This window comes from Geodermatophilus sp. SYSU D00700 (assembly GCF_054050255.1).
On sequence record NZ_JBJGZA010000027.1, the window covers coordinates 1 to 55,030 of the forward strand.

At 76.2% G+C, this 55,030-nt stretch carries 60 protein-coding genes (1 of these 60 cut by a window edge); 30 read left to right on the forward strand and 30 right to left on the reverse strand.

From position 1 onward, the window contains the following. Nucleotides 1–206: 206 nt before the first annotated feature. The 3 genes from ACI79V_RS17315 to ACI79V_RS17325 all read left to right on the forward strand — a co-directional run bounded on the left by ACI79V_RS17315 (nucleotide 207) and on the right by ACI79V_RS17325 (nucleotide 3,735). The gene (locus ACI79V_RS17315; protein WP_456891153.1) at nucleotides 207–1,148 is read left to right on the forward strand and encodes a S1C family serine protease; all 942 of its coding nucleotides are present in this window, start codon (nucleotides 207–209) and stop codon (nucleotides 1,146–1,148) included. Nucleotides 1,149–1,234: 86 nt separating this feature from the next. Next, entirely contained in the window at nucleotides 1,235–2,182 is a 948-nt protein-coding gene (locus ACI79V_RS17320; RefSeq protein WP_456891155.1) for a GGDEF domain-containing protein, read from the forward strand. A gap of 149 nt (nucleotides 2,183–2,331) precedes the next feature. After that, nucleotides 2,332–3,735, forward strand: coding sequence for an NAD(P)/FAD-dependent oxidoreductase (locus ACI79V_RS17325; RefSeq protein WP_456891158.1), 1,404 nt, complete (start codon nucleotides 2,332–2,334; stop codon nucleotides 3,733–3,735). On the opposite strand, the gene ACI79V_RS17330 is transcribed toward ACI79V_RS17325, so the two are convergent. Further along, on the reverse strand, nucleotides 3,736–4,542 hold the full coding sequence (locus tag ACI79V_RS17330; RefSeq protein ID WP_456891160.1) for an SDR family oxidoreductase: 807 nt from the start codon (nucleotides 4,540–4,542) through the stop codon (nucleotides 3,736–3,738). It lies immediately after the preceding gene. Between the two features lie 163 nt (nucleotides 4,543–4,705). Here ACI79V_RS17330 and ACI79V_RS17335 point away from each other — a divergent pair, with 163 nt between their 5' ends. Further along, nucleotides 4,706–7,381, forward strand: coding sequence for a DUF6777 domain-containing protein (locus tag ACI79V_RS17335; protein ID WP_456891162.1), 2,676 nt, complete (start codon nucleotides 4,706–4,708; stop codon nucleotides 7,379–7,381). A 25-nt stretch (nucleotides 7,382–7,406) separates the two neighbouring features. On the opposite strand, the gene ACI79V_RS17340 is transcribed toward ACI79V_RS17335, so the two are convergent. After that, on the reverse strand, nucleotides 7,407–8,384 hold the full coding sequence (locus ACI79V_RS17340) for a hypothetical protein (RefSeq protein WP_456891164.1): 978 nt from the start codon (nucleotides 8,382–8,384) through the stop codon (nucleotides 7,407–7,409). Between the two features lie 200 nt (nucleotides 8,385–8,584). On the opposite strand from ACI79V_RS17340, the gene ACI79V_RS17345 reads away from it, so the two are divergent. Continuing rightward, entirely contained in the window at nucleotides 8,585–9,028 is a 444-nt protein-coding gene (locus ACI79V_RS17345) for an arsenate-mycothiol transferase ArsC (RefSeq protein ID WP_456891166.1), read from the forward strand. Nucleotides 9,029–9,036: 8 nt separating this feature from the next. Here ACI79V_RS17345 and ACI79V_RS17350 read toward each other — a convergent pair whose 3' ends face one another. Beyond that, nucleotides 9,037–9,432: a hypothetical protein gene (locus tag ACI79V_RS17350; protein WP_456891167.1), complete on the reverse strand. Its 396-nt coding sequence runs from the start codon at nucleotides 9,430–9,432 to the stop codon at nucleotides 9,037–9,039. 70 nt (nucleotides 9,433–9,502) lie between these two features. Here ACI79V_RS17350 and ACI79V_RS17355 point away from each other — a divergent pair, with 70 nt between their 5' ends. Next, a complete protein-coding gene (locus tag ACI79V_RS17355; RefSeq protein ID WP_456876001.1) occupies nucleotides 9,503–9,658 on the forward strand; it encodes a hypothetical protein in 156 nt (51 codons plus the stop codon). Nucleotides 9,659–9,724: 66 nt separating this feature from the next. Here the strand turns inward: ACI79V_RS17355 and ACI79V_RS17360 are convergent, their stop codons facing one another. After that, a complete protein-coding gene (locus ACI79V_RS17360; protein ID WP_456891169.1) occupies nucleotides 9,725–10,942 on the reverse strand; it encodes an MFS transporter in 1,218 nt (405 codons plus the stop codon). An 84-nt stretch (nucleotides 10,943–11,026) separates the two neighbouring features. Beyond that, on the reverse strand, nucleotides 11,027–11,989 hold the full coding sequence (locus ACI79V_RS17365) for a LysR family transcriptional regulator (protein ID WP_456891171.1): 963 nt from the start codon (nucleotides 11,987–11,989) through the stop codon (nucleotides 11,027–11,029). A 107-nt stretch (nucleotides 11,990–12,096) separates the two neighbouring features. Here ACI79V_RS17365 and ACI79V_RS17370 point away from each other — a divergent pair, with 107 nt between their 5' ends. From ACI79V_RS17370 to ACI79V_RS17395, 6 genes are read left to right on the forward strand one after another with little or no spacing between them, the layout of a single operon-like run. Further along, nucleotides 12,097–13,107 carry a cyclase family protein gene (locus ACI79V_RS17370; protein ID WP_456891173.1) on the forward strand — a complete coding sequence of 337 codons (1,011 nt, stop codon included), beginning with the start codon at nucleotides 12,097–12,099 and terminating at the stop codon, nucleotides 13,105–13,107. 10 nt (nucleotides 13,108–13,117) lie between these two features. After that, complete coding sequence (locus ACI79V_RS17375; protein WP_456891174.1) at nucleotides 13,118–14,248, forward strand: FAD-dependent monooxygenase; 1,131 nt, start codon at nucleotides 13,118–13,120, stop codon at nucleotides 14,246–14,248. 44 nt (nucleotides 14,249–14,292) lie between these two features. Beyond that, complete coding sequence (locus ACI79V_RS17380) at nucleotides 14,293–15,231, forward strand: VOC family protein (RefSeq protein WP_456891176.1); 939 nt, start codon at nucleotides 14,293–14,295, stop codon at nucleotides 15,229–15,231. Beyond that, nucleotides 15,231–16,199, forward strand: a complete 969-nt coding sequence (locus ACI79V_RS17385) for a fumarylacetoacetate hydrolase family protein (RefSeq protein WP_456891177.1) — start codon at nucleotides 15,231–15,233, stop codon at nucleotides 16,197–16,199. The genes ACI79V_RS17380 and ACI79V_RS17385 overlap by 1 nt, the downstream gene beginning before the upstream one ends. Then, nucleotides 16,196–16,945, forward strand: a complete 750-nt coding sequence (locus tag ACI79V_RS17390; protein ID WP_456891179.1) for an SDR family NAD(P)-dependent oxidoreductase — start codon at nucleotides 16,196–16,198, stop codon at nucleotides 16,943–16,945. Before ACI79V_RS17385 ends, ACI79V_RS17390 begins: the two co-directional genes overlap by 4 nt. Before the next feature lie 12 nt (nucleotides 16,946–16,957). Then, nucleotides 16,958–18,130: an alpha/beta hydrolase family protein gene (locus ACI79V_RS17395; RefSeq protein ID WP_456891181.1), complete on the forward strand. Its 1,173-nt coding sequence runs from the start codon at nucleotides 16,958–16,960 to the stop codon at nucleotides 18,128–18,130. A gap of 142 nt (nucleotides 18,131–18,272) precedes the next feature. Here ACI79V_RS17395 and ACI79V_RS17400 read toward each other — a convergent pair whose 3' ends face one another. Next, nucleotides 18,273–18,950: a GTP cyclohydrolase II gene (locus ACI79V_RS17400; RefSeq protein WP_456891183.1), complete on the reverse strand. Its 678-nt coding sequence runs from the start codon at nucleotides 18,948–18,950 to the stop codon at nucleotides 18,273–18,275. Between the two features lie 87 nt (nucleotides 18,951–19,037). Here ACI79V_RS17400 and ACI79V_RS17405 point away from each other — a divergent pair, with 87 nt between their 5' ends. Together ACI79V_RS17405 and ACI79V_RS17410 are read left to right on the forward strand one after the other, a co-directional pair. Then, a complete protein-coding gene (locus tag ACI79V_RS17405) occupies nucleotides 19,038–19,535 on the forward strand; it encodes a MarR family winged helix-turn-helix transcriptional regulator (RefSeq protein WP_456891185.1) in 498 nt (165 codons plus the stop codon). Nucleotides 19,536–19,569: 34 nt separating this feature from the next. Beyond that, on the forward strand, nucleotides 19,570–20,253 hold the full coding sequence (locus tag ACI79V_RS17410) for an alpha/beta fold hydrolase (RefSeq protein ID WP_456891187.1): 684 nt from the start codon (nucleotides 19,570–19,572) through the stop codon (nucleotides 20,251–20,253). Here ACI79V_RS17410 and ACI79V_RS17415 read toward each other — a convergent pair. Further along, a complete protein-coding gene (locus ACI79V_RS17415) occupies nucleotides 20,246–21,127 on the reverse strand; it encodes an SDR family oxidoreductase (protein WP_456891267.1) in 882 nt (293 codons plus the stop codon). The two genes, ACI79V_RS17410 and ACI79V_RS17415, sit on opposite strands and share 8 nt — an antisense overlap. Nucleotides 21,128–21,174: 47 nt before the next feature. Here ACI79V_RS17415 and ACI79V_RS17420 point away from each other — a divergent pair, with 47 nt between their 5' ends. Further along, the gene (locus ACI79V_RS17420) at nucleotides 21,175–21,510 is read left to right on the forward strand and encodes a VOC family protein (protein WP_456891189.1); all 336 of its coding nucleotides are present in this window, start codon (nucleotides 21,175–21,177) and stop codon (nucleotides 21,508–21,510) included. Nucleotides 21,511–21,518: 8 nt separating this feature from the next. On the opposite strand, the gene ACI79V_RS17425 is transcribed toward ACI79V_RS17420, so the two are convergent. Together ACI79V_RS17425 and ACI79V_RS17430 are read right to left on the reverse strand one after the other, a co-directional pair. Further along, a complete protein-coding gene (locus ACI79V_RS17425) occupies nucleotides 21,519–22,076 on the reverse strand; it encodes a putative glycolipid-binding domain-containing protein (RefSeq protein WP_456891190.1) in 558 nt (185 codons plus the stop codon). Nucleotides 22,077–22,096: 20 nt separating this feature from the next. Further along, complete coding sequence (locus ACI79V_RS17430; RefSeq protein ID WP_456891192.1) at nucleotides 22,097–22,282, reverse strand: hypothetical protein; 186 nt, start codon at nucleotides 22,280–22,282, stop codon at nucleotides 22,097–22,099. A gap of 49 nt (nucleotides 22,283–22,331) precedes the next feature. On the opposite strand from ACI79V_RS17430, the gene ACI79V_RS17435 reads away from it, so the two are divergent. From ACI79V_RS17435 to ACI79V_RS17445, 3 genes are all read left to right on the forward strand, one after another. After that, nucleotides 22,332–22,589: a hypothetical protein gene (locus ACI79V_RS17435; RefSeq protein ID WP_456875986.1), complete on the forward strand. Its 258-nt coding sequence runs from the start codon at nucleotides 22,332–22,334 to the stop codon at nucleotides 22,587–22,589. Continuing rightward, nucleotides 22,586–23,014, forward strand: a complete 429-nt coding sequence (locus ACI79V_RS17440) for a hypothetical protein (RefSeq protein WP_456891193.1) — start codon at nucleotides 22,586–22,588, stop codon at nucleotides 23,012–23,014. Before ACI79V_RS17435 ends, ACI79V_RS17440 begins: the two co-directional genes overlap by 4 nt. A gap of 96 nt (nucleotides 23,015–23,110) precedes the next feature. Beyond that, the gene (locus tag ACI79V_RS17445) at nucleotides 23,111–23,578 is read left to right on the forward strand and encodes a BLUF domain-containing protein (protein ID WP_456891195.1); all 468 of its coding nucleotides are present in this window, start codon (nucleotides 23,111–23,113) and stop codon (nucleotides 23,576–23,578) included. A 65-nt stretch (nucleotides 23,579–23,643) separates the two neighbouring features. Here the strand turns inward: ACI79V_RS17445 and mgrA are convergent, their stop codons facing one another. Next, nucleotides 23,644–24,675, reverse strand: coding sequence for an L-glyceraldehyde 3-phosphate reductase (gene mgrA / locus ACI79V_RS17450; RefSeq protein WP_456891197.1), 1,032 nt, complete (start codon nucleotides 24,673–24,675; stop codon nucleotides 23,644–23,646). Nucleotides 24,676–24,881: 206 nt separating this feature from the next. Here mgrA and ACI79V_RS17455 point away from each other — a divergent pair, with 206 nt between their 5' ends. Continuing rightward, entirely contained in the window at nucleotides 24,882–25,697 is an 816-nt protein-coding gene (locus ACI79V_RS17455) for an alpha/beta hydrolase (protein ID WP_456891199.1), read from the forward strand. A 39-nt stretch (nucleotides 25,698–25,736) separates the two neighbouring features. Here the strand turns inward: ACI79V_RS17455 and ACI79V_RS17460 are convergent, their stop codons facing one another. From ACI79V_RS17460 to ACI79V_RS17485, 6 genes are all read right to left on the reverse strand, one after another. Beyond that, complete coding sequence (locus ACI79V_RS17460; RefSeq protein ID WP_456891201.1) at nucleotides 25,737–27,236, reverse strand: DUF222 domain-containing protein; 1,500 nt, start codon at nucleotides 27,234–27,236, stop codon at nucleotides 25,737–25,739. Between the two features lie 76 nt (nucleotides 27,237–27,312). Beyond that, complete coding sequence (locus tag ACI79V_RS17465) at nucleotides 27,313–27,879, reverse strand: isochorismatase family protein (protein WP_456891203.1); 567 nt, start codon at nucleotides 27,877–27,879, stop codon at nucleotides 27,313–27,315. Between the two features lie 63 nt (nucleotides 27,880–27,942). Further along, complete coding sequence (locus ACI79V_RS17470; protein ID WP_456891205.1) at nucleotides 27,943–28,920, reverse strand: NAD-dependent epimerase/dehydratase family protein; 978 nt, start codon at nucleotides 28,918–28,920, stop codon at nucleotides 27,943–27,945. Nucleotides 28,921–28,965: 45 nt separating this feature from the next. Beyond that, nucleotides 28,966–29,205: a hypothetical protein gene (locus tag ACI79V_RS17475; protein WP_456891207.1), complete on the reverse strand. Its 240-nt coding sequence runs from the start codon at nucleotides 29,203–29,205 to the stop codon at nucleotides 28,966–28,968. Continuing rightward, nucleotides 29,202–29,810 carry a ClpP family protease gene (locus ACI79V_RS17480; RefSeq protein ID WP_456891209.1) on the reverse strand — a complete coding sequence of 203 codons (609 nt, stop codon included), beginning with the start codon at nucleotides 29,808–29,810 and terminating at the stop codon, nucleotides 29,202–29,204. The genes ACI79V_RS17475 and ACI79V_RS17480 overlap by 4 nt, the downstream gene beginning before the upstream one ends. Nucleotides 29,811–29,958: 148 nt before the next feature. Next, entirely contained in the window at nucleotides 29,959–30,690 is a 732-nt protein-coding gene (locus ACI79V_RS17485; RefSeq protein ID WP_456891211.1) for an SDR family NAD(P)-dependent oxidoreductase, read from the reverse strand. A gap of 119 nt (nucleotides 30,691–30,809) precedes the next feature. Here ACI79V_RS17485 and ACI79V_RS17490 point away from each other — a divergent pair, with 119 nt between their 5' ends. Then, nucleotides 30,810–31,745, forward strand: coding sequence for a LysR family transcriptional regulator (locus tag ACI79V_RS17490; protein ID WP_456891213.1), 936 nt, complete (start codon nucleotides 30,810–30,812; stop codon nucleotides 31,743–31,745). Between the two features lie 19 nt (nucleotides 31,746–31,764). Here ACI79V_RS17490 and ACI79V_RS17495 read toward each other — a convergent pair whose 3' ends face one another. From ACI79V_RS17495 to ACI79V_RS17505, 3 genes are read right to left on the reverse strand one after another with little or no spacing between them, the layout of a single operon-like run. Then, nucleotides 31,765–32,457, reverse strand: a complete 693-nt coding sequence (locus tag ACI79V_RS17495) for an SDR family NAD(P)-dependent oxidoreductase (protein WP_456891216.1) — start codon at nucleotides 32,455–32,457, stop codon at nucleotides 31,765–31,767. Further along, nucleotides 32,454–33,107: an SDR family oxidoreductase gene (locus tag ACI79V_RS17500; protein WP_456891218.1), complete on the reverse strand. Its 654-nt coding sequence runs from the start codon at nucleotides 33,105–33,107 to the stop codon at nucleotides 32,454–32,456. The genes ACI79V_RS17495 and ACI79V_RS17500 overlap by 4 nt, the downstream gene beginning before the upstream one ends. Continuing rightward, nucleotides 33,104–34,075, reverse strand: a complete 972-nt coding sequence (locus ACI79V_RS17505; protein ID WP_456891221.1) for an alpha/beta hydrolase — start codon at nucleotides 34,073–34,075, stop codon at nucleotides 33,104–33,106. Before ACI79V_RS17505 ends, ACI79V_RS17500 begins: the two co-directional genes overlap by 4 nt. Nucleotides 34,076–34,322: 247 nt before the next feature. Between ACI79V_RS17505 and ACI79V_RS17510 the strand changes: the two genes are divergently transcribed. The 6 genes from ACI79V_RS17510 (at nucleotide 34,323) to ACI79V_RS17535 (ending at nucleotide 39,322) form a co-directional block, all read left to right on the forward strand. Further along, nucleotides 34,323–35,675: a hypothetical protein gene (locus ACI79V_RS17510; RefSeq protein ID WP_456891223.1), complete on the forward strand. Its 1,353-nt coding sequence runs from the start codon at nucleotides 34,323–34,325 to the stop codon at nucleotides 35,673–35,675. Nucleotides 35,676–35,677: 2 nt separating this feature from the next. Then, on the forward strand, nucleotides 35,678–36,550 hold the full coding sequence (locus ACI79V_RS17515; protein WP_456891225.1) for an alpha/beta fold hydrolase: 873 nt from the start codon (nucleotides 35,678–35,680) through the stop codon (nucleotides 36,548–36,550). Between the two features lie 110 nt (nucleotides 36,551–36,660). Beyond that, nucleotides 36,661–38,004 (forward strand): cation:proton antiporter, encoded by a 1,344-nt coding sequence (locus ACI79V_RS17520; protein WP_456891227.1) that lies wholly within the window; start codon nucleotides 36,661–36,663, stop codon nucleotides 38,002–38,004. Nucleotides 38,005–38,167: 163 nt separating this feature from the next. After that, complete coding sequence (locus ACI79V_RS17525; RefSeq protein WP_456891230.1) at nucleotides 38,168–38,629, forward strand: hypothetical protein; 462 nt, start codon at nucleotides 38,168–38,170, stop codon at nucleotides 38,627–38,629. Between the two features lie 157 nt (nucleotides 38,630–38,786). Continuing rightward, nucleotides 38,787–38,954 (forward strand): hypothetical protein, encoded by a 168-nt coding sequence (locus ACI79V_RS17530; protein ID WP_456875967.1) that lies wholly within the window; start codon nucleotides 38,787–38,789, stop codon nucleotides 38,952–38,954. A 62-nt stretch (nucleotides 38,955–39,016) separates the two neighbouring features. Continuing rightward, a complete protein-coding gene (locus ACI79V_RS17535) occupies nucleotides 39,017–39,322 on the forward strand; it encodes a hypothetical protein (RefSeq protein ID WP_456891232.1) in 306 nt (101 codons plus the stop codon). 96 nt (nucleotides 39,323–39,418) lie between these two features. On the opposite strand, the gene ACI79V_RS17540 is transcribed toward ACI79V_RS17535, so the two are convergent. The 4 genes from ACI79V_RS17540 to ACI79V_RS17555 all read right to left on the reverse strand — a co-directional run bounded on the left by ACI79V_RS17540 (nucleotide 39,419) and on the right by ACI79V_RS17555 (nucleotide 44,834). After that, entirely contained in the window at nucleotides 39,419–42,295 is a 2,877-nt protein-coding gene (locus ACI79V_RS17540; RefSeq protein WP_456891234.1) for a vitamin B12-dependent ribonucleotide reductase, read from the reverse strand. 120 nt (nucleotides 42,296–42,415) lie between these two features. Further along, nucleotides 42,416–42,964, reverse strand: coding sequence for a transcriptional regulator NrdR (nrdR, locus tag ACI79V_RS17545; protein ID WP_456875964.1), 549 nt, complete (start codon nucleotides 42,962–42,964; stop codon nucleotides 42,416–42,418). Nucleotides 42,965–43,444: 480 nt separating this feature from the next. Beyond that, entirely contained in the window at nucleotides 43,445–44,059 is a 615-nt protein-coding gene (locus tag ACI79V_RS17550; protein WP_456891236.1) for a hypothetical protein, read from the reverse strand. A 112-nt stretch (nucleotides 44,060–44,171) separates the two neighbouring features. Then, nucleotides 44,172–44,834: a LysM peptidoglycan-binding domain-containing protein gene (locus ACI79V_RS17555; protein ID WP_456891238.1), complete on the reverse strand. Its 663-nt coding sequence runs from the start codon at nucleotides 44,832–44,834 to the stop codon at nucleotides 44,172–44,174. A gap of 273 nt (nucleotides 44,835–45,107) precedes the next feature. Between ACI79V_RS17555 and lexA the strand changes: the two genes are divergently transcribed. Continuing rightward, nucleotides 45,108–45,896 (forward strand): transcriptional repressor LexA, encoded by a 789-nt coding sequence (gene lexA / locus ACI79V_RS17560; protein ID WP_456891240.1) that lies wholly within the window; start codon nucleotides 45,108–45,110, stop codon nucleotides 45,894–45,896. Between the two features lie 73 nt (nucleotides 45,897–45,969). Here lexA and ACI79V_RS17565 read toward each other — a convergent pair whose 3' ends face one another. The 3 genes from ACI79V_RS17565 to hflX all read right to left on the reverse strand — a co-directional run bounded on the left by ACI79V_RS17565 (nucleotide 45,970) and on the right by hflX (nucleotide 49,337). Beyond that, nucleotides 45,970–47,043 carry a hypothetical protein gene (locus tag ACI79V_RS17565; protein WP_456891241.1) on the reverse strand — a complete coding sequence of 358 codons (1,074 nt, stop codon included), beginning with the start codon at nucleotides 47,041–47,043 and terminating at the stop codon, nucleotides 45,970–45,972. Then, on the reverse strand, nucleotides 47,015–47,758 hold the full coding sequence (locus tag ACI79V_RS17570) for a phosphatase PAP2 family protein (RefSeq protein ID WP_456891243.1): 744 nt from the start codon (nucleotides 47,756–47,758) through the stop codon (nucleotides 47,015–47,017). Before ACI79V_RS17570 ends, ACI79V_RS17565 begins: the two co-directional genes overlap by 29 nt. A 112-nt stretch (nucleotides 47,759–47,870) precedes the next feature. Further along, nucleotides 47,871–49,337: a GTPase HflX gene (hflX, locus tag ACI79V_RS17575; protein WP_456891245.1), complete on the reverse strand. Its 1,467-nt coding sequence runs from the start codon at nucleotides 49,335–49,337 to the stop codon at nucleotides 47,871–47,873. Between the two features lie 155 nt (nucleotides 49,338–49,492). Here hflX and ACI79V_RS17580 point away from each other — a divergent pair, with 155 nt between their 5' ends. Beyond that, nucleotides 49,493–49,696: a hypothetical protein gene (locus tag ACI79V_RS17580; RefSeq protein WP_456875957.1), complete on the forward strand. Its 204-nt coding sequence runs from the start codon at nucleotides 49,493–49,495 to the stop codon at nucleotides 49,694–49,696. Here ACI79V_RS17580 and dapF read toward each other — a convergent pair. The 3 genes from dapF to ACI79V_RS17595 are packed head-to-tail and all read right to left on the reverse strand — an operon-like array spanning nucleotide 49,693 to nucleotide 52,189. After that, on the reverse strand, nucleotides 49,693–50,580 hold the full coding sequence (dapF, locus tag ACI79V_RS17585; protein WP_456891247.1) for a diaminopimelate epimerase: 888 nt from the start codon (nucleotides 50,578–50,580) through the stop codon (nucleotides 49,693–49,695). The genes ACI79V_RS17580 and dapF overlap by 4 nt on opposite strands. Next, complete coding sequence (gene miaA, locus ACI79V_RS17590; RefSeq protein ID WP_456891249.1) at nucleotides 50,577–51,497, reverse strand: tRNA (adenosine(37)-N6)-dimethylallyltransferase MiaA; 921 nt, start codon at nucleotides 51,495–51,497, stop codon at nucleotides 50,577–50,579. Before miaA ends, dapF begins: the two co-directional genes overlap by 4 nt. Further along, nucleotides 51,494–52,189 (reverse strand): hypothetical protein, encoded by a 696-nt coding sequence (locus ACI79V_RS17595; RefSeq protein ID WP_456891251.1) that lies wholly within the window; start codon nucleotides 52,187–52,189, stop codon nucleotides 51,494–51,496. The genes miaA and ACI79V_RS17595 overlap by 4 nt, the downstream gene beginning before the upstream one ends. A gap of 40 nt (nucleotides 52,190–52,229) precedes the next feature. Here ACI79V_RS17595 and ACI79V_RS17600 point away from each other — a divergent pair, with 40 nt between their 5' ends. Then, nucleotides 52,230–53,762 carry a DUF349 domain-containing protein gene (locus ACI79V_RS17600; protein ID WP_456891253.1) on the forward strand — a complete coding sequence of 511 codons (1,533 nt, stop codon included), beginning with the start codon at nucleotides 52,230–52,232 and terminating at the stop codon, nucleotides 53,760–53,762. A 22-nt stretch (nucleotides 53,763–53,784) separates the two neighbouring features. After that, nucleotides 53,785–54,486, forward strand: coding sequence for an alpha/beta fold hydrolase (locus ACI79V_RS17605; protein WP_456891255.1), 702 nt, complete (start codon nucleotides 53,785–53,787; stop codon nucleotides 54,484–54,486). 19 nt (nucleotides 54,487–54,505) lie between these two features. On the opposite strand, the gene miaB is transcribed toward ACI79V_RS17605, so the two are convergent. Next, nucleotides 54,506–55,030, reverse strand: the 3' portion of a protein-coding gene (miaB, locus tag ACI79V_RS17610; protein WP_456891258.1) for a tRNA (N6-isopentenyl adenosine(37)-C2)-methylthiotransferase MiaB. It continues 933 nt past the right edge of the window; the window shows 525 of its 1,458 coding nt (coding positions 934–1,458); the start codon falls outside the window, past its right edge; its stop codon occupies nucleotides 54,506–54,508.

Below are 55,030 nucleotides of genomic sequence, written 5' to 3' on the forward strand. Positions count from 1 at the left end.
CCCCCCCCCCCCCCCCCCCCCCCCCCCCCCCCCCCCCCCCCCCCCCCCCCCCCCCCCCCCCCCCCCCCCCCCCCCCCCCCCCCCCCCCCCCCCCCGCGCGCGAGAGCACCTGATCGCTCACGGCGTAGCCGGAGGGGTGGCCGCGACCGGCCCGGCAGGCGTCCACTGGACGGTGCAACGGTGTAATCAGACCCAGGAGGTGCGCCGTGACGCGACCGGACACCGACGCCGCGCTCGACGCCTACTCGCAGGTGGTCACCGCGGTGGCCGCCGACCTCACGCCGCACGTCGCCGCGCTGCAGGTCACCGGCCCCGACGGGCGGCCGGGCGCGGGCTCGGCGGTCGTCGTCCCCGGCGACGGCCTGCTGCTCACCAACGCGCACGTCGTCGGCCGCGCCCGCGCGGGCCGGGCGGTGTTCGGCGACGGCAGCGAGACGCCGGTCGAGGTCGTGGGCACCGACCCGCTCTCCGACCTCGCCGTCGTCCGCGCCACCGACACCGCCCCCGACCCGGCGGTCCTCGGCGACGCCGCGCAGCTGCGGGTCGGCCAGCTCGTCGTCGCCGTCGGCAACCCGCTGGGCCTGGCCGGGTCGGTCACCGCCGGCGTCGTCAGCGGTCTGGGGCGCTCGCTGCCGACCCGCGACGGGCGCACCGCGCGGGTGGTCGAGGACGTCATCCAGACCGACGCCGCGCTCAACCCCGGCAACTCCGGCGGCGCGCTGGCCGACTCCGCCAGCCGGGTGGTGGGCATCAACACCGCCGTCGCCGGGTGGGGGCTGGGGCTGGCCGTCCCGGTCAACGACACCACCCGCCGGATCATGACGACGCTGGTGCGCGACGGCCGCGTCCGGCGGGCCTACCTCGGCCTGGTCAGCAGCCCCGCTCCCCTGCCGGCCCCGCTCGCCGAGCGCACCGGCCGCCGCCGCGGGCTGCGGGTGGTCGACGTCGTCGCGGGGTCGCCGGCCGACCGGGCGGGGCTGCGGCCCGGCGACCTCGTCCTGGAGGCCGGCCGGGCGCCGGTGGCCGAGGCGCAGAGCCTGCAGCGACTGCTGTTCGCCGAGGCGGTCGGCCGGCCGCTGCCGGTGACGGTGTACCGGCGCGGGGCGATGGTCGACGTCATCGCCGTCCCGACCGAGCTCACCGGCTGACCCCTCCTCCGGGGTGCCGTGCCGTTCCCCCTGCTCAGGAACGTCCCGGTGGGTGACGATGACCCCCGCGACGGAGGGGGACGCCGGTGTACGGGGACCGCAGGAGCGGACTGGGCCTGCTCGCACTGCTGTACGGCTGCGGTGCCGCGCTGTGCGCGGTCGGCGCGCTGTGGCCGATGAACACGCGCACGCCGGTGGCGCTGCTCGCCGTGCTCGCCGTCTCCGGCGGAGGGCTGTCCGCGGCGTTCTGGCTCGGCCGCGACCGGCTGCCGATGGCCGCCGTCCACGCGGGACTCGCGTTGCTGTCCCTGCTCACCGCCCTGGTGGCCTGGCAGTCGGCGACCGCCGTGGGCCTCGTCGGCCTCGGACCGGCACTGGTGGCCCTCGGCGTGCTCGCCGGGCACGTGCTGCCTCCCGAGCACGCCCGGGCCCACCTCGCCGGCGGGGTCGCCGTCGTCAGCGGCGGCGCGCTCGCGGCGGCCCCGTCGGGCTTCCTCTCCCCGTGGATCGCCGCGGTCGTCACCGCCGTCGTGCTCACCGAGGCCCAGGCCCGCCAGACCGGTGCGCTGCGCCGGGCGGCCTGCACCGACCCGCTGACCGGGCTGGCCAACCGCCGCGCCTGGGAGGACGGCGCCGTCCGGCTGCTCGCCGCGGCCGAGCGGGCCGGCGAGCCGGTCACCGTCGCGCTGCTCGACCTCGACGGGTTCAAGGCCGTCAACGACACCGGGGGCCACGCCGCCGGCGACGCGCTGCTGCGCTCGCTGGCCGTCGGGTGGCGCGGTGAACTGCGCCGGTCGGACCTGCTGGGCCGGGTCGGCGGGGACGAGTTCGCCCTGTGCCTGCCCGGCAGCGACGCCGCAGCCACGGCCGACCTGCTGCGGCGGCTGCGCGCCGCGTCGACGGGTGCCTGGTCGGCCGGGACGGCGACCGCCCGCCCCGGCGAGGTGCTCCCCGAGGTCCTCGCCCGCGCCGACGCCGCGCTCTACCGGCAGAAGGCCACCCGTTCCCGCGAGAGCCGGACGCCCGTCGACTGACGGCGTCCGGGCGGTCACGACCGCCCGGCACTGCGTACCGACGCGCCACGGCCCGCCTCCCGGCGCGCCCGGTCGCGTTCCGGCGAGCCCGGACCGGGAGGAGCGTCCGCGCCGACCACGGGACCGACCTCGGACGCGGGGAGGCGGAGATGGCCTCGGTGGTGGTGTGCGGCGGGAGCGTCGTGGGCCTGTGCGCGGCGATGATGCTGGCCCAGGACGGTCACGAGGTGACCGTGCTGGAGACCGACCCCGACGGCGCACCGGCCACCCCGGCGGAGGCCTGGGACGCCTGGCACCGGCGGGGGGTGGCCCAGTTCCGGCAGCCGCACAACCTGTTCGCGCGCTTCCGTGCCGTGGCCGACGCGGAGCTCCCCGGCCTGACCACGCGGCTGCTCGACGCCGGCTGCGTGTGGGTCGACTACACGCCCCTGCTGCCGCCCACGGTGACCGACCGCGCGCCGCGGCCCGGGGACGAACGGCTGCGCTTCGTCACCGGACGGCGCCCGGTCGTCGAGTCGGCCGTGGCGGCCGCCGCGGAGGAGACCCCCGGGGTCACGGTGCGCCGCGGGGTGCGGGCGGCCGGCCTGCGACCGGGGGCCTCGGCGGTCGACGGCGTGCCGCACGCCGCCGGGGTGGTGACGACGGCGGGCGAGGAGGTCGCCGCCGACCTCGTCGTCGACGCGACCGGCCGGCGGACGCCCTCGGCGGACTGGCTGGCCGGACTCGGTGCGCGCCCACCGGAGACCCGGGCGCAGGACTCGGGGTTCGTCTACTACACGCGCTACTTCACCGGCCCGCACCGGCCGGCGCGCCGCGGACCGTCGCTCATGCCCTGCGGCAGCGTCTCGGTGCTGACCCTCGACGGCGACAACGACACCTGGTCGCTCACCGTCTTCGGCCAGACCGGGGACGCCCCGCTCAAGGCCCTGCGCGACCCCGGGGTCTTCGACCGCGTCCTCGGCGCGTTCCCCCTGCAGGCGCACTGGCTCGACGGGGAGCCGCTCGACGGGGTGCTGGCGATGGCCGGTGGGCTCGACTGCTCCCGCCGCTTCGTCGTCGACGGCCGTCCGGTGGTGACCGGGTTCGCCGCCGTCGGGGACGCCTGGGCCTGCACCAACCCCTCGGCCGGACGGGGACTGTCGGTCGGCCTCCTGCACGCGGCGCTGCTGCGCTCCGTCGTCGCCGAGCACCTGGACCGGCCCGCCGCGCTGGCGACCGCCTGGCACGAGGCGACCGAGCGGACCGCCGCGCCGTTCGTCCAGGAGCAGCTGGCGGAGGACCGCTCGCGGCTGGCCCAGATGGCCGCCGCCCGGGAGGGACGGCCCCCGCCTCCTCCGTCGCCGGAGCTCGCCGCCTTCCTCGGTGCCGCCGCGCAGGACGCCGGCCTCTTCCGCGCGATGCTCGAGTACCGGCTCTGCATGGCGCCGCTGGCGGAGGTGCTCGCCCGGCCGGAGGTGCAGGAGCGCGTCGCCGCGGCCGAGCACCGGCCGCCGTCGGGCTTCCCCGGCCCGGACCGGGCACGGCTGCTCGAGCTGCTCGCGGGCCAGGTGTAGCTAGGGACGGCGCCAGTCGCCCGAGGTCAGGTGCGACCCGGCCATCGGCCCCATCTGCAGCATGCCGCCGTCGACGGTGTAGGACGCCCCCGTGACGTAGGAGGCCGCCGGGGAGGCGAGGAACGCGACGACGGCGGCGACCTCGTGCGCGTCGCCCGGGCGGCCGACCGGGACGCCGGGCCGCTCGTGGCCGGGCGCGGTCGGGTCCTCGTCCTCCTGGCCGGTCATCGGGGTGGCGATCTCCCCCGGCGCGACGGCGTTGACCGTGATGCCGTGCTCGGCCAGCTCGATCGCCGCGACCCGGGTGAGCAGGCCCAGCCCGCCCTTGGCCGCGCAGTAGGCGGCCGCGCCCACCCGCGGCTGGTGCTCGTGGACGCTGGTGACGTTGACGACCCGCCCGCCCCGGCCGGCGGCGACCATGCGGCGCGCGGCGCGCTGCAGGCACAGGAACGCCGCGTCGAGGTCGGTGGCCAGCACCTCGCGCCAGGTCGCGTAGTCGGTCTCCAGGAGCAGCGTCGAGTGCCCGGTGCCGGCGTCGTTGACCAGGACGTCGATGCCGCCGAGCGCGTCGGCGAGCTCGTCGACGACGTCGGCGGCCTCGGGCAGCCGGGTGAGGTCGACGTGGCGGACCTCCGCCCGCCGGCCGCGCGAGCGCACCTCCTCGGCGGTGTCGAGGGCGTCGGCCTCGTCGCGGTACCAGGTGATCCCGACGTCGCAGCCCTGCTCGGCGAGCGCGACGGCCACCGCCTTCCCGATGCCCGACTCCGACCCCGTGACGACCGCGACGCGGCCCGCTGACTCCGTCATGTCCTCATGCTGGGGGCCGACCGCGGTCCCCGCCGGATGGCTGGTCACCGTGCGCAGTGCCACGACGACGGTCCGCCGCGCACGCGCGCGCGTTCCGCAGGACCGTGGCACACCGCCCGGTCGCGGCCCACACTCGGTGGACTGACGCAGCCCCCGTCAGCCCGTGCGCCACCGGGAGACGCTCCTGCCGCTCCAGACCTTCGGCCCCTACGAGCTCGACGAGCTGCTGGGCCACGGCCGTTCCGGCGAGGTCCACCGTGCCTGGGACACCCGCCGGCACCGGACCGTCGCCCTCCGCATCCTGCGGCCGGAACTCACCCAGGACCCGCGGTTCCGCGTCCGTTTCCTCCGCGACTGCGAGCGCGCCGCACGGGTGGACGAGCCGCACGTCGTCCGGGTGCACGAGTTCGGCGAGATCGACGGCCGGCTGTACGTGGACACCGAGCTGGTCGACGGCCGGACCCTGGCCGCGGCGCTCGCCGCAGACGGGCCGCTGCCGGCATCCCGCGCCGTCGTGGCCGTGAGCCAGCTGGCCAGCGCCCTCGACACCGCCCACGCCCGCGGTCTGGTGCACCGCGACGTCCGGCCGTCCGAGGTGCTGCTGTCGGGCCCGAGCACCCGCCCGGTCTGCCACCTCAGCGGCTTCGGCGTCGCCGGCGCCCCCGTCGCGGGCACCGGCCAGGACACGACGGCCGACGGCGTCGGGCCGGTCGAGGTCCCCCGGTACGTGCCCCCCGAGCGGCTGACCGCCCGGCTCGCCGACCACCGGGTCGACGTCTACGCACTGGCCTGCCTCCTGTACGAGGTGCTCACCGGCCGGCCGCCCTTCGACGCCGCCGACCCGCAGGAGCTGTACGCGGCCCACCTGCACCGGGAGCCGCCGCGCCCCTCCGACGCGGTCGAGTCGCTCCCGCCCGCGCTGGACGAGGTCGTGGCGCACGGCATGGCCAAGGACCCCGACCGGCGGTACGGGACCGCCGGGGAGCTGGCGCAGGCCGCCCGGGCGGCGCTCGTCCCGGCCCCGGACACGGTGCCGGTGAAGGCCGTCGCACCGCCGGCCGCCGGCGGTGCCCGCGGTGCCGCGGCGGGGGGTGCGCGCGGCGCCGCCACCGGGCCGGCCGGTGCCCGCCGGGCACGGCACCGCGTCCCCCCGCCGGCACCGCGGGCCGGGCACCGGCGGGGCCTGATCGCCGTGCTCGTCGCCGGAGCGGTCGCCGTGAGCGCCGCGGGGGGCGTGGCCGCGGTCCGGCTGGCCTCCGACAGCTCCGACGCGGCGGCGTCGACCCCGGTCGTGGCCGAGCCGGCCGACGACCCCGGGGACGACCCGTTCGTCCCGCCGCCGCCGGGCACGGCCGACCCGGCGCAACAGGACGGCGCCCCGGGACCGGGCAGCCCCGGCACCGCCCAGCCGGACGACGAACCGGCACCCGGCTCCGCCGGAAGCTCGCAGCCGGACGACGAACCGGCACCCGGCTCCGCCGGAAGCTCGCAGCCGGACGACGAAGCGGCACCGGACTCCGCCGGCACACCGCAGCCGGACGGCGACGGCCCCGCCGAGGGGACCGCCGGCACCACCTCGGGCGCGGGCGGCCCCGCATCGGGTGCCGCTGCCCCGGCCACCGCGGCGGGCAGCACCGTCGCGGGGAACCGGCCCGGCCTCTACGGCGGCTCCGGGGCGGAGGTCTGCGATCCCGCGGCGATGGCCGAGTACCTCGACGCCCACCCCGATGCGGCCGCGGCGTTCGCCGCCGTCGAGGACGTCCCCCGCGCCGAGATCGGCGACTACCTGGCCGCGCTCACCCCCGTCGTGCTGCGCTTCGACACCGCCGTCACCAACCACGGGCTCGCCCACGGGCGGGCCATCCCGTTCCAGTCGGTGCTGCAGGCGGGCACCGCCGTGCTCGTCGACGGCGCGGGCGTCCCGCAGGTCCGCTGCATCTGCGGCAACCCGCTGGCGCCGCCCGCCCCCCGGCCCGGCCCGGAGTACGAGGGGGACCCGTGGCCCGGCCTGGCGCCGGAGACGGTCGTCGTCGTGCAGCGCAGCCCGGCGCCCGTGCCGGTCCTCGTCCTCGTCGACGACGCGACCGGCGCCGTCGAGGCGCGTCCCGCGGGCACCGCCGGCGACGCCGACCGACCGGTCGCCCCGCAACTGGCGGCGCAGGCCCGCGGCTTCGCGCCGACGCCCCCGTCGAGCAGTGCCCCGCCGTCCGCCGACCCGCAGGCCGCGGGCACGACCGGCACCGGTCCCGGCGCCACCGGGTCCCCGTCCGCCGGCGGGTCGGCCGGTACCGGCGGGTCACCGCCCGCCGGCGACCCGCCGGGAACGAGCGACCCGACGACCGGAGGCACGCCCGCCCCCGCCCCGGGCGGTCCCGAGGAGCCCGGCAGCCCGCCCGCGGACGACGGGACGGCCGGGGAGGCACCCGTGGACGAGGCACCGCCGGCCGGACCCCCGCCGGCCGACGAGCCGCCACCACCGGCCGAGGCGCCGCCGGCCGAGCCACCGGCCGACGAACCCCCGCCGGCGGACGACGCACCCCCGGCCGGGCCACCACCGGCCGACGAGCCGCCACCCGCCGAGGAGCCCCCGCCGGTCGGTCCACCGCCGGCCGACCAGCCGCCCGTCGAGGCGCCACCCGCCGAGGCGCCTCCGCCGGACCCGGAGCCGGCCGAGGAACCTGCCGAGGAACCTGCCGAGACGCCTGCCGAGACGCCTGCCGAGACGCCTGCCGCGGAGGCACCTGCCGACGAGCCCGCCGGGCGGGCGCCCGCCGAGGAGGACCCCGCCACGGAGGTCCCGGCCGACCCGCTCCCGCCCGCGGACCCGGTCACGCCCTGACCCCCGCCGGCCGCGAGCCGACGGGTCAGCCGGCCGGCGGGGCGTCCTCGAGCTCGGTGACCCGGGCGGCGGCGCGGTCGCGCTCGGCCGCCGCGCGCTCGGCCGCCCGGTCGGCGGCACCGGCCCGCCGCGACGCCGTCGCCGCCTCGGTCTCGACCTGCGCGGCCTCCTCGCGGACCCGCGCCAGCTCCGCGGCCAGGTCCTCCACCCGGGCGGCGAGGTCGGCCGCCCGGCGCCGCGCCCGCTCCGCCCGGTCCCGCGCCGTCCGGGCGGAGCGGGCGGCCTCCTCCGCGACGTCGGCCGCGGCCTCGGCGTCCTCGCGGGCGGCGGCGATCTCGCACTGCCGCCGCTCCTCCGCGGCCCGCCGTCGCCGGGCCTCGGCCTCGTCCAGCCATCGGGCCTCCTCCTCGTCGCGCCGCCGCGCCTCCTCCTCGTCCTCCCGCCGCCCGGCGGCGCGCCCGTCCGCCTCGTGCCGCGCGGGCCGACGGGCGGTGGCCGGCGGCGGTACGACCCGCAGGTCGGGCCGGGTGCCGAGGCCGGTGCCGCGGGGCGAGAGCGGGCCGGTGAGCCGGCCGGCGAGCAGCGCCTCCCCCGCCTCGGGGTCGGCGAGCGCGGCCCGCAGCGTCTGCTCGACCCCGTCGGCGACGGCGTCGCTGAGCGGGTGCCCGAGCCGGGCGGCCACCGCCCGGGCCTGGCGGGTGAGCGCGGCCAGCAGCCGCGAGCGCTGGGTGCCCAGGGTGCGCAGCTGGTCACCGGCCAGGGTCTGCTGCGCCTCGCGCAGCAGGTCCCCGAGCTCGACCAGCCCGGCGATCTCGTCGGGTTGCTCCCGCACCAGCGCGTTGCAGGCCCAGGCCGCCGTGGTGGGCTTGCCGAGGGCGGCGATCCGCTGGGCGAGGGCCCGGTCACCGGCCGCGCGGGCCCGGCGGGCGGCCTCGGCGCGGGCGGCGACGAAGTCGCCGGGGGCCAGGCCGTAGAGCTCGTCGGCGACCTCGTCGAGGTCCACGCTCCCTCCTCGCGGGTCGGCGGACGACGGCGCGACCCTGCCACGGCCGCGGACGGGCGGTCGACCGCCGCGCGCGGGAGAGGTGCGCCCGCGTGGCGTCCCTGGCACGGTGGGGCCCGGAGGACGGCGCCGTCCCCCGCCCCGGACGACGTCCCGACGCGCCGGCACCCGCCGGTCGGCACCCGACCCCCGGAGTCCCCGTGGTCCCCTCCCCCTCCGCCCAGCCCAGCGCGGCCCCGCACCCGGTCGGCCCCCCGACGGTCCTGTTCGTCGGCGCCTCCGACGCGGCGACCTCCCAGATGGCCGCCGCCCTGCTCGCCCGACGGGCCGGCGGGAGGGTCCGCGCGCTCTCGGCCGGGTCCGCACCCGCCGCGCGGGTCGACCCCGCCGCGGTGGCGGCGATGGCCGAGCTCGGCGTCGACCTGTCCGTCCGCTTCCCCAAGCCGCTGACCGCAGACGCGGTGCACGTCTCCGACGTCGTCGTCAGCCTCGGCGGCGCCCGGCGGTGCCCGCTGCTGCCGGGCACCCGCTACCTCGACTGGCCGGTGGCCGACCGGGCCGGGACCGACGTCGCCGGCGTGCGCCCGGTGCGCGACGAGCTCGACCGCCGGGTGTGCGGGCTGCTCGCCGAGCTGACGGGCTGACCTGCGGGCTACCGCCCGAGCGCCCGCAGCCGCTCCTCGCGGGCGGCGCGCAGCAGCACGGGCAGCCGCGGGTCGGCGAGGACGTCGAGGCTGCGGACGGCGAACTTGCGGAAGGACGCGCCGGTCCCGTCGAGCAGGCCGCCGTCGAGGCCGGCCGCCGCGAGCGCCGCACCACGGTTGAAGCCGAGGTTGAGGTGGCGGTCGTACACGTCGAGGTAGGCGTAGTGCTCCGACTGCTTGCGCGGTCCCACGCCGTAGCCGACGGTCCGCTGGTGCGGCCACACCACCCGGACCACGGAGGGGTCGGTCTCGCGCACCAGTGCGTCGGCGGCGCGGACGAGGTCCGCGGTCGGGGGCGCCAGCGCGGTCAGCAACGCCGTCATGTCGTCCACCGGGTCGCTCACCGGTCCCTCCTCCACAGGGGCCCTCCTGCCTAGGCTGGGTCCACCATCCCACCGGCGTCCGGAGGTCCCCGTGCTGCTGCGCCTGCTCGGACTGCTGCTGCTCGTCTGGCTCGCGGTGACCGTCGTCGGCTGGGTCGTGGAGGGGTTGTTCTGGCTGGTCGTCGTCGGCCTGGCCGCGGTCGGCATCACCGCGGCGCTGGGGGTGCGGGAGCGGCTGCGCCGCTGACGACCGGTGCCCCGGTCCGCGGACGCGGACCGGGGCACCGGGAGCGGGCGATCGGGGGCTGGGGTCTCAGGAGGCGGTGGCCACCGCGACCGGCCGGGTCAGCCGCACCCCGGCCGCGGCGCCGACGCTGACGACGCCGAGCAGCGCCAGCGCCGTGCCCAGGCTGCCGAGGACGCCGGTGAGCGCGAGCACCACCAGCGGGCAGACGAACTGACCGACGAACAGCGCCGAGGTCCACACTCCGGTGGCCCGGCCGCGCTGCTCGAAGGTCAGCGAGCCCAGCGCCCACGAGAGCATCGAGGGCAGCAGCAGGCCGTTGCCCAGGCCGGTCACCACCGCCGCGACGACGACGGCGGGGACGGAGTCGGCGAGCCCGAGGCCGACCAGGCCGGCGCCGGAGAGGGCGAACGCCGCCGGCACGGTCACCGCCGGGCCGAGCCGCGCGAGCCGGCCGAAGGAGAACGCGCCGACCGCGGTGCCCAGCGAGCCGATGGCGCTGATCGCCCCGATGGCCCCGGTCGACTCGACGCCGATCGCGTCGAGCGTGAAGGACAGCTCCACGACGAGGACGTAGAACACCAGGCCACCGACGAGGGTGACCACCACCGGCACGGCCAGCTGCGCCCAGGGCAGGCGGGGCAGCCGCCGCGACCGGGCGGGCGCGGGAGCCGGCTGCCAGACGTACCTCGCCGCCAGCGCCGCCAGCGGCAGGCTGACCGCGTACAGCCAGAACGGCGTCCGCCAGTCCTGCGCGCCCAGGGCACCGCCCGCGCCGAAGAAGACCGTCGCCGAGACGGTGGTGAACACCACCTGCAGGCCGAAGTAGCGCTCGCGCTGCGCGCCGGAGAAGTAGTCGGCGAGCAGCGTGGTGCAGCAGGTCATGATCGCCGCCTCGGTGAGGCCGACCAGGACCCGGCTGGCCACGATGAGCTGCAGCGAGTCCAGCCACAGCGGCGCGGTGCCGGCGAAGGCGTAGGCGACCAGCGCGCCGACCAGCAGCCGCTTGCGGCCGACCCGGTCGACGATGCGGCCGGCGATCATCGCGGTCAGGCCGATGACCAGCGCCGGGGCGGTGAGCACCACCGGGGTGAGCGTCTCCACGCCCGGGGTGCCGGCGAAGGCGTCCTGGATGCGGGGCAGGACCGGCGCCAGCAGCACCGCGCCCAGCACGGACAGGCAGCTGGAGAACAGCAGGACCAGGGCCTGCGCGCGGCCGGCCGGGCGGCCGGTGGCGGGGTCGACGGCGACCTCGTCGGCGAGGGGTGCGGCGTCGCGGACGGACACGGGCGGCTCCAGGGGACCGGCGCCGGTCCCGGTGACCGGCATCACTGGCCGGGAAGTGTCAGGACGCGGGGGCCGGAGCGGAAATCACTTCTCCCGGGGTGCGGTATCAGTCAGGTCGATGCCCTCGCGGGCGCCGGGTGAGACCGCCTGCGCGGCGGCCCGCGAGACGACGTCGCGCAGGTACCGGTGCTCGGGGTCGTCGTCGTAGACCGGGTGCCACCACATCGCCTCGACCAGCGGCCCGGCCTCGAACGGCGGCGGCAGCGCGCGGATGCCCGAGCCCAGCGGCAGCAGGTCGACCAGCCGGCGCTGCAGCAGCGCGATCCGGTCGCTGCCGGCGACCAGCGCGGGCACGGTCAGGAAGCTCTCGATCACCACCTGGACGCGGGGCTCGATGCCGAGCTGGCGCATCTGCCGCGCCGCCGGGGTGGAGGCGGTCTGGCCGTGGTATGTGGCGACCCAGGGCAGCGTCTCGAGGTCCTCGACGGTCAGCCCCTGCTCGGCGACGGGGTTGTCGGCGGCGACCACGCACACCCACTCGTCGCGGTAGAGGTCGCGGTGGGGCAGGTCGCTGACGAAGCCGTGCGGCAGCAGCAGCAGGTCGGCGGTGAGCAGCGCCTGGGCGGCGTTCTCGACGATCGCCGGCGAGTGCGGGGTCAGCCGCAGCCGGGTGCGCGGGGCCTCCTCGGCGAGCAGCGCGGCGATGGTGTCGCCGAGCACCACGACGACGTAGTCGCTGACGAGCACCGAGAACTCCCGGGTCGACGACGCCGGGTCGAAGCCGGGCTGCGCGGTGAACACCCGCTCGACGTTGCCGAGCGCCACCCGCACCAGCTCGCGCAGCTGCACGGCCAGCGGCGTGAGCCGGTAGTCGTTGCCCACGCGGGTGAGCAGCTCGTCGCCGAAGTGCCGGCGCAGCCGGGCCAGCGACGCCGACAGCGCCGGCTGGGACAACCCCATCTGCCCGGCGGCGCGGGTGACGCTGCGCTGGGTGAGCAGCGCGTCGAGGGCCACGAGCAGGTTGAGGTCCAGGCTCGCGAGGTTCACGGGGCGACGGTATCGGCGCCGTCTATGACCCCCATCAGACATCTCGTCTTCCCGGACCACCCGCCGTGACCGACCGTGGTCCGCGTCACGACGAGGAGGACGCGACCGTGCCCGACCGCACCTGGCTCGACCCCGCAGAGCTCGACCGCACCGACCCCGAGGGGGCCATCGCGGCGGCCGCCAAGCGCTGCTCGAACTGGGGCCGCTGGGGCACCGACGACGTGCTGGGCACCCTCAACCTCCTCGACGACGCCAAGCGCGCCGAGGGAGCCCGGCTGGTCCGCCGCGGGGCGGCCTTCTCGCTGTCGCAGCGCTTCGACGCCGACGGCCCGCAGAGGGGCTGGCGCCGGCGCACCAACCCGGTGCACACCATGCTCGACACCGGCACCGACGCCGAACGCGGCGTGCAGGGCTTCCCGCACGGCATCGGCGGCGCCGACGACGTGATCGCGATGCCGCTGCAGGCCTCCACCCAATGGGACGGCCTCGGGCACATCTTCGACCACGGCGCCGCCTGGAACGGCCGGCGCGCCGGCGACGTCGTCACCAGCCTCGGCGACGCCGTCACCGGCATCGAGACCGTCGCCGACCGCATCGCCGGGCGGGGCGTGCTGCTCGACGTCGGCCGCGCCCTCGGCGAGCACGGCGAGCTGCCCGACGGGTTCGCCATCACCCCCGCCCACCTCGAGGCCACCATCGCCGCCCAGGGCGAGAGCGCCCGCGTCGGCCGCGGCGACCTGCTGTGCGTGCGCACCGGGCAGCTCACCCGCGCCCGCCGCTCGGTGGCCGCCGGCACCGGGTGGGGCGACTACGCCGGCGGTCCCGCGCCGGGCCTGTCGTTCACCGCCGCCGACTGGCTGCACGCCACCGACATCGCCGGCGTCGCCACCGACACCTGGGGCTTCGAGGTGCGGCCCAACGAGTTCGACGTCGCCTTCCAGCCGCTGCACCAGGTCGCCATCCCGCACATCGGCCTGTTCCTCGGCGAGCTGTGGGACCTCGACGCGCTCGCCGCCGACTGCGCCGCCGACGGCGTGTGGGAGTTCTTCCTCACCGCCGCCCCCCTGCCCGTGACCGGCGCCGTGGGGGCCCCGGTCAACCCGATCGCCGTCAAGTAGGAGCCGAGAGATGCCCGCCGTCAGCAACGTCCTGGTGGTCGGCGCCGGCCTCGCCGGTGCCGCCACCGCCATCCGCCTGGCCGAGGCCGGCGTCGCCGTCGACCTGGTCGAGATCCGGCCCGAGGTGAGCGCCCTCGGGTCGGGGATCACGCTGCAGGGCAACGCGCTGCGCGAGCTGCGCACCCTGGGCGTCTGGGAGCGGGTGTCCGCCGCCGGGTACGCCTTCGACGTCACCGGCATCCGGGCGCCCGACCCCGCCGGCACCGTCGTCGCGAAGATCCCCGACGCCCGGACCGGCGGCCCGGACCTGCCCGCCGTCATGGGGATGTCGCGCCCCGAGCTCGCCCGCATCCTCACCGACCGCGCCGCGGAGGTCGGCGTCAAGGTCCGGTTCGGGACGACGCACACCGAGCTGCGCCAGGACGCGACCGGCGTCGACGTCACCTTCGCCGACGGCTCGGCCGGCCGCTACGACCTCGTCGTCGGCGCGGACGGGCTGCGCTCCTGGACCCGCCGGGCGCTGGGCATCGAGCTGGAGACGACGCCGGTCGGCATGGGCATCTGGCGCGCGTTCGGCCCGCGCCCGGCGAGCGTCACGCGCACCGACCTGTACTACGGCGGGTCGTCGTTCATCGCCGGCTACTGCCCCACCGGCGAGGACTCGCTCTACGCCTACATCGTGGAGCCGGCCCAGGACCGCTCGACGCTGACGCCCGAGGAGCAGCTGGCCACGATGCGGGAGCTCGCCGCGGCCTACCACGGCCCCTGGGACGACGTCCGCGAGACGCTGACCGACCCGTCCCGGGTGAACTACACCTGGTTCGAGACCCACGTGCTGCCCGCGCCGTGGAACCGCGGCCGGGTGGTGCTCGTCGGCGACGCCGCGCACGCCTGCCCGCCCACCATCGCCCAGGGCGGCGCGCAGGCGCTCGAGGACGCCTACGCGCTCACCGACCTGCTGCTCACCCGGTCCGCGCTCGACCAGGACCTGTGGGACGCCTTCACCGCCCGCCGCTTCGAGCGCGCGACGACCGTCGTCGACGCGTCCAACCAGCTCGCCCAGTGGCAGCTCGACCACGTCCAGGGCGACATCCCGGGCCTGATGCGCTCCATCGCCCAGCTCGTCGCCCAGCCCGCCTGAACAGCCTTTATCGCGATAAAGGCTCTCCCCTCCCGGAGAGAGACATGACCCAGCGCCTGATCACCCACCTGCGGCACGTCGACCTCGCCGTGCCCGACCTGCGCACGCAGCAGGACTTCTTCACCCACACCTGGGGCCTCACGGCCGAGCACACCGACTCGGGCCTGACCTTCCTCGCCGCCGAGGGCAGCCCGGAGCAGTACGTCGTCCGGCTGCGTGAGGCCCCCGACAAGCGGATCGACCTCATCTCCTTCGGGGCGGAGGACCGGGCCGACGTCGACACCCTCGCCGGCACCCTGGCCCGCGACGGCGTGCGGCTGGTCCACGAGCCGCGCGACCTGCAGACCCCCGGCGGCGGCTACGGGTTCCGGTTCTTCGACAACGAGGGCCGCACCATCGAGGTCAGCTCCGACGTCGCCGTGCGGCAGCACCGCCGGATCGAGGAGGGCGAGTCGATCCCGGTGCGCCTGTCGCACGTGGTCGTCAACTCGGCCGACCCCGAGGGCACCCTCGCCTTCTACGAGAACTACCTGGCGTTCTCGCTGTCGGACACGCTCATGCACCCCCGGATGGGGAACATGATGTGGTTCCTGCGGACCAACGAGTGGCACCACTCGATGGCGATCGCCCGCGGCCCGCACGCGGCGCTGCACCACGCCTCGTTCGAGATGCGCGGCATCGACGAGTACATGCGCGGCACCGGCCGGCTGCTGCGCCAGGGCATCGAGAAGATCTGGGGCCCGGGCCGCCACATGGCCGGCAACAACTCGTTCTCCTACTTCCTCGACCCGCACGGCAACACCGTCGAGTACACGACCGAGCTCGAGACGATCGACGAGGACACCTGGCACCCGCACGTCTACGACTTCACCCAGCCCGAGGTCAGCGACCAGTGGGGCACCGCGAACCAGATGAACGAGTTCGTCGCCAAGAAATCGTTCAACGACCCCGACAAGGGGCTGTTCGTCGCTCCTCCGGTCTGATGCGGTTCGCCACCTGGGAGGACGGCGGCGTGGTCAGCGCCGGCGTCGTCGGCGAGCACGGGCTGCACGCCCTGCCAGCGGACGTCACCGTCCTGGACCTCGTGCGCGCCGGGCTGCCCGCGGCGCTCGACGCGGGGCTGGCGGCGCTGTCGGCGCCGGCGGTCCCGGTGTCGGAGGTGCGGCTGCTGCCCCCGCTGCAGGCCCCGACGGTGCGCGACTTCGTCGCGTTCGAGGAGCACGTCGAGGGGGTCCGCAAGGCCATCGACGGGCAGGCCGGCGTGGTCGAGGAGTGGTACCAGGCGCCGACGTTCTACTTCACCAACCCCTACGCGCTCGTCGGCGCGCACGACGACGTCGCGGTGCCCCCGGGCTCGCAGCGGTTCGACTTCGAGCTCGAGGTCGCCGTCGTCGTCGGGGAGGACGGCACCTCCCTCACCCCCGAGGAGGCCCGCGACCACGTGTTCGGCTACACGGTCCTCAACGACTGGTCCGCCCGCGACCTGCAGGCCCGCGAGATGCGGGTCAACCTCGGCCCGGCCAAGGGCAAGGACTCGGCCACCACGCTCGGCCCGTGGCTGGTCACCGCCGACGAGCTCGAGCCCTACCGCGACGCCGACGGCTTCCTGGCGCTGGACATGCGGGTGTCGGTGAACGACGTCGAGATCGGCCAGGACCTGCTGTCCAACATGGGCTGGCCGTTCGAGGAGCTCGTCGCCTACGCGTCGCGCGGCACCTGGGTCCGCGCCGGCGACGTCCTCGGCTCGGGCACCTGCGGCAACGGCGGGTGCCTCGCCGAGCTCTGGGGACGGCGCGGCGCGGCGGCCCCTCCCCCGCTGCGGCCCGGCGACGTCGTGGAGATGACCGTCGAGGGCATCGGGACCATCCGCAACCGGGTCGTCGCCGGGGTCGCCCTGCCGCCGGTCCGGGCCGCCCGGCCACGCCCGCGGACCCGCGAGCGTCCGGCATGAGCCTCGCGGGGCGGGTGGTCGTGGTGACCGGCGCGGCCCAGGGCCAGGGCGCAGCGGAGGCCCGGCTGCTGGCCGCCGAGGGCGCCGTCGTCGTGGCCACCGACGTGCAGGAGCAGGCCGCCGAGGACCTCGGCGGCGCCGCCTACCGGCGGCTCGACGTCACCGACGCCGCCGGCTGGGCCGCGCTGGCCGACGACCTGCAGAGCCGGCACGGCCGCGTGCACGGGCTGGTCGCCAACGCCGGCATCACCTGGCGGGCGCGGCTGGCCGACCTCGACCCCGCCGACCTCGCCCGCGTCACCGAGGTCAACGTCACCGGCACCCTGCTGGGCATCCAGGCGCTCACCCCGCTGATGACCGGCGGCGGGTCGATCGTCGTCGTCGGCTCGGTGGCCGCGCTGACCGGGCACTTCCCGGTCGCCTACACCGCGTCGAAGTGGGCGCTGCGCGGGCTGGCGAAGGCCGCCTGCCTGGAGCTCGGCCCGCGCGGCATCAGGGTCAACACGATCCACCCCGGCTACGTCGAGACGCCGATGACCGCCTCGGCGGCGCCGGCGTTCCGCGCCGCCAACGTCGCCGAGACCCCGCTCGGCCGCACCGGCACCGTCGAGGAGGTGGCGCCGCTGGTCGCCTTCCTCCTCGGCGACGGCGCCTCCTTCGTCACCGGCGCCGAGATCCCCGTCGACGGCGGGATGACCGCGCACGGCGGCGTGAAGTCGATCAGCGACGCCGTCCGTACCGCCTGAGAGGACCCCGCAGTGTTCGAGTACTTCCCCACCGGCCCGTACACCTGGAACCTCAGCGTGGTCGCCACGCTGAACTCCGGCGGGCTCATCGACGAGGTCGACCGCGCCTGCCGGCCGATCAAGGACGCCGCCGACGCCGGCGAGGACGCCGGCACGCCGGACTTCCTGCGCGCCTGGACCGCGCTGACCGACCAGCTCGTCGAGCAGGCCGAGGCGGCGGAGAAGGCCGGGCACACCCGCACCGCCGGGCAGCTGTGGTTCCGGGCGTCGAACTACCTCGCCCAGGCCGAGCGGATGCTCGCCCACTCCGACCCGAACCGGGTGCCCACCTACCGCCGGATGCTCGAGATCGCGCAGAAGGCCTTCGAGACGCACAGCCCGCGCGTCTCCCGGGTGGAGGTCCCCTACGAGGGGACGACGCTGCCGGCCTACTTCTCTGCCGCGCCGGCCGCCGACGACGGCCCGGTGCCGGTGGTCGTGCTGGTCAACGGGCTGGACTCGACCAAGGAGCACATGTACGCCTCGAACCACTGGGAGGAGCTGGCCGCCCGCGGCATCTCCTGCCTGATGCTCGACCAGCCCGGCACCGGCGAGGCGCTGCGGCTGCAGGGGCTCACCGCGCGGGTCGACACCGAGGCGTGGGGCGCGGCCGCCGTCGACTGGCTGGAGACCCGCGACGACGTCGACGCCTCCCGGATCGGGATCGTGGGCTGGTCGCTGGGCGGTTACTACGCCCCGCGCGCCGCGGCGTTCGAGAAGCGGTTCGCCCTCTGCGTGGCGTGGGGGGCCAACCACGACTGGGGCGCGGTGCAGCGGCGCCGGCGGCACCGCGAGGGCGAGCGGCCGGTGCCGCACTACTGGGAGCACGTGCTGTGGGTGTGGGGCCACACCGACCTCGACGAGTTCATCGAGTTCGCCGACGCGGTGAACCTCGAGGGCGTCGTCGAGAACATCACCGTGCCGTTCCTGGTCGCGCACGGCGCCAACGACCGGCAGATCCCGCTGGAGATGGCGCACCGCTCCCACGACCAGGCGGTCAACTCCCCCAAGCGGGAGCTGCGGGTGTTCACCCCCGAGGAGGGCGCCACCGAGCACATCGGCCTGGACCACCTGCCGTACGTGAGCACCTTCGTCGCCGACTGGGTGGCCGACACCTTCGCCGAGCTGGCCCGCGGCCGCGCCTGACCCCGCCCCGTGTCGACCTGGCGCGGTCTCCCGGACGCGGAGAGAGCACCAGGTCGACAACGGGCGCCGAGTGGTCACCTGACGTGGTCACCCCCGTGCCACGACCACGGCCGGTGACCACTCGCGGGGCCGGGTGCGCGGGTCAGCCCGCCAGCGGCAGGTCGAGGGTGTGCGCGGTGTGGTCCCGCTTGACGGCGAGGTAGCGGGCGTTGGCCGCCGACAGGTGGACGCCGGTGGGCACCCGCTCGGTCACCGCGACGCCGAGCAGCTCGAGCGCGGCGGCCTTGTCGGGGTTGTTCGACAGCAGCCGGACGCGGTCGGCGCCCACCGCCTGCAGCATCTGCGCGGCGGCGGTGTAGTCGCGCTCGTCCTCGCCGCGGCCCAGCGCCCGGTTGGCCTCGTAGGTGTCGAGGCCGGCGTCCTGCAGCGCGTAGGCGTCGAGCTTGGCGTACAGGCCGATGCCGCGGCCCTCCTGGCGCAGGTAGAGCAGGAACCCGCCGGCATCGGTGATCCGCTCGGCGGCCTCGCGCAGCTGCGGGCCGCAGTCGCAGCGCTCCGAGCCGAAGACGTCGCCGGTGAGGCACTCGCTGTGCGGGCGGACGAGCGGCGCCGCTCCCCCGGCGGCCGACCCGGCGAGCGCGGCGCGCCAGTCGCCCAGCCCGAGCAGCAGGTGCTCGCGGCCGTCGGCGAGCCCGTCGAAGGTCAGCACCTCCGCCGTCGTGGCGTACCCGTCGGCGAAGCGCAGCGGCACCGTCACGCGGGTGCGCACGGTGGCCGCGGGAGCCGGGGACACCACGTCGGCGTCGAGGGAGAGGGTCATCGCGACCTCCGATCACTTGTACCTACAAGTGACGACCCTAGCCCCAGGAAGTTGAACCTACAAGTGACCGGGTGGGACGATGTCGTCGTGGAACCCCGGTGGCTGAGCGAGGCGGAGATGACGGCGTGGGTGCGCCTGGTCGCCGTCGTCGAGCTGCTGCCGGGCGTCCTCGACGGCCAGCTGCGCCGCGACGCCGGGCTGACCCACTTCGACTACCACGTGCTCGCGATGCTGTCGGAGGCCCCGCGGCGGACCCTGCGCATGACCGAGCTGGCCACCCGCACCAACGCCACGCTGCCCCGGCTGTCCCACGTCGTGCGCCGGCTCGAGGACCGCGGGCTGGTCGAGCGGGCGCCGTGCCCCTCCGACGGCCGCGCCACCAACGCGCGCCTGACCGACGAGGGCTGGGCGACGGTCCGCGCCACGGCGCCCGGTCACGTGGCCACCGTCCGCGAGCACGTCGTCGACGCGCTCACCCCGGAGCAGGTCGGCCAGCTCGCCGAGATCGCCGGCGCGCTGCTCGAGCGGCTCGACCCGGAGGGCCGGCTGGCCGCCGGGCACGGCAGGCGCGCCACCGGCGGGTGAACCGGGCCGGGGAGCACCCGCCATGCTGGACCGGATGAGCACTCCCCTCGCCGTGCTGGTGCACGGCCTCTGGCACGGCGCCTGGTGCTGGGACGCCGTCCGCGCGGCGCTGGACGACCGCGGCGTCGACAGCGTGGCCGTGGAGCTGCCGCTCACCGACCTGCCGGCCGACACCGCGGCCGCGCGCGACGCGCTGGACGCCGCCGGCCGCCCCGCCGTCCTGGTCGGGCACTCCTACGGCGGCGCGGTGGTCACCGCCGCCGGCGCCCACCCGCTGGTGCGGGAGCTGGTCTACCTGGCGGCGTTCGCCCTCGACGAGGGCGAGTCGGTGAGCCGGACCCGGTTCGGCGACCTGCCCGACACCCGGCTCGGCGAGGCGATGGTCGTGTCCGGGGACGAGGTCGGCCTCGACCCCGCGCTCGGCCCGCGGCTGCTGTACGGGGACGCCGACCCGGACACCGCGTCGGCGTGCGCCGCCCGGCTGCGCCCGGTGGGCCGGGCGGTGTTCCGCGGGGTCCCGGAGGCGGTCGCGTGGCGGACCGTGCCGTCGACCTACGTCGTCTGCACCGCCGACGAGGTCGTCCACCCGGAGCGGCAGCGCGCCATGGCCGCCCGCGCCACCCGCACCGTGGCGTGGGCCTGCGGGCACAGCCCGCTCGTCACCCGCCCGGACGCCGTCGCCGACCTCGTCGCCGAGCGGGTGCGCACGGTCAGCTGACCGTGCGTCGCACCAGCTTCCGCACGCCGGCCAGCCACCGCTCCGGGTCGGCGGCCTTCTGCGCCCAGTAGGTGCCCACCTCGGGGTGCGGCAGGACCAGGAACCGCTCCTCGGCCAGCGCCTCGACCACCGACCGCGCGACGTCCTCGGCTGCGATGACCTCCCCCGAGGCGACCACGACCGACGCCGACGGGTTGCCCTGCTCCAGCGGGTCGAGCAGCAGCGGGGTCGCCACGCCGAGCGGGCAGACCACGCTGACACCGATGCCCCGGTCGCCGTAGGTCACCGCCAGCCACTCGGCCAGCGCGACCGCGCCGTGCTTGGTCACCGTGTACGGGGCGTCGCCCGGCGTGGTGAGCAGCCCCGCCGAGGAGGCCACGTTGAGCAGGTACCCCGAGCCGCGCTCGAGCATCGAGGGCAGCACCGCGCGGGCGGCGTACACGTGGGCGAGCACGTTGACGGCGAACACCCGCTGCCAGTCATCGGTGGCGACCTCGAGCCCGCCGCCGGCGAAGACGCCGGCGTTGGAGCAGAACAGGTCGATGCGGCCGTGCTCGGCCAGCGTCCGCTCGACCAGCGCCGTGACGGCGGCCTCGTCGCTGACGTCGGTGGTGTCGGCCGTCCCGCCGATCTCCCCGGCGACGCGCTCCGCGGCCGCGCCGTCGCGGTCGCTGACCACGAGGGCGGCCGCGCCCTCGGCGGCGAAACGGCGGGCCAGCGCGGCGCCGATGCCGCTGCCGGCCCCCGGTGACGACGGTGACGGCGTCCTGGAGCTGCATGCCTCCCTCCCTACCCCGGTCCGCCGCCGGCCGCGCGGCGGTCCTCGACGACACCGATGAGTCCCCGGCCGCCGGGCGGTCTGCCCTGCGGACAGACCGACGCGCCGCGGTGCCGCCGCGGCCCGACCGCGAGGAGATCCCGGTGCAGGCCACCCGCGTCCTGGCCCAGGCCACCGTCGCCGACCTCGACCGCGCCGAGCGCTGGTACGCCACGCTGTTCGGCCGTGCCCCCGACAGCCGTCCCATGGACGGCCTGCTCGAGTGGCACCTCACCGACTCCGGCGGCGTCCAGGTGTGGCGGGAGCCCGGGCGCAGCGGCCGGTCGACCGTGGTGCTCGAGGTCGCCGACTCCGACGTTGTCGCGCGCGACCTGACGGCCGCCGGGATCACGCACGACGGCCCGCAGCCCGGCGGGGGCAGCCGCGTCCTGCGGCTGGGCGACCCCGAGGGCAACCGGGTGGTCCTCGTCGGCGCGTGAGGATGCCGTCACCCGGCGACGCGGGTGGCGAAGCCGGTGTAGTCGACGACGAGGCCGTCGTCGTCGACGGTGAGCTTGAAGGCGCCGTGCGCGGCGTCCGCGTACTCCCACCGCCGCGGTCCCAGCCGGCGGTAGGTCTGGTCGACGCGGGTCACGCCGAGCGCCGGGACGTCGACCCACGCCACCGGCGAGGTCACCTGCCGACCGACCTCCAGCGCCGCGAGCCGCCGGATCGGGAAGGTGTTGGTCAGCGGGGTCGCGGCGACGTCGACGTCGACGCAGCCGTCGAGCTCCGGTGCGCGGGCGCCGTCGCGCCACCAGCGCCGGTCGCCGTCGGCCGTGAGCGTCAACCGCCGCTCCCCGGCGGCGGACACCGCGGTCACCTCGACCGCCCGGGTCGCCCAGGCGCCGTCGACCTCGACCCGGAACGCGCAGGCGAGCAGCGTCGGTCCGGCCAGCACCTCGGTGCCGTGGAGCAGCCAGCCGTCCCCGCGCCGCTCGACCCGGGCCAGGCTGTGCCCCTGCTCCTCGTCGCTGCGCCGCCACGCCACCACCCGGGGGTCCACGCCGCGCACGCTAGAGCCGCTCAGCCCTGCTCGCACCGGTCGAGGACGGCGGTGAGCACCAGCGTCGGCAGGCGGTGCGGACGCAGCCGGTCGAGCACGGTGTGGCCGGCGAGCGCGCCGCCGACCGCGACCGCGCTGCGCGACGTCGCGGCCGGTCTCTGGAAACGGAGCCGTCCGCCGGGGGTCGTGTGTGGCCGCGGGGACACGGGTAGTGCGCCGCCGAGTCGCACACCGCCGAGACGAGGGAGACCTGCGATGACCGTTCCCGACACGACCACCCGCGACGCCGCCACCGGCCCGCGCGACATCAAGTCGCACGAGTCGACGAGCTTCGCCGACCTCGGCAAGGAGATGTGGTCCTACCTCACCGGCAAGGGCGCGGCGATCAACTACGAGTTCGTCGACATGACCGTCGAGGTGCCGCGCGAGACCGGCCCGGACTCCCCGCGCGCCACCTGGAAGCTCAACGGCACGCTGCGCATCACCACCGCCGAGAACGCCAGCCGGGGATGACCCCGGAGGGCGACCCGGCGCTCGAGGTCTCCGCCGACCTGTCCCTCGAGGTCGACGGCCTCCCGCTGCGGGTGTGGGCGTCCGGGTCAGAGATCACCGCCGCCTCCCCCGACGTCCGGCGGCTGTTCTCCGCGGTGCGGGTGGCGGGCGGGGCGGCCACGCAGGGCCCGCCCGGCCGGGCGGAACTCGCCCGGGTGGCCGACACCCTGGCCGGCCGGGGGCTGACCGCGCGGCTCGACGGTCCCGGCGGCCGGGTGCTCAGCCTGGGCGCCGACGTCGACTCGGCGGCGGGCTCGGCGCTGCTCGGCACGCGGCACGCGCGGCTGCACCCGGCGGGCACGCTGCTCAGCGGCGGGCCGGCCGCGCCGGTCGCGGCGCTCGTCCTCGTGGCGGTGGTGCTGCTCGCCCGCCGTCGCCGGCGCTGAACTCTCCGGCCGGGCGGGCGTCTCACATCGAGACAGCCGGCCCGCTCGCCCCTCACAGGATGACGGTGGAGGACTCCGTCGAACCGAGGGGACGCCATGACAGATGCCGCGCGTGACACCGCATCCGGCGACGTCTTCCGCCTGGTGTACCGCAGCCGCAACCTGATCCCGGCCGAGGAGCGCAAGGAGGAGCTCGGCCGGCTGTTCAGCCAGGCGCGCCGGGACGACAAGGGCCGCGGGGTCACCGGCGCACTGCTGGTCCACGCCGACTGGTTCGTCCAGGTGCTCGAGGGCGAGGAGGCCACCGTACGGTCGCTCTACGCCACGATCGCGCGCGATCGGCGCCACGAGTTCGTGACGCTCCTCCACGGCCAGCGGGTCCCGAACCGGCGCTTCGCCCGCTGGGCGATGGCCCGGGTGTCCGACGACGGCGACCGGGACATCCCCCTGATCGCGCACACCGATGGCATCGCGCGCGCCGCCGGGCACCCGACGACCCCCGAGCAGGAGGAGGTGCTCGGGGTCGTGCGAGACGCCGTGCGGGCGGCCGCCGAGACGGTGTGACCCGCGGAGCCCGTGCCCGCGACACCGCCCCGGTCCCAGGCAGGGCGGGCTCAGGCGCTGCGGGCTCAGGCGGTGCGGGGGCCCTCCCACAGGTCGACGCCGGTGTCGACGGCGTGCCGGTCGATGCGGGCGAGCTCGTCGGCGGAGAAGTCGAGGCGGTCGAGGGCGGCGACGTTCTGCTCGAGCTGGGCGACGCTGCTGGCGCCGACGAGCACGCTGGTCACCCGCGGGTCGCGCAGCGCCCAGGCCAGCGCCATCTGGGCGAGGGACTGCCCGCGCTCCCGCGCCATCCCGTCCAGCTCCCGGATGCGGCCCAGCGCCTCCTCGGTGAGCAGGTCGGTCGACAGCGACTTGCCCTGGCTGGCGCGCGAGCCCTCGGGGATGCCGGACAGGTACTTGTCGGTGAGCATCCCCTGGGCCAGCGGTGAGAACGCGATGCAGCCGGCGCCGACCTCGGCGAGCGTGTCGAGCAGGCCCTCGGTCTCGATCCAGCGGTTGAGCATCGAGTAACTGGGCTGGTGGATGAGCAGGGGCGTGCCGAGATCGTCGAGGACAGCCGCGGCCCGCGCGGTGTCCTGCGGCGAGTACGACGAGATGCCGGCGTAGAGCGCCTTGCCCGACCGGACGGCGGTGTCGAGCGCGCCCATCGTCTCCTCCAGCGCCGTCGTGGGGTCGGGCCGGTGGGAGTAGAAGACGTCGACGTACTCGACACCCATCCGGCGCAGCGACTGGTCGAGGCTGGCGAGCAGGTACTTCCGCGAGCCGCCGCCCTGCCCGTAGGGGCCGGGCCACATGTCGTAGCCGGCCTTGGTGGAGAGCACCAGCTCGTCGCGGTAGGGGTGGAGGTCGTCGCGCAGGTGCCGGCCGAAGTTGGTCTCGGCGCTGCCGTAGGGCGGCCCGTAGTTGTTGGCCAGGTCGAAGTGGGTGATGCCCAGGTCGAAGGCCCTCCGCAGCACCGCGCGCTGCCGCTCCAGCGGGACGTCGTCGCCGAAGTTGTGCCACAGCCCGAGGCTGATCGCGGGGAGGTCCAGGCCGCTGCGGCCGGTGCGGCGGTAGGTCATGGAGTCGTAGCGGTCCTGCGCTGCGGTGTGGGCCATGGCCGCTGTCCTGCCCGGCGCGCGAGGACCCGAACCGGGGAGCCGCCGAGCTGCGACCGCGCTGCGTAGGCGATCGGACGCCGGCCGGTGACGCTGCGCCGGGGTCGCCGCCCAGCGGTGCGCGGAGCCGCGCTGCGGCGGGCCGGCGGCGAGGAGGATGCGCGGCCGCGGGGGTCACGTCCACCCGACCTGGAGGGAGGGGCGCGATGCCCTTCTTCGACGGCTCCCGCGGCCGCATCCACCACACCGCGTGGCTCCCCGACGGCGAGGTGCGCGCCGTCGTCGTCTTCTGCCACGGCGGCTTCGGCGAGCACGTGGGCCTGTACGAGCCCCTCGGCCGGCGGCTGGCCGCCGACGGCATCGCCGTGCACGCCCTGGACGCCATCGGCCACGGCCGCAGCGACGGCGAGCGCGACCTCATGGTCTCGTGGGACGACTACGTCGACGACGCCCGGACCCTGGCCGGCATCGCCCAGGCCGAGCACCCCGGCCGCCCGCTGGTGCTGATGGGGCACTCCGGCGGCGGGGTGGCCGCCTTGCTGCTGGCCCAGCGGTCCCCCGACCTGGCGCAGGCCCTGGTGGTCTCCGCGCCACCGGCCCAGTGCCTGCCCTGGGTCGAGGCCCTGATGGCCGCGGAGGCCGAGGACGTCGAGGACCCCGACCCCAGCCGGATGTTCAGCACCCACCCCGAGTACCTGGACCGGCTGCTGCACGACCCGCTGGTGCACCGCGGGCCCGTCCCCCGGCAGACGATGGTGGCGATCGAGGCCGCCTGGCCCGAGGTGGAGGCGGGGGTCGCCGCGGGGCAGCCGTCGATCCCGACGCTGTTCCTGCACGGCGAGTCGGACCCGATGGTGCCGGTCGAGCACTCGCGCGCGCTGGTCGCGCGGTTGCCCCGGGCCACGCTGCGCACGTTCCCCGGCGACCTGCACGACGTCCTCAACGAGCACGACCGGGAGACCGTGCACGACGTCGTCGCCGCGTTCGTGCTCGCCCAGGTCCGCCCCGCCGTCCGGGCCTGAGCGGACGGTCGCGCCCGGTCGCGGAGTGTGCCCAGCCCGTCAGAACGGCGGTGGGTCGTCGACCGGGTCGGCGGATGGCGGGAGTGGCCTGGTGTCGTCCGGTGGTGGGTCGGGTGCTGCCGGGGGTGGTCGCACCCCGGGTGGGCGGGTCGTTCTCGTGATGCCGGAGGGTGTGGTGACGGTGAGGGTCCCGTCGGGGTGCAGGTGGAAGCGCCAGCCGCGGGCGAAGGTCTTGAGCCGGTGGTGGGAGCGGCACAGGCAGCACAGGTTGGCGCAGTCGGTGACCCCGCCGTCGGCGTGGGGGAGGACATGGTCGGCGTCGGCCCAGCCGACCCGCTGCCCGCAGGTGGGGAACCGGCAGGTGCGGTCGCGGGTGCGCACGAACGCCTGCTGCGCCGCGGTGGGGGTGTAGCGGTCGACCGGGTCGGGCCGGTCGAGCACCGGGCATCCGCAGTCCGGCTCGTCGGGGTGGGCGGGGCAGCCGCGGGCGGCCAGCCGGCGCAGCCGGTCCAGCGTGCCGGTGGCGCGCAGCGTGCCGTCGGCGTCGGTCAGCGCCACCGTCACCGACCCGCCGTCGGGCGCCCGCACGCCGAGCGCGTCCAACTCGGCCAGCAGCCCGCGCAGGTGGGTGGCGGTGATGGGCAGCCCGTTGACCTCCCCGGCCTCCGCCGAGTGGCCGGCCAGCGCGGCGAGGCCGGCGATGATGGTCAGGTGCGCGGTCACCGCCGGACGGGCGGCCTCCCACGGGCGCTGGAGCAGGTCGGCGAGCACCGCGCAGCGCAGCTCGCCGATCGGCCGGGGGTCGCCGTCGGCCTTGAGCATCCCGGCGAGTGAGTCGACCAGCGCGTGGCAGGCGGCGGCCACCTCGGCAGGTAGCTCGGCGGCCAGCGTGGCCATGCCCTCCAACGGGGAGGGATCCACCCGCACGTCCGCCCGGCGCCGCGCCTGCTCCTTCCGCTGTCCGACGGCGTCGGCGTCCAGGTCGAGCAGCAGCGCCAGCGCCCGCTGCTTGAGCCGGCCCACCGTCCACTGCCCGGCCTCCGGGAGCAGCGCCGCCTCGATCCGCCGGGCGATCCCCGCCGGGGCGTGTTCGAGCACATCCACCAGCGCCTTGGCGCGGGTCTCGTCCAGCTCACCGGCGGCCAGCGCCGCCCAGGTGGCGGGCAGCTTCTCCCGGTAGGTCCAGGCGCGGTGGGCCAGGTGGTTGGCGGTGCCGCGGCCGCAGTTGAGCACCAGCGCCAGCTCGGCGGTGAAGAACTCCGACACCCCCGGCAGCTCGGTGTCGGGCTTCCACGACCGCGCACCCGGCGTGCCCGGCGGCGGATCGTCGTCATCGGGAGAGTCGTCGGCCAGGCCCAGGACCAGCTCCGCCTCGTAGGCCGCCGTCATCGCCTTGAGTGCGGCGACCCGCTGCAGCTCGGCGGCCTTCTGCTCCCGCGACAACAGGGACACCGGTAGCCGGCGGAACGGCGCGGGCGTCGCGATCACCGCATCGAGCAACGCCTGCTCCACCGGCGACCGGTGCTCCACGACCTCCACGACAGCGAACCTACGGCCGGGGTACGACAGAACCCGCAGCTCAGAGCGGCAATGGGTCGCCGTGCACACGCACTCGTCAGGCGGTGGGCGTCCCCCGCAGGTCGACCTCGGCCGCAGCGACCGTGCCGGCGGTGCGCCCGGGCGCACCCGAGAAGCCCCAGTACAGGTTGGTGTGCGCGACGACCTGCTCGGGCGGCGGCGCGCCCCACTGCGTCTTGTCGCCGCAGGTGTGCGCGTCCCCGACCAGCAGCGCGTCGTAGCCGCGGACCACCGCGCCGTGCAGCGTAGCGCGGATGCAGGCGTCGGTCTCCGCGCCGGTGACCACGAGCCGGCCGACGCCGAGCCCGGCCAGCACCTGCTCGAGGTCGGTGCCCTCGAACGAGTCGCCGTAGTGCTTCTCGATCCGCGGCTCGGCCTCGGCCGGGGCGAGCTCGGGGACGATCCGCCACTCGTCGCTGTCGCGCGCCAGCTCCTCGTCGTCGTGCTGCACCCACACGACCGGGACCCGCTCACCGCGCGCCCGGTCGACCAGCCCGGCGATCGTGGCGACGACCTCGTCGCGCGCGTGGGCTCCGCCGACGACGCCGTTCTGCACGTCGACGACGAGCAGCGCGCTGTGGGGCCTGTCCTGCAACGTGGTCATGCCGTCCCCTCGGGTCGTCCGCCGGTCGGGTCACCCTGGCACGGCCCACCGACGATCGCGGCGTCAGCGCACGGTGTACGGCCCGGTCGGCTCCGCGTGGTAGCCCTTCGCGCCGACGGTCCGGGCCAGCTCGCTGCGCGGCGGGCGCCCGGCGGCGAGCAGGTCGAGGGCGGCGCGGAAGTCGTACTCCGGCGTCCAGCCGAGGTCGGCGCGGGCGGCGGCGTTGACGTACACCCGGTCGATCGAGGGGAACAGCCGCCAGCCCAGCCGCTCGTACAGGGCCGGCGCGTCGGGGAAGAGGCGGGCGACGACGGCCGGGGCGTCGGTGCGCAGCCCGGCGAGGTCCTCGCGGAGGAACGGCGTGGTGGCGCTGACGACGTAGCGGCCGAACCCGAGCGCCGGTGCCCGGTCGAGTGCGGCGCGGTGGGCGGAGACCACGTCGGCGAGGTCCACGCGCCGGTGCAGCAGCTCGTTGACCTTGACGTTGTCGTCGTCGTACGCGCGGCGGACGTCGTCGGCGTCGTCGCCCTCGGGGAAGAACCGGGAGGTGCGCAGCACGACCACGGGCAGGCCGGTGTCGCGGGCGAGCAGCTCGCAGAGGTCCTCGGCAGCGACCTTGGTGGCGCCGTAGACGTTGCGCACCCGCGGGGCCACCACCTCGGTGACCCACGCGGCGGGCTCCCCCGGCGCCGGGGTCAGCGCGCGACCGAAGGCCGAGGTCGTGCTGGTGACCACGACCCGGCCGACGCCGGCGGCCACCGCCTCCTCCAGCACGGTGAGCGTGCCCGTGACGTTGGTGTCGACGAACGCCTGGCGGTCGTGCGTGCCGACGTGCGGCTTGTGCAGCGTGGCGGTGTGCAGCACGGCCTCGACGCCGGCCAGCGCGGCGCGGACCGCGCCCCGGTCACCGACCGAGGCGACGGCGTCGGTCCACGGCGAGGGCAGCAGGTCCAGGCCGACGACGTCGTCGCCGGCGGCGCGCAGCACGCGGACCAGCGCCTCACCGAGGTGTCCCGAGCTGCCGGTGACCAGGACGCGCACGGCCCCACCCTGGCACGGCCGCGCAGCGGGACCCCGCCCGCGGGATCACCGCGCGGCGACCCGCCCCCTCGCCGGAGGATCCGCCACGGCGTGCGGGCCCGTCGACAGCAGCGCCGCACGGGCGGCGAGGACGGCGGAGCGCTCGGCCAGCGCGGCGGCCCGGCGCGCCAGCTCCCGGGCGTGCGCCCGGCGCCGCGCCGCGGCGACCCGGCGGTGGTGCAGCACCGAGCGCCGCAGCTCCGCCGACCGGTCCTCGTGCAGCGCCGCGCTCAGCCAGTCGGTCACCGCGCGCCCCCGCCGGCGGGGACGAGGGCCGGGCCGGGCAGGGCCGCCGCCGACCCGACGACGTGGTCGACCAGCCCGTACTCGACGGCCTGCTCCGCGGTGAACCACCGGTCGCGGTCGGAGTCGCGCTCGATCCGCTCCACGGTCTGCCCGGTGTGCCGCGCCTGCAGCTCGTTCACCTCGCGCTTGAGGCGGCGCAGCATGTCGGCCTGGACGGCGATGTCGGACTGCGTGCCCCCGACGCCGGCCGAGGGCTGGTGGACGAGGATCCGGGTGCGCGGCAGGGCGTACCGCTTGCCCGGCGTGCCGGCCGTCAGCAGGAACTGGCCCATCGAGGCCGCCATGCCGAACGCGTAGGTGGCGACGTCGCAGGCGATGAACTGCATCGTGTCGTACACGGCCATCCCCGCGGTGACCGAGCCACCGGGTGAGTTGACGTAGAGGTGCACGTCCCGGGTGGGGTCGTCGGCCGCCAGCAGCAGCATCCGCGCGCACAGCTGGTTGGCGACGTCGTCGTCGACCTGGCTGCCCAGGACGACGATGCGCTCCTGCAGCAGCCGGTCGAGGACGGCGTCCTGCAGCGAGCCGTGGCCGTTCGTCGTCATCGTTCTCAGACCTCCTGGGGACCGCCGGGACCGGACGGTCGCAGTCAATCGGGAGATCCGCGGAAATGCGCAGCGAAATGGCACCATTACGCTTTCCGCGCATTTCTTGCGCCGATGGCGAAATGGTGTCGACGGCGCCGCGTCGGCATCACCAGGGCAGGCGGCGGCCGTCCCGGAGGAAGTCGCCGGTGGTGCCCCCGGGCGGCAGGTCGACCGCCCGCAGGATGCTGGCGGCCGCGTCGTCCGCCGACCGTCCGCCGGTGCCGCGGTCGTCGGTCGCCACCCAGCCGGGGCAGACGGAGTTCACCGCGATGCCCTCGCGCCCGAGCTCGGCGGCCAGCATGCGGGTCAGGGCGTTGAGGGCGGCCTTCGAGACGCGGAACGCGGGCGCTCCCCCGCCCATGTTGACCAGCGACGCGGCCTCCGCGGACACGTTGACCACCCGTCCGGCGGAGCTCCGCCGCAGCAGGGGGAGGAAGGCCTGCGTGGTCCGCCAGGCGCCCAGCACGTTGGCCTCCCACGCCCGCTGGACCTGCTCGAGGTCCGCCGCGGCGGCGGTGCCGCGCACGTCACGGGGCGCCGCGGCGTTGTTCACGAGGGCGTCGACCCGGCCGTGGCAGCGGCGCACCTCCTCGGCGGCCCGGGTGCAGCTGGACGGGTCGGTCACGTCGAGCCGGACGACGTCGAGGCGGACGCCGTCGCGCGCCCCGAGCTCCCGGGCCGCGGTCAGCCCGCGGCGCAGGTCGCGCACGGCCATGACGGGGGTGTCACCGCGGAGCGCGAGCCGGCGCACGAGCTCGAACCCGATGCCGCGGTTGGCGCCGGTCACCACGACCACCGCCGGCGGCACCCGGGACGCTGCCGGAGGCCGTGCGGCCACGGTGGGTCGTCCCTGCACGTGACCCTCCACTCGTCGCGGTCGGTCACCGCCGACCGTCCTCCGTCAGTGCAGGACCTGCAGAACTGTCGGTCCAATGCCGGGCGTGATAGCACCCCCTCATGGACGTGCACCTGCGGGACCTCCGGTACTTCCTCGCGGTGGCCGACGAGCTGCACTTCACCCGCGCCGCCCAGCGGTTGTTCGTCTCCCAGCCCGCGCTGAGCCGGCAGATCCAGGTGCTCGAGCAGCACGTCCGCGCGCCGCTGTTCGCCCGCGGGCCGCGCGGGGTCACCCTGACCACCGCCGGCCGGGCCCTGGTCCCCTACGCCCGGGCGACGGTCGCGACGTGGGACGAGGCCCAGCACGCCGTCGCCGAGGCGGTCGCCGCCGCGAGCCGGACGATCACGGTCGGGATGTCGGTGGGCGTGGGCCGCGGCCTGATCCCGGCCGCGGTCGAGGCGTTCGAGCAGCGCCACCCGGGCTTCACCGTCCAGTTCCAGCAGACGACGTTCGACGACCGCACCGCCGGCCTGACCTCGGGCGCCGCCGACCTCGCGTTCTGCTGGCTGCCCCTGCCCGAGGACAGCGGGCTGGCCCACCGGGTGCTCGTCCGGGAGGAGCGGCACCTGGCGCTGCCCGCCGCCCACCCCCTCACCGAGCGGGCCGAGCTCACGATGGCCGACCTCTACGACGAGCCGTTCCTCGCGCTGCCCGAGTCGACGGGCAGCCTGCGGGACTACTGGCTGGCGGTCGAGGCCCGCGACGGCCACCCCGTGCGGATCGGCGCGGTGGTGCACGGCCCCGAGGAGACGGTGGAGGCCCTCGGCCGGGGCCTGGGCGTCGCGCTGATCAGCGCCGGCAACGCGGCGATCTACCGCCGTCCCGAGTACGTGGTCCGTCCGGTGCGCGGGCTGCCGCCCGGTGAGCTGGCCATCGCGTGGCGCGACGGCGACCCCCGGCCGGCCGTCCATGACTTCGTGGCCGCCTGCGTGGAGGCCGCGGGGTCGACGCCCGGCGCGGGAGTGCCCGGCCCCCCGACCGCCGCGGCCGGGTGAGTCCGACCGCCCGACCGGGTCACCAGGGGATCGGCCGGCCGTCGCGGAAGAAGCCGCCGCTGGGCCCGTCGTCGCCGACGTCGACGGCGAACAGCACGCTGGCCGCGCCGTCGGCCACCGGGCGGCCGCCCGCGCCGCCCATGTCGGTGGCCACCCAGCCCGGGCAGACGGCGTTGACCAGGACGCGACGGCGGCGCAGGTCGGCGGCCAGCTTCACGGTGAGCATGTCGAGGGCGGCCTTGGACACGGAGTAGGCCGGCGCCCCGCCGGCGCCGTCGGTCTCCCCGAAGGACCCGGCGCCGCTGGAGACGTTGACCAGGCGGCCCCCCGGCCGAAGCAGCGGGGCCAGCGCCACCGCCATCCGCCAGGCGCCCACGACGTTGACCGCCAGCGCCTCGGCGACCACGCCGAGGTCGGCGTCGACCGCGGTCTGCCAGGTGTCGTAGTGGACGGCGGCGTTGTTGACGAGCACGTCGACGCCGCCGTGCTCGATCCGCAGCCAGGACACCAGCGCCTCCACGCTGGCCGGGTCGGCGACGTCGAGCTGCCGGACGACGACCGGACCGGTCATGCCACGGGCGGCGTCCCGGCCGCGCGCCTCGTCACGGGACCCGAGGACGGTGGTCACCCCGCGGGCGGCGAGCCGGGCCACCACCTCCCGGCCGATCCCCCGGTTGGCGCCGGTGACGACCGCGACGCCGCTGGTCCTCACCGCGCACCCGCCACGCGGTCGGGGGCCAGGGCGGCCAGCGCCGCCGTCCAGTCCACGGCCCCCGCCGCCGGGTCGTCGAACACCTCGAAGGTGACCGGCGCGCCGGGTGGGCGCAGCAGCAGGTGCACGCACGCCGCCGCCACGGTGTCTCGGCTGGTCTCCCCGTCACCGGTGTCGCCCTGCTCGAGCCGGACGCCGGTGGCGGGCCGGTCGGTGAGCCAGCCGGGCCGCACGACGGCGTGGTCGGCGCCGCTGGCCCGCAGTGCCTGCTCACCGCGCCACCGGGCCTCGGTCACGTGCGCCATCGCCGGGTACGCCTGCGGGCGGGTGACGTAGATCTGGCTCACCAGCACGACCCGGGTCCCCCGGTCCGCCGCGGCGGCGGCGAGGGCGGCCACGCCGCGGTGCATGACCGCCTCGGCGCCGTCGGCGTCGTAGGGCGGTTCGACCGACACCGCGACCCCGCCGACCCCCTCCAGGGCCGCCGGCCACGTGGCGGGGTCGGCGAGGTCTCCGACGGTCGTCCCCACCCCGGCGACCGGCCGCGGCCGGCGGCTGAGGACCGTCACGGGCTGCCCGGCGGCGAGCAGCCCCTGGACGACCCGCCGGCCGGTGCGCCCCGAGCCGCCGACGACGAGCAGGGTGCTCACAGGTGCTCGGCGAAGTGGGCGCCGGCCAGGGAGACGGCGCGGTCGACGTGGGCGTCGCCGTCGTAGAAGTCGAACTGGGTGCCGTCGTCCCAGTACTGGTCGATCGTCCCGGCCACCGACGCGGCGAACCGGTGCGCGCCCTGCGGGATGGCGGCGTCCTCGCTGTGCACGAGCAGCACCGGCTGCCGCACCCGCGGGGCCAGGGAGATCGGGTCGTAGGTGAGCCACCCAGGCCAGGCCATGACGGCGAAGCGGTTGCTCCAGGCGGGTACCCCTCCCCGCAGCGGGTCCTGGTAGAAGTCGATGTCGAACGGCATCGCGGTCAGCGGGTCGCCGACACCGACCGCCGGCACGTAGGTCACCTCGCCGGTCGCCTCGTGGTGGCTGCGCGCCCGGGCACCGGCGGCCATCCGCATCGCGACGCCCTCGGCGCCGCCGTAGGTGTCCGCCACGACCTCCGCGTCGTGCAACCAGGGGGCCACCAGGGCCAGCGCCCGTACCCGCGGGTCGGCCACGGCGTTGCTGACCGTGTACCCCGCCGAGGCACAGACCCCGAGCGCACCGATCCGCCCCGGGTCGACGACGTCGGTGCGGCCGGCCAGGTAGCCCACCGCGTCACCGATGTCGCGGGCCTTGAGCCCCGGTGACTCGTAGTCGCGCAGCGCTCCCCCGCTGGTGCCGTAACCGGTGTGGTCGAAGGCCAGCGCGGCGTGACCGCGGGCGGCCAGCCGGGCGGCGTACCGGTCGGCCATCTGCTCCCGGACGCTGGTCCAGGTGCCGGTGACCACCACACCGGGCAGCGGACCGCTGACCCCCGCCGGCCGGTAGAGCACCCCGGCCAGCGGGGTGCCGTGGGCGGGGAAGACGACGGCCTCGGCCGTCACGCCGTCGGCGCGGCGGCGCCGCTCGTCGCGGACCCGGGCCGGCGCGGTCGCCGTCCGCACGGGCATCGGCGGTGCAGCGGTCATGTCGCTCTCCACGGCGGGGCGGGACGACGGAGCGAGGGGCCCGGCCGGCGGGGGCTCCGGCCGGGCGCGTCCACGGTGACGCGGGGGAGGGCGGGAGGCCAATACCGAAGCCGATCACGTCCCGCTATCGCCCCTCCCGGACGTGCCCGGCGGTCGCCGGGCGGACGCGGCGGTCTCCGTTGACCCGGGTGCCCGCCGGCGGGAGCCTCGCCCCGCGCGGGGGCCGAGCACAGCGAGGACGAACGCGATGAGCACCACGCAGCGACCGACGACCACCCCGGCCGGGGGGATCCCGTCCGCCCGCAGGTCCGAGGAGGCGCCGCCGCGGTCCGACCCGCTGGCCGACCTCGCCGCCTTCCCGCTGCTGGAGGCGCTCTACGGGCGGCGCTCCCGGCGTTTCGCGCTGGGCGACGAGATCCCGGACGGCCCGCTCGCATACCGGTCCCGGCACGACCCGGTCCCGCTCACCGACCTCGAGCGGATGCTGGTCGTCAGCGCGGCGGGCGGCACGACGGGCTGGCACTACTCGATCACCCGCAACGCCCGGTACGCGCCGCACGCCGCGAACTACGCCGGAGGAGCGGCCGGGCGGACCTTCCCGTCGGCGGCCGGCTTCCACACCGCGGAGCTGTTCTTCACCGACGACTCCGGCGTCTGGTTCTTCCCGACCCGGGACGCGGGAGCGCTGGTCGACCCCGCCACCGAGGAGGTCACGCCGCGGCTGATGGTCGAGCGGCACCGCGACCGGGTGCGGCGGCTCTCCGACCGCCGGCTCCACCTGCCGGCCGAGGAGCCCTACATGGAGGGCCACAACACCTGGTGCGTCAACGTGCCGGGATCGCTGCTGGTCATCCCGGTGGCCGACATCGCCCAGCACATGATCGCGATCCTCTGTTTCCTCGCACAGAACGGGTACAGCGTCAGCGACGACGTCCACCGCCGCCGGATCCCGGGCGTCGAGGCCTTCGCCGACCTGGTCGACGTCGAGGAGCCCCTGCCGCTGACCTTCGTCGAGCAGTACGCCCTGACCGAGGCGACCGCGGAGCTGGCGACGAGCTGCTACGCGGGCGCGCTCGTGCTGCAGGCGATGGGCCTCGGCGGCTGGATGTTCGACGGGATCGACCGGTTCACCGTGCTCGGCGCGTCGGGGAACCCCGAGGTCCCGGGGCTGGGGTTCCGCTACGACGAGGACGAGCGCTGGTCGACGCCGAACCCGACCGGCCTGCCCGGGGTGTTCGAGGCGTTCTGCCCGCCGCACCACGCCGACATGGCCGCCGCGGTCGACGCGTTCGTGGTGCGCAAGTTCGGCCCGGGCGGGCCGTTCCACCGCGACACCCCGGGCGCGTGGACCGACAGCCCCGGCTTCCGCGGGAGCGCGCAGGTGCACGACGAGCGCTTCCGGGCGCTGATCGCCCTGCAGGCGCAGTACGTGTTCGACACGTTCGGCAAGTTCCCGGGGACGGTGCCGACCCTGTTCATCCTCAACTACCTGCAGGCCCACCACCTGGACCTGGAGTTCTACGACCGGTTCTTCACCGCGAACGCGTACCTGCGCACGCACGCCGAGCACATGGACCGGTGGCACGCCGAGGAGGGCTGACCGTGGGCGGGTACGTGGCCGGCAACGGCCTGGACATCTGGACCGAGCAGGCCGGCGCGGGACCCGACGTCCTGCTCGTCTGCGGCGCCGGGGACACCGTCGAGGCGTGGCAGGCGCAGCTCGACAGGCTGGCCGGCCGCTACCGGCTGACGGCCTTCGACAACCGGGGCGCCGGCCGCACCGCGATGCCGGACGAGCCGGTCACCATCGAGGCGATGGCGGACGACGCCGCCGCGGTGCTGGACGGGCTCGGGATCGCCGCCGCGCACGTGGTGGGCTACTCCGGCGGCAGCATCGCCGTCCAGGAGCTCGCGCTGCGCCACCCCCACCGGGTGCGCAGCCTCGTCCTGCAGAGCACCTGGGCCGCGATGGACCCCTACTACCGGTCCTGGGTGCGCTTCGTGCAGTGGCTGGTCGAGGCCGCCCCGAGCGAGCGGGCGTTCCTCGAGGGGTTCTTCCTCGACATCTACACACCCCGGGCGTACGCGGACGGCACGGTCGCCGCGCTGGTCGACGACGCGCTGGCGTTCCCGCACAAGCAGTCGGCGCGGGACCTGCAGCGCTACCTCGACCCGCTGCCCGACCACGACACGACCGCCCGGCTCCCGCAGATCGCGGTGCCGACGCTGGTCCTCGCCGGCGGCGTCGACCCCGGTGCGCGTCCGGCGCTGGGCCGGGTGGTGGCCGACGCCATCCCCGGCGCCCGCTTCGAGGTGTGGGAGACCGAGTCGCACCAGCCGTTCCAGGAGGTGCCCGAGCGCTGGAACGCCCGGGTCGACGCCTTCTGGCAGGAGGTCGAGGCCGGGCCGGTGCCGCTCCCCCGCCGGCAGCAGGCGCAGCCGGGGGCGGCTGCCTCGACGACGGCGCAGGGCTGAGCAGCTCCGGTTTCCACAGGCGTGAAAGTGCCGCGCACGGAACCGGTGACGGGGACCGGGGGGCTGCGCCACCATGTGCCGCCGCTCAGCCCCCACCTCCGGAGACCCCCATGCCCGCACCGTCCCTGCCCGGGGACCAGGTGATCGCCTTCGTCCTGCTGGACATCGCGATCATCCTGATCGCCGCCCGTCTCGTCGGCGCGCTCGCCCTGCGCGTCGGCCAGCCCCGTGTCGTCGGCGAGATCGTCGCGGGCGTCCTCCTCGGCCCCTCCCTGCTGGGCGCCACGACGTTCGTCTGGGACGACGCGCCGTCGTTCCTGGCCTGCGACCGGTCCCTCCCGGAGGGGGTGGCGCCGAGCATCAGCTCGTGCCTGTTCCCGGCCCAGGCGCAGAGCGGGCTGGCCCTGCTCGGCACGATCGCCCTGGTCCTGTTCATGTTCCTGGTCGGGCTCGAGCTCGACACCGACCGCCTGCGCGGCCGGGCCGCCGGCATCGTCACCGTGGCCGTCGGGGTCGTGGCCATCCCGGTCGCGCTGGGGTTCCTCATCGCGCCGGTCCTCTTCACCGACCGGTTCACCGGCGTCGGCGACCCGTCCCGGATCGGCTTCACCCTCATGGTGGGCGCGATGCTGGCGGTGACCGCGTTCCCGGTGGCCGCGCGCATCCTCCAGGAGAAGGGGCTGGCGACCTCGCCGCTCGGCATCGTCGGCATCGCGGCGGCGGCGCTGGTCACCATCCTCATGTTCCTCACGGTGGGCGTCGCCCGCGGCGTGGCCACCGGGGAGCCGGCGTCCTCGCACCTGTGGCGGCTGACCGGGACGCTCGTCTTCCTCGCGGTGATGTGGCTGGTCGTGCGGCCGGCTCTAGCGCGGCTGTTCCGTGGTGGCGAGGCCGGCGACCCGCTCACCGGCACCCAGTTCGCCGTCGTCATGGGCATGGTCGTGCTGGCCGCGTACGCCGCCGACCGGATCGGCATCCACGCGCTCGTCGGTGGCTTCGTCGCCGGCCTGGTCGTGCCGCGGCACGCCGTCCTCACCACGGCGCTGACCTCGCGGCTCTCCGACGTGGCGATCGTGTTCCTGCTGCCGATCTTCCTGGCCTACAGCGGGCTGCGCACCGACTTCACCACGCTGACCTGGGCCGTGGTGCCCGGCATCGCGCTGTTCGTGGTCGTGGCGATCATCGGCAAGTGGGGCGGCGGCCTGGTCAGCGGGCGGCTCGGTGGGCTCACCTGGGCCGAGAGCAACGCGCTGGGCATCCTGATGAACTGCCGCGGCCTGATGGTGCTCGTCGTCGCCCTGGTGGCGCTCAACGCCGGGGTCATCAGCCCCCAGTTGCAGGCCGGCGCGGTGGTCATGGCGCTGATCACCACCGGCATGACCGGTCCCCTCGTCGACCGGTACCTGGGCCGCCCGGAGCAGCAGCCGACCGCCCGGGCCGTCGAGGTCGGCTGACCCGGCCGCGCCGCTCCGCCGCGGTCCCCGCTCGCACGGCCACCGGCCCGGCCCCTCGACGAGGGACCGGGCCGGTGGTCCGTCCGGGCCCGCCGCCGGCGACGGTCCTTCGCCTCTGCCCGCGCCGCCGCGGCGGCGGGAGGGTCGGTCCATGCGCCAGCAGATGCGTTCCGTCCGAGCCGGGGTGGTCACCCTCCTCGGCGTCGTCCTGCTCGCCGCGTGCTCCGGCGACGAGGGCTCCGGCGACGGCGGCGGGTCGGCCGCCGACACCCCGGCGACCGACTCCCCCGCGGAGGACTCGGCGGCCGGGGACGACTTCTGCGCCCAGGCCGCCGACCTCGACCAGCGGGTGGAGGACGCCCTCGCGGAGGCCGAGGGCGACGCCTCGGTCCCCGAGGTGTTCCGCCGGCTCGGGGACGAGATGCGCGCCATGAGCGCACCGGAAGCGATCGCTGACGACTGGGAGGCCATGCAGGCCGGCCTGGACCGGATGGCCGACGCGATGGCCGACCTCGACCTCACCGACCAGGACTCGGTCGCCGCGCTCGAGGACGCCGGCAGCGGGCTGGACACCGCGAGCGAGAACGTCGACACCTACCTGCGCGAGGAGTGCGGGATCGACTGACCCGCGGACGACCGGTGTCGCCGGAGCGCGCGTGCGCCCGCCCCGCGGTGGGTAGAGGGACCCGTGACGACCGGGCATCCACTCCCGGCGCCGCCGATCCGCTGGAGGCGACGTGTCGCCCTCTCGTCCCCCCGTTCCCGACGTCGACCGTCGCATCGTGGCCGCCTACCGAGAACTCGGCACCGCCCGCGACGACTTCCAGAGCGCCCCGAGCGGCCGCGCCTTCGGCCTGTGCCAGGCGGCCCAGGACGCGCTCGACGCGTTGCTCGACCTGCGGCTGAGCCTCACGGCCGCGATCGCACCGACGGCGGCGGCCCCGGCCTGAGGGCGGGCACCGCGCTCGGCGGGACCTCCTCGGCCCGACCGCGGGTCGGGCACGATCGCGCGGTGGACCCCGAGCAGCTGCTGCGGACGACGGCCGACCGGCTGGACGCGCTCGCCGCCCGGACGACCCCCGGCGACTGGCGCACCGGCGGACTGCTGGCGACCCGTCCCGAGGTGGTCGCGCACTCCCCCGACGGCGGCACCGAGCACGTGGCCGAGGCACGGGCCGGGACCGGTGCGTGGATCGCGGCCCTCTCCCCCGAGCTGGCCGCGCCGCTGGCGGGCTGGCTGCGCGCCGCGGCGACGCACGGGCCGGTCGACCCGGCCGCCGAGGCGTTCGCCCGGGCACTGCTCGCGCGGCTGCCCTGACGCGTCGCCCCCGCGAGACGTCACCGGCCCGGCCCCCTGCAGGGGACCGGGCCGGTGACGACCTCGGTGGTCAGGGACGTCCCTGACCGGTCAGGGTCAGCTGCAGCCGCTGGTGGAGCCGCAGCCCTCGCAGACGTAGCAGCTGCCGGCCGGGCGCATCTTCGTGCCGCAGGTCATGCACAGCGGCGCGTCGGTGACGTTGCCGGTGACCAGCTCGAGCAGCTCGGCCGAGGAGTGGGCCTCCTTGACCGGCTTGTCCGCGGCGGGCTCGGGCTTGGCCGGCGCCTCGGTCGGCACCGAGCCGCGCAGCGCCTCGACGTCGACCTCCTCCTCGACGACCTCCGCCGTCGAGGCCGAGCCGCCGTAGCTGCCCGACACCTGCGCCGCCCGCTCCTCGGCGGTGAAGATGCCGAGGGTGGCGCGGGTCTCGACCGGCAGGTGGTCGAGGGCCAGGCGGCGGAAGATGTAGTCCATCACCGACTGGGCGATCCGGATGTCCGGGTCGTCGGTCATGCCGGCCGGCTCGAACCGCATGTTGGTGAACTTCTGGATGTAGGTCTCCAGCGGCACACCGTGCTGCAGCGCGATCGAGATGCCGATCGAGAAGGCGTCCATGACACCGGCCAGGGTCGAGCCCTGCTTGCCGAGCTTGAGGAACACCTCGCCGAGGCTGCCGTCCTCGTACATCCCGGCGGTCATGTAGCCCTCGGCGCCGGCGACGCTGAACGACGTCGTCATGCTCTGCCGCTTCTTGGGCAGGCGGCGGCGGACCGGGTGCGACGTCGCGGCGACCGGAGCCGCCTCCACCTCCGCCTTGGCCCCACCATCGGCCGTGGTCTTCTTGGCCTTGGCGTCGGAGAGCGGCTGGCCGACCTTGCAGTTGTCGCGGTAGATCGCCAGCGCCTTGAGGCCGAGTTTCCAGCCCTGGAAGTAGATGTTCTCGACGTCCTCGACGGTCGCCGTCTCCGGCATGTTGACCGTCTTGCTGATGGCACCGGAGATGAACGGCTGCACCGCGGCCATCATCCGCACGTGGCCCATCGGGGAGATGGCCCGCTCGCCCATCGCGCAGTCGAAGACCTCGTAGTGCTCCGGGCGCAGGCTCGGGGCGTCGACGACGTGGCCGTGCTCGGCGATGTACTCGACGATCGCCTCGACCTGCTCGTCCTGGTAGCCGAGGCTCTTGAGCGCCCGCGGGACCGTCTGGTTGACGATCTGCATGGACCCGCCGCCGACCAGCTTCTTGTACTTGACCAGCGAGAAGTCCGGCTCGATGCCGGTCGTGTCGCAGTCCATCATGAAGCCGATGGTGCCGGTGGGGGCGAGCACCGAGGCCTGGGCGTTGCGCCAGCCGTTCTCGGCACCGAGGTCCAGGCACTCCTGCCACTGGGCGGTGGCCGCGCGGAGCACGTCGGCGTCATCGGCGCCGACCGGGCGGATGGCGTCGTTGGCCGCGGCGTGCTTGCGCATGACCCGGGCGTGGGCGTCGGCGTTGCGGGCGAAGCCCTCGTAGGCGCCGACGATGCCCGCCAGCTCGGCCGAGCGCCGGTAGGCGGTGCCGGTCATCAGCGAGGTGATCGCCGCGGCGAGGGTCTGGCCGCCGCGCGAGTCGTAGGCGTGGCCGGTGGCCATGAGCAGCGCGCCCAGGTTGGCGTAGCCGACGCCCAGCTGCCGGTAGGCCCGGGTGGTCTCACCGATCGGCTCGGTCGGGAAGTCGGCGAAGCAGATGGAGATGTCCATCGCCGTGATGACCAGTTCGACGGCCTTGACGAACGTGCGGGCGTCGAAGGTCCCGTCGTCCTTCAGGAACTTCATGAGGTTCAGCGACGCCAGGTTGCACGAGCTGTTGTCCAGGCTCATGTACTCCGAGCAGGGGTTGGACGCGTTGATCCGACCCGTCTCGGGGTTGGTGTGCCAGTCGTTGATCGTGTCGTCGTACTGGATGCCGGGGTCGGCGCACTCCCACGCGGCCTGGGTGACCTTGCGGAACAGGTCCTTGGCGTCGACGGTCTCGATCACCGAGCCGTCGAGGCGGGCACGCAGGCCGAAGCCGGTGCCGTCCTCGACCGCGCGCATGAACTCGTCGGAGACGCGGACCGAGTTGTTCGCGTTCTGGTACTGGACGCTGGTGATGTCCTTGCCGCCGAGGTCCATGTCGTACCCGGCGTCGCGCAGCGCGCGGATCTTGTCCTCCTCGCGCGCCTTGGTCTCGATGAACTCCTCGATGTCGGGGTGGTCGATGTCGAGGACGACCATCTTGGCCGCGCGCCGGGTCGCGCCGCCGGACTTGATCGTCCCGGCGGAGGCGTCGGCGCCGCGCATGAAGCTGACCGGACCCGAGGCGGTGCCGCCGGAGGAGAGCAGCTCCCTGGACGAGCGGATGCGCGAGAGGTTCAGACCGGCGCCGGAGCCGCCCTTGAAGATCAGCCCCTCCTCGCGGTACCAGTTGAGGATCGAGTCCATCGTGTCGTCGACGGCGAGGATGAAGCAGGCGCTGACCTGCTGCGGGGCGCTGGTGCCGACGTTGAACCACACGGGGCTGTTGAAGCTGAACACCTGGTGCAGCAGCATCCACGTCAGCTCGTGCTCGAAGACCTCGGCGTCGCCCTCGGTGGCGAAGTAGCCGTGCTCACGGCCGGCGGCGCCGTAGGTCAGGACGACCCGGTCGATGAGCTGGCGCAGGCTGGTCTCCCGCTGCGGGGTGCCCACGGCGCCACGGAAGTACTTGGTCGTGACGATGTTGGTGGCGTTGATGCTCCACTCGGCGGGGAACTCGACACCGCGCTGCTCGAAGTTGACCGAGCCGTCACGCCAGTTGGTCATGACGACGTCGCGGCGCTCCCAGGCCACCTCGTCGTAGGGGTGGACGCCGGCGGTCGTGTAGACGCGCTTGACCTTCAGGCCCTTCCCCCGGGTCGGCGCCTTAGGGGCACGACGCGTGCGGCCTGCCGGACGGTCCTCGATCTCGGTCACGAGCTCTCCCTCGGTGAGTGGTCCAGGCGGCTGGGGAAGAGAGCCACCCTGTTCCTAGCGGTTGGTGCTGACGGTTTCTGAGGTGGTGCTGGACGGTCCGGCGACGCTGCCGGCCGGTGGTCAGGGGGTGGCAGCGCCGCTGGTGCCGGCCTGGCCGCGCCCGCCACGACGGCGCGGCGGCGGGTCGAGCTGCATGCCGGGCAGCGGTGGCGTGCCCCCGGTGTGGTGCCGCGCGCGCAGCTCGGTGATCTCCTTCTCGAAGTCCTCGACCGAGCTGAAGGCGCGGTAGACGCTGGCGAAGCGCAGGTACGCGACCTCGTCGAGCTCCCGCAGCGGCCGCAGGATCGCCAGGCCCACCTCGTGGCTGGGCACCTCGGCCACCCCGCTGGCGCGGATGGCGTCCTCCACCTGCTGGGCGAGCTGCTGGAGCTGGTCCTCGTCGACCGGCCGGCCCTGGCAGGCCCGGCGCACGCCCGCGACGACCTTCGAGCGGTTGAACGGCTCGCTGACCCCGCTGCGCTTGACGACGGCGAGGACGGCCTCCTCCACCGTGGTGAACCGGCGGCCGCAGGCGGGACAGGAACGACGGCGACGGGTGGTGGCACCCTCGTCGGCCTCGCGCGAGTCGATCACCCGGCTGTCGGGGTTGTGGCAGAAGGGGCAGCGCACTGCGGTTCACCTCCCTCTGCGGACGAGCTCGGTACCGGTCTCCCCGGCGCCGGGTGGGACGTGCCGGCGGACGGCCGGATGCCACCGGCCACCACGCCTCGCCGCCCTCTGCTGTGGACCCCTCTGGGGACATCCGGTGGACACCCCGGGGATGACCTGAGGACGGCCCTGTGGAGGACTCCCTCCGTCGTGACCACTAGATGTAGGGGGACAGTAGGCCTGGCTCCACAACATCTGCAAGCCGACGCCGGGCGTGTCTCTTCCCCCGAGATGCGGTCGTGACCTCGCGGTGACCAGGCGCGACCACCTCTCCCACCCGTCACACGACACGCCGCGGCGCCCGCGCGTCCGCGCGCGGGACACGGCTGCCGGGTGTACACGCCGGCCACGACCAGGACCGCCGCCACCGCGCGGTGCCCGGCACGGCCGGGGACGCCGCCGGCGGGTCCGGGAGGGCGCGGGACGCCCGAGAGGGGTCGCTCAGACCGACGGGCGCACCGCGGGACGCCTGCCGCGCGGGTTCGGCACCAGGTCGCCCAGACGGATCGGCCGGGTGAGCAGGTCGGGCTCCGCGTCGGGAACGAGGGTGGCGCCAGAGGTGCCCACGGACACCGCGACGGGTGCCCCGGCGGACCCGGCGACGGCCGGCATCTCGGCGGTGACCGCGCGGTGCCGGCCGGCGCCGGCCGCGGAGGGAGCCCGGTGCCGGCCGGGCCCGGCCACGCCGACGGCGGGCTGCTCGGCGGTCACGTCGGCACAGTGCCGGCGGGAACGGCGCGGGCGGTCAGCAGCCGGCACGCCGACCGGGCGGACGACGGACATCGCGGCCGTGGCAGCGACCGCCGTGGCGACCGCCGGCGCCAGCGTGAGCCGGCGCTCCGGCAGCCGGACGGCGGCCAGATCGACCCAGGTCCCGGCGCCCTCGACGACGCCCGGGACCTCGGTGCGCAGTCGCACCCAGACCTCGCACGCGCCGGTCTCGTCGTGCCGCCAGCCGAGCATCGCGCCCGCGACCCAGGCGCCGTCCACGAGCACCTCGACGTCCTGCGGCGACCCGAACGACACCGCTGCCCTGCTGTTCACGGCTGCTGACACGTCCTCACCGTATGTGTTCGTTCAAGCCGAATGCGTGAGCGACCGGACACCGATGGTTGACGAACCGGGCGGGGCGGTCTCGTCACTTGTCCGAGGAGTGCTCCCGTCCCGGTCACGGCAGGCGCAGCACCTGACCGGCGACCACCGCCGAGTCGTCGAGGTCGTTGAGCTCCTCGATCGCGTCGACGACGACCCGCACGTCCTGCTCCGGGCCGGCGACCTCGCCGGCGATCGACCACACGGTGTCACCCGGCTGCACGACGACACTGCTCTCCCCGGCGAGCCGCAGGCCCTGCTCGGGAGCGAGCACCTCCCGCCCCAGGACCGCGCCGCCGACGCCCGCGGCGAGGACCAGCACGGCCACCAGGCGGCGCCCGCGGCGGGTCAGCCGCACGGGCCCGGGGGCCGGCGCCGCCGGACCGCGGCCGGCCCGGGCCGGCTCGCAGCGCACCGGCCGGCCCCCCGGCCGCGCCGGTGCCCGGCGGGTGCGGGGCGCCTCGGCGGCCGGCCCCGCGGCGGGACCGGTGGCGCGGACGGGCGCCGCGGCCGGGCGGTCGGGCACCGGCCGCAGGTGCCCGGTGATCCGCGGACCCGAGCCCGGCAGGGCCGCCCGCGGCGACGCCGGAGTGCCCTGGGCCGGGCGACGCGGAGCCGGGGGAGGTGCCTGCCGGCGCGGGGCCGCGGTCCCGCGCGCGGCCCCCTCCGCCAGCAGCGGCCGCCAGGGGACCCGGACCGCCGCGTCGAACTCCAGAACCGCCTGGTGCACGCTGCCCATGACCACTCCTCCTCGTCACCCCACCGCCGTCGAACACGCGTTCGATCGAACGTCTGTGCGATGTCTACCGCATGGGACCGACGGGGTCGACCCGACACCTCCGACGGGTTTCGAACACACGTTTGAAGTACCGGGCCCGAGGCGCTACGGTCCGATCAGCAGCCGTCCGCCCGTTCCCCCGGACGCCGGCACCTCCCGGCGTCCGGGGGCCGGGTCCTCCGGGTGGCGGGCGGGACACGAGGGCCGTGGCGACACGGCCGGCGAGGAGGAGACGTGGCGGGCACGAGCGGCACCGGCCAGGGCACGCGCGGGGGCACGGCCACCCGGCGAGGAGGCCGGCGGGGGACGGACACCGCTGCCGACGGCGCCGGGGGGCAGACCGCCGCGGTGCGGTCGTTCCCCGATCGGGGCGACGCCGGCGACGGGCTGAGCCAGCGGCAGCGCCGGGTCCTCGAGGTCATCCGCGACTCGATCGACCGCCGCGGTTACCCGCCCTCGGTCCGGGAGATCGGCGAGGCGGTGGGCCTGTCCTCGGCGTCGTCGGTCGCCCACCAGCTCTCGGTGCTGCAGAAGAAGGGATGGCTGCGGCGCGACCCCAACCGCCCGCGCGCACTCGACGTGCGGCTGCCCGGGGACACGGCCGCCGAGGGCGCACCGGCCGCGCCGGCCGCCGCCGACGGCAGCACCGCGCCCACCTACGTGCCGCTGGTCGGCAGGATCGCCGCCGGTGGCCCGGTGCTGGCCGAGCAGGCCGTCGAGGACGTCTTCCCGCTGCCGCGCGAGCTGGTCGGCGAGGGCACCCTCTTCATGCTCCGCGTCGCCGGCGACTCGATGGTCGACGCGGCGATCTGCGACGGCGACTGGGTGGTCGTGCGCCAGCAGCCCACCGCCGAGAACGGCGAGATCGTCGCCGCCATGCTCGATGGCGAGGCCACGGTCAAGACCTACAAGCGGCGCGACGGGCACGTGTGGCTGCTGCCGCACAACCCGGCCTACGAGCCCATCCCGGGTGACGAGGCCACCGTCCTCGGCCGCGTGGTGTCCGTCCTGCGCCGCGTCTGACCCACCGCCCGACCCACGCGGGCCCGGCTCCCGCCGACCGGCGCGGCAGGAGCCAGGCCCCGGGGTCGCGGGTTCAGCCGGTGGGTGGCGCGGCCGCCCGCCGGCGGCGCAGGCGGCCGCCGATCCACACCGCCACCGTGGCGACGGCGGCCGCCACCAGCCCGGCGGTGACCGGGGGGATGTCCGTGCCGCCGTCGGCGGGCGCGGTCGCCGTCGAGGTCCCCGCCGGTGACGACGACGCGGCGGCCCCGGCCGGGATCGGCACGACCGTGACGTCGCCGGGCGGTCCCTCCCCGGCGACGAGCAGCGCGGCGCCGTCGGCGGTGAACGACACCGCCTCGCCCTGCGGCGCCTCGGGCAGCGCGATGCGCACCGGCTCGCCCGCCAGCGCGGCCGGGACGTCGGACCCGGCGAGCGGCCAGACGTAGGCGTCGGTGTAGGTCCGCAGCGCGATCCGGCTGCCGTCGCGGGCGACCGCGCCCCCGGTCACCAGCAACTGGCCGGCACGCCCCACCGGGCCGCCCGGCGTCCCGGTGAGCGTGAAGGCCACGGTGCCCACGTCGGCCAGCTCGACCGTGCCGCCGTCGACCAGCGGTGCCGCCGGCCGGTAGACGTGACTGGCCCCGAGCACCTCCTTGGTGACCAGGTACGGCGTGCCGTCGGGCGCGACCAGCAGTGCCTCGGCGTCGTGCGGGCCGTCGGGATAGGTGAGCCGGTGCAGCGCCGTGGCGCCGTCGGGCCGCAGCGCGATGAGGGCGACGGTCTCCCGGGTGGCGTTGTTGTCCCCGGTGTCGGCCAGCCACACGGTGCCGTCGGGTCCGACGCCGAGGTCCTCGGGGTCGTAGGGGTCCAGCGGCGCGACGGTCTCGTCGACGACCCGGCAGGTCTGGTCGAGGACCGCGACGGTCACCCGCTCACCGCCGTCGGCGACGGCCAGCATCCGGTCGCCGACGTCGACGAGACCGGAGAGCTCCGCGAGCCGGGGGTCGGTCACCTGGCAGCGCCGTGCGGGCGTGGCCTCCTCGGCGGCCGCGGAGGCCGATGGCAGCAGGACCGGGGCGAGCCCCAGCGCGAGCCCGAGGACGGCGGCCGGTGCGCGCGGGGCGCACGCCCGCGCGCTACGCGGGAGGACGGCCGGCGCGGGCACCCGCCCAGCGTGACAGCACGACTGCGTCGAGTGCGTGCACCACGCCCAGCAGCAGGATCCCGACCGAGGCCCCGACGACCGCGTCGGTGACCCAGTGGAAGTCCAGCGAGACCATGGCGATCCCGGTGGCCACCGGCCCGACGACGCTGAGCCACCACAGCGTCCGCTGCACCGGCGGCGCGAGCCGGTACTCGACGGCCTGCCAGCGGGCCACGCCCCACATGAGCACGGCGTTGGCCACGTGCCCCGAGGGGTAGCTGGCGCCGTCGCGGTGGAAGAACGAGCCGGGATAGGCGGGCGCCGTGCGACCGGTGCCGAACTTGAACGCGTAGACCACGACGGTCAGCAGGGCGAGGGCGACGAGCACCCGCACCAGGGGCAGCAGCGTCCGCCGGCGGATGCACAGCCAGCCGACCAGGCCGGCCAGGACGACGAGGATCGTGCCCCGTCCGCCGATCTGGGTGACCGCCCAGACCGGCCAGTAGGCCGGGGAGTCGCGCAGCCCCCACTGGCTGACGATCTCGGAGACCTCGAGGTCGAGCCGCTCCAGGACACCCCGGCTGAGCAGGTCGACGGTGACGCCCACGGTCACCACGAGCGACAGGATCATCAGCCACCACGGCGGCCGTCCTGGGGTCACGACGGCGGGGACGGGGGCCGACGGGTCGCCGTCGGCCGGCGCTCCCCTCCCCCGACGCACCACGCCGCTGGTCACGCGGCCACGGTACCGGGCCGTGACCCGGCCGTGACCTCGCCGCGGGGGACGGCGAGCCGCCCGGGTGACCGGCGGGCAGCCCGTCACCCGGGCGGGCGAGCGCCGCGGCCGGTCAGCCGACCGGGACGGCGAACCGCTCCAGCGCCGCGGCCAGGCCGCCGTCGACCCGCGCACTCAGCCGGGTGCCGTCCGCCTCGTGCTGCTCGCTCAAGACCTCGCCGTCGCGGTGGACGCGGGCCACCAGGTCGCCGCGGTCGTAGGGCACGAGCACCTCGACCTCGACGTCCGGGTGCGGCAGCCGGGCGGCGACGACCTCGCGGAGCCGCTCGATGCCCTCGCCGGTCCGCGCCGAGACCCACACCGCGCCGGGGAGCGCCCGGCGCAGGGTCAGCACGTCGTCCTCGGTCATGGCGTCGACCTTGTTGACGACGATCAGCTCGGGCACCGCCGCGGCGTCGATCTCGCGCAGCACCACGTGCACCGCGTCGATCTGGCCGAGCGGGTCGGGGTCGGAGCCGTCGACGACGTGCAGCAGCAGGTCGGCGCCGGCCACCTCCTCCAGCGTCGAGCGGAAGGCGTCGACGAGCTGGTGCGGCAGGTGCCGCACGAACCCGACGGTGTCGGTGAGGGTGTACTCGCGGCCGTCGGGCGACTGCGCGCGGCGCACCGTCGGGTCGAGGGTGGCGAACAACGCGTTCTCCACCAGCACGCCGGCACCGGTGAGCCGGTTGAGCAGGCTGGACTTGCCGGCGTTGGTGTAGCCGGCGATCGCCACGCTCGGGACGGCGTTGCGGCCGCGCGCCGAGCGCTGGGTCGCCCGCGCGGTGGCCATGCCGGCGATCTCGCGGCGCAGCCTGCTGACCCGCGACCGGATCCGCCGCCGGTCGGTCTCGATCTTCGTCTCACCGGGACCGCGGGTACCGATGCCGCCACCACCGGCGACGCGGCCACCGGCCTGCCGGGACAGCGACTCACCCCAGCCGCGCAGGCGCGGCAGCATGTACTGCATCTGCGCGAGCTCGACCTGGGCCTTGCCCTCCCGGCTGGTGGCGTGCTGGGCGAAGATGTCGAGGATCAGCGCGGTCCGGTCGACCACCTTGACCTTGAGGATCCGCTCCAGCGCGTTGAGCTGGCCGGGGGTCAGCTCGCCGTCGCAGATCACGGTGTCGGCGCCGGTCGCGGCCACGATGTCGCGGATCTCGCCGGCCTTGCCCGAGCCCACGTAGGTGCCGGCGTCGGGCTTGTCCCGCCGCTGGCTCACCGCCTCGAGCACCTCCGAGCCCGCCGTCTCGGCGAGCGCGGCCAGCTCGGCCAGCGACCGGTCGGCGTCGGCCTGGGTGCCCTCGGTCCACACGCCGACCAGCACGACGCGCTCGAGGCGCAGCTGCCGGTACTCGACCTCGCTGATGTCGGCGAGCTCGGTGGACAGGCCCGCCACCCGGCGCAGCGCGCCGCGGGCCTCCAGGTCGTAGGAGCCGGTGGTGTCGTCGGTGTCGTCGTCCCACTGGCCGGCCGGCGCGGGACGGGGGTCGACGGCCTGCTGGTCGTCGATCGGGGTGCTGCGGGGGGCGGTCGTCATCGCGTCCAGCGTGACACGCGCGTCGTCAGTGGTCACCTGGGTTGTCGTCTGTGCAGTCGTCATACACCGGGTGCAACACCGGAACGGGTCAGGTGCATCCCGCCGGGAGCCGGGTAGGTCGGGACCGTCCGCAGCACCGACGAGAGGGGCACCCCGTGAGCACCAGCAGTGACGCCGGCGTCGAGGACCCGGGCCGCGACCCGGCCGGCCTCGAGGTCCCGCGCAACCTCTTCGGCGGCGCCGACCAGGACACCGGGGCCGGCACGCCGCGTGGCACCGGCAACGTCGGGCCCGGCGACAAGCCCGAGGCGCCCACCGACGAGCCGGAGACCCGCGCCGACACCCCGGACAACCCCTAGCTCGCGAGCCACTCCCGGGTCAGCTCGCCGGTGGCCACCACGACGGCGGGACCGCGCAGCACGGTCGTCTCGGGGGTGACGTCGACGGTCAGCCGGCCGCCGGGGACGTCGACGACGACCGTGCCGCGCTGGGGCCCGTCGGACCCGGCGGCCAGCGCGGCGTAGGCGGTGGCGCAGGCGCCCGTCCCGCACGAGCGGGTCTCCCCCACCCCGCGCTCGTGCACCCGCAGCCGTACGTGCGCGTCGGCGCCCTCGACGTCGGCGGCGAGCACCCGCACGAACTCGACGTTGACGCCGTCGGGGAACAGCGCGGGGTCGAACCCGGGCTGCGCGGTGAGGTCGAGCGCGTCGAGGTCGGCGTCGGTCAGGCAGACCAGGTGCGGGTTGCCCATCGACACCGCCTGGCCGGCGAACACCTGGCCGGCCACGGTCGCCTCGCCGCGGCCGAACGGGCGCGCCGGGCCCATGTCCACCCAGTAGGTGCCGTCGGGACCCGCGCCGACCCGTCGCGGCCCGCCGCGGGTGCCCACGAGGACCCCCTCGGCGCAGGCCGCGCGGTCGAGCAGGCCCTCGGTCACCAGCGCGTGCAGGAACAGCCGGATGCCGTTGCCGCACATCTCCGCGTGCGAACCGTCGGCGTTGCGGTGGTCCATGAACCACTCGCACGCGCCGAGCTGCTCGCCGAGGACGGCGGGGGCGTCGGGCACGTGCACGCTGCGGACCACCCGCAGCACGCCGTCGCCGCCGAGGCCCGAGCGGCGCTCGCACAGCCGGCGGACCAGCGCGGCGTCGAGACGGTCCTCGGGCCAGCGGTCCCCGTCGGGGTCGGGCAGCACGACGAAGTCGTTCTCGGTGCCGTGCCCGAGGAGGAACCGGTCGCTCACCGGCCGATCGTACGGCCGGCGAGCAGCGCGCCGACGGCGTCGGCGAGGTCGGGCCGGCCGGCGTCGAACCACGTCGTCGTCGCGTGGCGGCGGAACCAGGAGCGCTGCCGCCGCACGAAGCGGCGGGTGGCGCCGACCGTGCGCTCCCGCGCCTCGTCGGGGGTGAGCCTGCCGTCGAGCTGGGCCAGCACCTGCGCGTAGCCCAGTGCGCGGGAGGCGGTGGGGCCCTCGCGCAGCCCCTGCTCCGCCAGCGCCTCGACCTCGGCGACGAACCCGGCGGCCCACATGCGGTCCACGCGGTCGGCCACGCGCCGGTCCAGCTCGGCGGGCTCCCGGTCGAGGCCGACCACGACCGCCGGGTAGTGCGGCCGCGGCTCGGGCAGCGTGGCCCGGAACGGCCCGCCGGTGAGCTCGACGACCTCCAGCGCCCGCACGATCCGCCGTCCGTTGGACGGGAGGACCGCGGCGGCCGCGGCGGGGTCGAGCGCGGCCAGGCGGGCGTGCAGCGCGGCCGGCCCGAGGTCGTCGAGCTCGGCCTGCAGCCGCGCCCGGACGGCGGGGTCGGTGCCGGGGATGTCGAGGTCGTCGAGGACGGCCCGCACGTACAGGCCCGACCCGCCCACCAGCAACGGCAGCACGCCGGTCCCGCGCAGCCGGTCGATCTCGGCGCGGGCCATCCGTGCGTACTCGGCCACCGACGCGGTCCGGCGCACCGGCCAGACGTCGAGCAGGTGGTGGGGCACGCCGCGCCGTTCGGCCGCGTCGGGCTTGGCCGTGCCGATGTCCATGCCGCGGTAGAGCTGCATCGAGTCGGCGTTGACCACCTCGCCGCCCAGCGCCAGGGCGAGCTCGACGGCCAGCGCGGTCTTGCCGGTGGCGGTGGGCCCGACCACGGCGAGGACGGGCGGGAGGGTCACCGGCCCTGCCACGAGGCCACCAGGTAGCCGACGCCGAAGGGCGCCTCGTCGGCGAGCAGCCGCGCGTCCACACCGCCGCCGGCCAGCAGCGCGCCCACCGCCCGCCAGACCGGGACGCCGGCGGCCAGCAGCCGCTCGCCCTCGGCGGCGTCCAGGGCGGCGAGCGCGGCGGCGCCCCCGGCTGCCAGGGCCGCGGCGACGGCGGCGTCGAACGGGGCGGCGGCGGCGTCGAGGTGCCCGGGCGCCTTGACGCTGCGGCGGGCCGAGCCGTCGCCCATCGCCAGCACGCCCACCGGGCCGGCGAGCCCGGCCACCACCGCGGCGAGGTCGCGCGGGCCGACGCCGACCCGGGCGCCGGTGTGCCCGGCGGCGTCGAGCAGCCAGGCGCCGACGGTCAGGCCCAGCGGGGTCCGCCGGCCGCCCGGGCGCACCCGCCCGGACAGCGGCACCTCGAGGTCGACGCCGTAGCCGCGCAGGTCCCCGCCGTCGCCGGGGCCGTAGCGGCCCTCGGCGTCCGGCGCGACGAGGACGACCATCTCGGGGCGGGCGGCGAGGACCGCGTCGACCGCGTCCGCGCAGGCAGCGCGCAGGCCCGCGGTGTCGGCGGCGGCCCGGCCGGCTACCTGCGGGAGCAGCAGCGGGGGGCACGGGCAGAAGGCGACCGAGACCGGTCCGGCGGGCGGGCTGCTCACCGCAGCAGTGTCGCCGATGCGGCGTGGGACACTGCGGTGCGTGTCGAGCACGGAGAACCCCGGAACCGGGTCGCAGCAGGTCCCCTCGCCCGAGACGGCCGGCCCGGACGCGGTCACCCCCGAGGCCGGGACGCCCACCGCGCCCACCCCCGAGGCGGCCGCGCTGGCCGACCCGACGGCCGACGGCCCCGCGACCGAGGCGGCGGCCGAGCTTCCGGCGACCGAGGCGGCGGCCGCGACGCCGGAGACCGAGGAGGCCGCGACGCCGGAGACCGAGGAGGCCGCGACGCCGGAGACCCCGGCCGTCCCCGAGCGGGCCGCTCCCGTCCCCACCGCGCCCGAGCCGGCCGTGGCCGCCACCTCCGACCCCTCGCGCTGGGGCCGGGTCGACGAGGACGGCACCGTGTACGTGCGCACCGCCGACGGCGAGCGCGCGGTCGGCTCGTGGCAGGCCGGTGACCCCGCCGCGGGCCTGGCGCACTTCGCCCGCCGCTTCGACGACCTCGCCACCGAGGTGTCGCTGCTCGAGGCGCGGCTGCGGGCGCACACCGGCAACCCGGCGGAGATCAAGGCCAAGGTGCAGGCCCTGGCCGACTCCATCCCGACCGCCACCGCCGTCGGCGACCTCGACGGCCTCGCCGCCCGGGCCCGCGCCATGATCGGGGCCGCCGACACCGCGGCCGCCGAGTCCCGCGCCGAGAAGGCCGCCGCCCGCGCCGCGCAGGTCGCCCGCAAGGAGGCGCTGGCCGCCGAGGCCGAGCAGATCGCCGCGGAGTCGACGTCGTGGAAGGCCGCCGGCGACCGGCTCAAGGCGATCGTCGAGGAGTGGAAGACCATCCGCGGCATCGACCGCAAGACCGACGAGGCGCTGTGGTCGCGGTTCGCCGCGGCCCGCGACGCGTTCGGCCGGCGGCGCGGCGCCCACTTCGCGGCGCTCGACGTGCAGCGCGGCGAGGCCCGCGCGGCCAAGCAGGAGCTCATCGCCGAGGCGCAGCGGCTGTCCACGTCCACCGAGTGGGGCCCGACCAGCGCGGCCATGCGCTCGCTGATGGACCGCTGGAAGGCCGTGCCGCGCACCGGCCGCGACGGCGACGACGACCTGTGGAAGCAGTTCCGCGCCGCCCAGGACGTCTTCTTCACCGCCCGCGCCGAGTCCGACAAGGCCCGCTCCTCCGAGCAGCTGGCCAACCAGCAGGCCAAGGAGGAGCTGCTCGCCGAGGCCGAGAAGCTCGACCCCGCGACCGACCTGCGCGGCGCCCAGGCGGCGCTGCGGCGCATCCAGGAGCGCTACGACGCGATCGGCCACGTGCCGCGCGGGGCCATGCGCTCGCTGGAGGACCGCATGCAGGCCGTCGAGCAGCGGATCCGCGGTGCCGCCGACTCCGGCCGGGTGCGCACCGCCCCGGAGAACCCGATGGTCACCTCGATGCGGGCGGCGGTCACCAAGGCCGAGGAGCAGCTGGCCAAGGCCGAGGCCGCCGGCGACGCCCGCCGGATCGAGGAGGCCCGGGCGAACCTGGCCACCCGGCGTGAGTGGCTGGCCGAGGCGGAGCGGTCCGCTTCCCGCCGCTGACGCGCACCGGGCGGGAGCGGCGGTGGCGGTCTTCGTCCTCGTGCACGGGGCGTGGGGCGGCGCCCACGGGTTCCGGCACGTGCGCCGCCTGCTCGCCGCGGCGGGGCACGAGGTGTTCACCCCGGCCCTGACTGGCGTGGGGGAGCGGGTGCACCTGGCGAGCGCGCAGGTGGACCTCACCACGCACGTCACCGACGTGGTGAACCAGGTCCTCTACGAGGACCTCGACGAGGTGGTGCTGCTCGGGTTCTCCTACGGCGGCATGGTGGTGGCCGGGGCGCTGGAGACGGTGGGCGACCGGGTGCGGTCACTGGTGTACCTGGACGCGTTCGTCCCGTCGGACGGCGACACGGTGTACGGGCTGCTCGGCCTGCCCGCCCCCGGTGCCGGGCCGGGGACTCCCTGGCTGGTCGAGGGCCCGGCGCGGGCCTACGACGACCCGGCGGAGGAGGCGTTCTCCGCTCCTCGGCGGACGCCGCAGCCGGTCGCCTGCTTCACCGAGCCGGTGCGGATGTCCCGGCCGCTGGAGGACTGGCCGTTCCGGCGCACGTACGTCCGGGCGACCGCGGTCGAGCCGGCCGCGGTGACGAACGCGGCGTTCGACGCCGCCGCCGCCCGCGCCCGGGCCTCGGGCTCCTGGAACTACCGGGAGATCGCCACGACCCACCTCGTCGCGCAGAACCGGCCGCGCGAGCTCGCCGAGCTGCTGCTCGAGCTCGCCTGACGCGAGGCGTGTGGCGGCCTCAGGCCGGGGCACCGATCCGCGGCATGCCCAGCAGCACGCCGGGCGTCGTCGGCCGGGTGCCGGCCTCGTGGGCGCCCCCGGCGCGGGTGCGCCGGTGCGACAACAGCGGGCCGTCGGCGACCAGGTGGTGCGGCGCGGCGGCGGTGACGACGGTCTCGACGACGTCGCCCGGGCGCACGCGGGCCTCGGTGCCGCCGGCGAAGTGCACCAGCCGGCCGTCGCGGGCCCGGCCGCTCATCCGGCCGGTGCGGGCGTCCTTGCTGCCCTCCCCCGCCGCGACCAGCAGCTCGACGGTGCGGCCGACCTGCGCGCGGTTCTCCGCCCAGCCGATCTCGTCCTGCAGCGCGGTCAGCCGCAGGTACCGCTCCTGCACGACCTCCTTGGGCAGCTGCCCGTCCATCGTGGCGGCCGGCGTCCCGGGGCGCTGGGAGTACTGGAAGGTGAAGGCGCCGGCGAACCGGGCCCGGCGGACCACCTCGAGGGTCTGCTCGAAGTCGGCCTCGGTCTCGCCGGGGAAACCCAC

Excerpts from the sequence above, each read along its gene's own strand:
- ACI79V_RS17510 (WP_456891223.1), top strand. The coding sequence starts at position 34,323 with ATGAGCACCACGCAGCGACCGACGACCACCCCGGCCGGGGGGATCCCG.
- mgrA (WP_456891197.1), bottom strand. The coding sequence starts at position 24,675 with ATGGCCCACACCGCAGCGCAGGACCGCTACGACTCCATGACCTACCGC.
- ACI79V_RS17520 (WP_456891227.1), top strand. The coding sequence starts at position 36,661 with ATGCCCGCACCGTCCCTGCCCGGGGACCAGGTGATCGCCTTCGTCCTG.
- ACI79V_RS17455 (WP_456891199.1), top strand. The coding sequence starts at position 24,882 with ATGCCCTTCTTCGACGGCTCCCGCGGCCGCATCCACCACACCGCGTGG.
- ACI79V_RS17490 (WP_456891213.1), top strand. The coding sequence starts at position 30,810 with ATGGACGTGCACCTGCGGGACCTCCGGTACTTCCTCGCGGTGGCCGAC.
- ACI79V_RS17435 (WP_456875986.1), top strand. The coding sequence starts at position 22,332 with ATGACCGTTCCCGACACGACCACCCGCGACGCCGCCACCGGCCCGCGC.
- ACI79V_RS17380 (WP_456891176.1), top strand. The coding sequence starts at position 14,293 with ATGACCCAGCGCCTGATCACCCACCTGCGGCACGTCGACCTCGCCGTG.
- ACI79V_RS17390 (WP_456891179.1), top strand. The coding sequence starts at position 16,196 with ATGAGCCTCGCGGGGCGGGTGGTCGTGGTGACCGGCGCGGCCCAGGGC.
- ACI79V_RS17325 (WP_456891158.1), top strand. The coding sequence starts at position 2,332 with ATGGCCTCGGTGGTGGTGTGCGGCGGGAGCGTCGTGGGCCTGTGCGCG.
- ACI79V_RS17525 (WP_456891230.1), top strand. The coding sequence starts at position 38,168 with ATGCGTTCCGTCCGAGCCGGGGTGGTCACCCTCCTCGGCGTCGTCCTG.
- ACI79V_RS17445 (WP_456891195.1), top strand. The coding sequence starts at position 23,111 with ATGACAGATGCCGCGCGTGACACCGCATCCGGCGACGTCTTCCGCCTG.
- ACI79V_RS17465 (WP_456891203.1), bottom strand. The coding sequence starts at position 27,879 with ATGACCACGTTGCAGGACAGGCCCCACAGCGCGCTGCTCGTCGTCGAC.
- ACI79V_RS17330 (WP_456891160.1), bottom strand. The coding sequence starts at position 4,542 with ATGACGGAGTCAGCGGGCCGCGTCGCGGTCGTCACGGGGTCGGAGTCG.
- ACI79V_RS17385 (WP_456891177.1), top strand. The coding sequence starts at position 15,231 with ATGCGGTTCGCCACCTGGGAGGACGGCGGCGTGGTCAGCGCCGGCGTC.
- ACI79V_RS17555 (WP_456891238.1), bottom strand. The coding sequence starts at position 44,834 with ATGGGCAGCGTGCACCAGGCGGTTCTGGAGTTCGACGCGGCGGTCCGG.
- ACI79V_RS17410 (WP_456891187.1), top strand. The coding sequence starts at position 19,570 with ATGAGCACTCCCCTCGCCGTGCTGGTGCACGGCCTCTGGCACGGCGCC.
- ACI79V_RS17400 (WP_456891183.1), bottom strand. The coding sequence starts at position 18,950 with ATGACCCTCTCCCTCGACGCCGACGTGGTGTCCCCGGCTCCCGCGGCC.
- ACI79V_RS17440 (WP_456891193.1), top strand. The coding sequence starts at position 22,586 with ATGACCCCGGAGGGCGACCCGGCGCTCGAGGTCTCCGCCGACCTGTCC.
- ACI79V_RS17505 (WP_456891221.1), bottom strand. The coding sequence starts at position 34,075 with ATGACCGCTGCACCGCCGATGCCCGTGCGGACGGCGACCGCGCCGGCC.
- ACI79V_RS17480 (WP_456891209.1), bottom strand. The coding sequence starts at position 29,810 with ATGACGACGAACGGCCACGGCTCGCTGCAGGACGCCGTCCTCGACCGG.
- hflX (WP_456891245.1), bottom strand. The coding sequence starts at position 49,337 with ATGACGACCGCCCCCCGCAGCACCCCGATCGACGACCAGCAGGCCGTC.
- ACI79V_RS17375 (WP_456891174.1), top strand. The coding sequence starts at position 13,118 with ATGCCCGCCGTCAGCAACGTCCTGGTGGTCGGCGCCGGCCTCGCCGGT.